Annotated in this window: 51 protein-coding genes (2 of these 51 cut by a window edge); 33 read left to right on the forward strand and 18 right to left on the reverse strand. The window is 36.0% G+C overall.

The genetic code is table 11. The features are described from left to right. The 13 genes from IE155_RS02405 to IE155_RS02465 all read left to right on the forward strand — a co-directional run. Nucleotides 1–228: the 3' end of an LPS-assembly lipoprotein LptE gene (locus IE155_RS02405; protein WP_189376511.1), read on the forward strand. The gene continues 300 nt to the left of window position 1, outside the view; 228 of the gene's 528 nt are visible here — the last part of the coding sequence; the start codon falls outside the window, past its left edge; it ends in the stop codon at nt 226–228. A 29-nt stretch (nt 229–257) separates the two neighbouring features. Continuing rightward, the gene (gene holA / locus IE155_RS02410; RefSeq protein WP_189376512.1) at nt 258–1,301 is read left to right on the forward strand and encodes a DNA polymerase III subunit delta; all 1,044 of its coding nucleotides are present in this window, start codon (nt 258–260) and stop codon (nt 1,299–1,301) included. Nucleotides 1,302–1,324: 23 nt separating this feature from the next. Continuing rightward, nucleotides 1,325–1,975, forward strand: a complete 651-nt coding sequence (gene nadD / locus IE155_RS02415) for a nicotinate-nucleotide adenylyltransferase (RefSeq protein WP_189376513.1) — start codon at nt 1,325–1,327, stop codon at nt 1,973–1,975. A gap of 169 nt (nt 1,976–2,144) precedes the next feature. Beyond that, on the forward strand, nt 2,145–2,462 hold the full coding sequence (rsfS, locus tag IE155_RS02420) for a ribosome silencing factor (RefSeq protein ID WP_189376514.1): 318 nt from the start codon (nt 2,145–2,147) through the stop codon (nt 2,460–2,462). Nucleotides 2,463–2,473: 11 nt separating this feature from the next. Beyond that, nucleotides 2,474–2,944 carry a 23S rRNA (pseudouridine(1915)-N(3))-methyltransferase RlmH gene (rlmH, locus tag IE155_RS02425; RefSeq protein ID WP_189376515.1) on the forward strand — a complete coding sequence of 157 codons (471 nt, stop codon included), beginning with the start codon at nt 2,474–2,476 and terminating at the stop codon, nt 2,942–2,944. Nucleotides 2,945–2,946: 2 nt separating this feature from the next. Beyond that, a complete protein-coding gene (gene mrdA / locus IE155_RS02430) occupies nt 2,947–4,917 on the forward strand; it encodes a penicillin-binding protein 2 (RefSeq protein ID WP_189376516.1) in 1,971 nt (656 codons plus the stop codon). After that, on the forward strand, nt 4,917–6,032 hold the full coding sequence (rodA, locus tag IE155_RS02435) for a rod shape-determining protein RodA (RefSeq protein ID WP_189376517.1): 1,116 nt from the start codon (nt 4,917–4,919) through the stop codon (nt 6,030–6,032). Before mrdA ends, rodA begins: the two co-directional genes overlap by 1 nt. Before the next feature lie 29 nt (nt 6,033–6,061). After that, nucleotides 6,062–6,841, forward strand: a complete 780-nt coding sequence (locus tag IE155_RS02440; RefSeq protein WP_189376518.1) for a septal ring lytic transglycosylase RlpA family protein — start codon at nt 6,062–6,064, stop codon at nt 6,839–6,841. A 136-nt stretch (nt 6,842–6,977) separates the two neighbouring features. After that, entirely contained in the window at nt 6,978–8,174 is a 1,197-nt protein-coding gene (locus IE155_RS02445) for a serine hydrolase (protein WP_189376519.1), read from the forward strand. Nucleotides 8,175–8,435: 261 nt separating this feature from the next. After that, the gene (gene ybeD, locus IE155_RS02450) at nt 8,436–8,699 is read left to right on the forward strand and encodes a DUF493 family protein YbeD (protein ID WP_189376520.1); all 264 of its coding nucleotides are present in this window, start codon (nt 8,436–8,438) and stop codon (nt 8,697–8,699) included. Between the two features lie 82 nt (nt 8,700–8,781). Next, nucleotides 8,782–9,438, forward strand: a complete 657-nt coding sequence (gene lipB, locus IE155_RS02455; RefSeq protein ID WP_189376521.1) for a lipoyl(octanoyl) transferase LipB — start codon at nt 8,782–8,784, stop codon at nt 9,436–9,438. Continuing rightward, on the forward strand, nt 9,428–10,417 hold the full coding sequence (gene lipA / locus IE155_RS02460; protein WP_189376522.1) for a lipoyl synthase: 990 nt from the start codon (nt 9,428–9,430) through the stop codon (nt 10,415–10,417). Before lipB ends, lipA begins: the two co-directional genes overlap by 11 nt. 472 nt (nt 10,418–10,889) lie before the next feature. Next, nucleotides 10,890–12,209 carry a hypothetical protein gene (locus IE155_RS02465; protein ID WP_189376523.1) on the forward strand — a complete coding sequence of 440 codons (1,320 nt, stop codon included), beginning with the start codon at nt 10,890–10,892 and terminating at the stop codon, nt 12,207–12,209. Between the two features lie 37 nt (nt 12,210–12,246). Here the strand turns inward: IE155_RS02465 and IE155_RS02470 are convergent, their stop codons facing one another. Genes IE155_RS02470 through IE155_RS02485 form a run of 4 tightly spaced genes read right to left on the reverse strand, consistent with a single transcriptional unit; the run spans nt 12,247 to nt 15,320 of the window. Beyond that, the gene (locus tag IE155_RS02470; protein WP_189376524.1) at nt 12,247–13,965 is read right to left on the reverse strand and encodes a DUF2326 domain-containing protein; all 1,719 of its coding nucleotides are present in this window, start codon (nt 13,963–13,965) and stop codon (nt 12,247–12,249) included. Beyond that, nucleotides 13,956–14,183, reverse strand: coding sequence for an ABC-three component system middle component 6 (locus IE155_RS02475; protein WP_189376525.1), 228 nt, complete (start codon nt 14,181–14,183; stop codon nt 13,956–13,958). Before IE155_RS02475 ends, IE155_RS02470 begins: the two co-directional genes overlap by 10 nt. After that, nucleotides 14,173–15,000, reverse strand: a complete 828-nt coding sequence (locus IE155_RS02480; protein ID WP_189376526.1) for an ABC-three component system protein — start codon at nt 14,998–15,000, stop codon at nt 14,173–14,175. Before IE155_RS02480 ends, IE155_RS02475 begins: the two co-directional genes overlap by 11 nt. Nucleotides 15,001–15,038: 38 nt before the next feature. Beyond that, nucleotides 15,039–15,320: an XRE family transcriptional regulator gene (locus IE155_RS02485; RefSeq protein WP_189376527.1), complete on the reverse strand. Its 282-nt coding sequence runs from the start codon at nt 15,318–15,320 to the stop codon at nt 15,039–15,041. Between the two features lie 234 nt (nt 15,321–15,554). On the opposite strand from IE155_RS02485, the gene IE155_RS02490 reads away from it, so the two are divergent. From IE155_RS02490 to IE155_RS02530, 9 genes are all read left to right on the forward strand, one after another. After that, the gene (locus IE155_RS02490) at nt 15,555–19,274 is read left to right on the forward strand and encodes an ATP-binding protein (RefSeq protein WP_189376528.1); all 3,720 of its coding nucleotides are present in this window, start codon (nt 15,555–15,557) and stop codon (nt 19,272–19,274) included. Next, nucleotides 19,271–19,900, forward strand: coding sequence for a condensin complex protein MksE (locus IE155_RS02495; protein ID WP_189376529.1), 630 nt, complete (start codon nt 19,271–19,273; stop codon nt 19,898–19,900). The genes IE155_RS02490 and IE155_RS02495 overlap by 4 nt, the downstream gene beginning before the upstream one ends. A 2-nt stretch (nt 19,901–19,902) precedes the next feature. Next, a complete protein-coding gene (locus IE155_RS02500) occupies nt 19,903–21,165 on the forward strand; it encodes a hypothetical protein (RefSeq protein ID WP_189376530.1) in 1,263 nt (420 codons plus the stop codon). Further along, nucleotides 21,158–22,060, forward strand: a complete 903-nt coding sequence (locus IE155_RS02505; protein WP_189376531.1) for a DUF7281 domain-containing protein — start codon at nt 21,158–21,160, stop codon at nt 22,058–22,060. Before IE155_RS02500 ends, IE155_RS02505 begins: the two co-directional genes overlap by 8 nt. Beyond that, complete coding sequence (locus IE155_RS02510) at nt 22,057–22,887, forward strand: WYL domain-containing protein (protein ID WP_189376532.1); 831 nt, start codon at nt 22,057–22,059, stop codon at nt 22,885–22,887. Before IE155_RS02505 ends, IE155_RS02510 begins: the two co-directional genes overlap by 4 nt. 23 nt (nt 22,888–22,910) lie before the next feature. Next, nucleotides 22,911–23,192, forward strand: a complete 282-nt coding sequence (locus IE155_RS02515; RefSeq protein ID WP_189376533.1) for a hypothetical protein — start codon at nt 22,911–22,913, stop codon at nt 23,190–23,192. 76 nt (nt 23,193–23,268) lie between these two features. Next, nucleotides 23,269–24,450: a metallophosphoesterase family protein gene (locus IE155_RS02520; RefSeq protein WP_189376534.1), complete on the forward strand. Its 1,182-nt coding sequence runs from the start codon at nt 23,269–23,271 to the stop codon at nt 24,448–24,450. Between the two features lie 16 nt (nt 24,451–24,466). Continuing rightward, nucleotides 24,467–25,087 (forward strand): HNH endonuclease, encoded by a 621-nt coding sequence (locus IE155_RS02525; RefSeq protein ID WP_189376535.1) that lies wholly within the window; start codon nt 24,467–24,469, stop codon nt 25,085–25,087. Between the two features lie 104 nt (nt 25,088–25,191). Next, entirely contained in the window at nt 25,192–26,040 is an 849-nt protein-coding gene (locus tag IE155_RS02530) for a pPIWI-associating nuclease domain-containing protein (protein WP_189376536.1), read from the forward strand. Nucleotides 26,041–26,120: 80 nt separating this feature from the next. Here the strand turns inward: IE155_RS02530 and IE155_RS02535 are convergent, their stop codons facing one another. The 10 genes from IE155_RS02535 to prmB all read right to left on the reverse strand — a co-directional run bounded on the left by IE155_RS02535 (nt 26,121) and on the right by prmB (nt 36,636). Further along, the gene (locus IE155_RS02535) at nt 26,121–27,071 is read right to left on the reverse strand and encodes a hypothetical protein (RefSeq protein WP_229816985.1); all 951 of its coding nucleotides are present in this window, start codon (nt 27,069–27,071) and stop codon (nt 26,121–26,123) included. Between the two features lie 528 nt (nt 27,072–27,599). Further along, nucleotides 27,600–28,571, reverse strand: a complete 972-nt coding sequence (locus IE155_RS02540) for a TniQ family protein (RefSeq protein WP_189376537.1) — start codon at nt 28,569–28,571, stop codon at nt 27,600–27,602. 1 nt (nt 28,572) lies between these two features. Continuing rightward, a complete protein-coding gene (locus IE155_RS02545) occupies nt 28,573–29,469 on the reverse strand; it encodes a TniB family NTP-binding protein (protein ID WP_189376538.1) in 897 nt (298 codons plus the stop codon). Further along, nucleotides 29,466–31,331, reverse strand: coding sequence for a TnsB C-terminal domain-containing protein (locus IE155_RS02550; protein ID WP_189376539.1), 1,866 nt, complete (start codon nt 31,329–31,331; stop codon nt 29,466–29,468). The genes IE155_RS02545 and IE155_RS02550 overlap by 4 nt, the downstream gene beginning before the upstream one ends. A gap of 2 nt (nt 31,332–31,333) precedes the next feature. Further along, on the reverse strand, nt 31,334–31,981 hold the full coding sequence (locus IE155_RS02555) for a TnsA endonuclease N-terminal domain-containing protein (RefSeq protein ID WP_189376540.1): 648 nt from the start codon (nt 31,979–31,981) through the stop codon (nt 31,334–31,336). 7 nt (nt 31,982–31,988) lie between these two features. Further along, nucleotides 31,989–32,273 (reverse strand): hypothetical protein, encoded by a 285-nt coding sequence (locus IE155_RS02560; protein WP_189376541.1) that lies wholly within the window; start codon nt 32,271–32,273, stop codon nt 31,989–31,991. Nucleotides 32,274–32,538: 265 nt separating this feature from the next. Further along, complete coding sequence (locus IE155_RS02565; RefSeq protein WP_189376542.1) at nt 32,539–33,273, reverse strand: sulfotransferase family protein; 735 nt, start codon at nt 33,271–33,273, stop codon at nt 32,539–32,541. A gap of 48 nt (nt 33,274–33,321) precedes the next feature. Then, nucleotides 33,322–34,479, reverse strand: coding sequence for an MFS transporter (locus tag IE155_RS02570; protein ID WP_189376543.1), 1,158 nt, complete (start codon nt 34,477–34,479; stop codon nt 33,322–33,324). Between the two features lie 127 nt (nt 34,480–34,606). Next, a complete protein-coding gene (gene aroC, locus IE155_RS02575; RefSeq protein ID WP_189376544.1) occupies nt 34,607–35,692 on the reverse strand; it encodes a chorismate synthase in 1,086 nt (361 codons plus the stop codon). Between the two features lie 2 nt (nt 35,693–35,694). Continuing rightward, nucleotides 35,695–36,636, reverse strand: a complete 942-nt coding sequence (gene prmB, locus IE155_RS02580) for a 50S ribosomal protein L3 N(5)-glutamine methyltransferase (RefSeq protein WP_189376545.1) — start codon at nt 36,634–36,636, stop codon at nt 35,695–35,697. Between the two features lie 85 nt (nt 36,637–36,721). On the opposite strand from prmB, the gene smrB reads away from it, so the two are divergent. Next, nucleotides 36,722–37,264, forward strand: coding sequence for an endonuclease SmrB (gene smrB, locus IE155_RS02585; protein ID WP_189376546.1), 543 nt, complete (start codon nt 36,722–36,724; stop codon nt 37,262–37,264). A 26-nt stretch (nt 37,265–37,290) separates the two neighbouring features. On the opposite strand, the gene sixA is transcribed toward smrB, so the two are convergent. Next, on the reverse strand, nt 37,291–37,764 hold the full coding sequence (gene sixA / locus IE155_RS02590) for a phosphohistidine phosphatase SixA (protein WP_189376547.1): 474 nt from the start codon (nt 37,762–37,764) through the stop codon (nt 37,291–37,293). A 189-nt stretch (nt 37,765–37,953) separates the two neighbouring features. Here sixA and IE155_RS02595 point away from each other — a divergent pair, with 189 nt between their 5' ends. The 3 genes from IE155_RS02595 to IE155_RS02605 all read left to right on the forward strand — a co-directional run bounded on the left by IE155_RS02595 (nt 37,954) and on the right by IE155_RS02605 (nt 45,781). After that, the gene (locus tag IE155_RS02595) at nt 37,954–40,722 is read left to right on the forward strand and encodes an insulinase family protein (RefSeq protein WP_189376548.1); all 2,769 of its coding nucleotides are present in this window, start codon (nt 37,954–37,956) and stop codon (nt 40,720–40,722) included. Nucleotides 40,723–40,848: 126 nt separating this feature from the next. After that, the gene (locus tag IE155_RS02600) at nt 40,849–45,426 is read left to right on the forward strand and encodes an EAL domain-containing protein (protein ID WP_189376549.1); all 4,578 of its coding nucleotides are present in this window, start codon (nt 40,849–40,851) and stop codon (nt 45,424–45,426) included. Between the two features lie 121 nt (nt 45,427–45,547). Continuing rightward, complete coding sequence (locus IE155_RS02605; RefSeq protein ID WP_189376550.1) at nt 45,548–45,781, forward strand: hypothetical protein; 234 nt, start codon at nt 45,548–45,550, stop codon at nt 45,779–45,781. 217 nt (nt 45,782–45,998) lie between these two features. Here IE155_RS02605 and IE155_RS02610 read toward each other — a convergent pair whose 3' ends face one another. The 3 genes from IE155_RS02610 to fadI form a co-directional block, all read right to left on the reverse strand. Further along, nucleotides 45,999–46,232: a hypothetical protein gene (locus tag IE155_RS02610; protein WP_189376551.1), complete on the reverse strand. Its 234-nt coding sequence runs from the start codon at nt 46,230–46,232 to the stop codon at nt 45,999–46,001. Nucleotides 46,233–46,390: 158 nt separating this feature from the next. Continuing rightward, nucleotides 46,391–48,526, reverse strand: coding sequence for a fatty acid oxidation complex subunit alpha FadJ (gene fadJ / locus IE155_RS02615; protein ID WP_189376552.1), 2,136 nt, complete (start codon nt 48,524–48,526; stop codon nt 46,391–46,393). Then, nucleotides 48,526–49,830: an acetyl-CoA C-acyltransferase FadI gene (fadI, locus tag IE155_RS02620; protein WP_189376553.1), complete on the reverse strand. Its 1,305-nt coding sequence runs from the start codon at nt 49,828–49,830 to the stop codon at nt 48,526–48,528. The genes fadJ and fadI overlap by 1 nt, the downstream gene beginning before the upstream one ends. Nucleotides 49,831–50,146: 316 nt before the next feature. On the opposite strand from fadI, the gene IE155_RS02625 reads away from it, so the two are divergent. From IE155_RS02625 to IE155_RS02655, 7 genes are all read left to right on the forward strand, one after another. Continuing rightward, nucleotides 50,147–51,103, forward strand: a complete 957-nt coding sequence (locus tag IE155_RS02625; RefSeq protein WP_189376554.1) for an AAA family ATPase — start codon at nt 50,147–50,149, stop codon at nt 51,101–51,103. A 62-nt stretch (nt 51,104–51,165) separates the two neighbouring features. After that, nucleotides 51,166–52,176: a DUF58 domain-containing protein gene (locus tag IE155_RS02630; protein WP_229816986.1), complete on the forward strand. Its 1,011-nt coding sequence runs from the start codon at nt 51,166–51,168 to the stop codon at nt 52,174–52,176. Next, nucleotides 52,164–52,643, forward strand: coding sequence for a DUF4381 domain-containing protein (locus IE155_RS02635; RefSeq protein WP_189376555.1), 480 nt, complete (start codon nt 52,164–52,166; stop codon nt 52,641–52,643). The genes IE155_RS02630 and IE155_RS02635 overlap by 13 nt, the downstream gene beginning before the upstream one ends. Next, nucleotides 52,636–53,646, forward strand: coding sequence for a vWA domain-containing protein (locus IE155_RS02640; protein ID WP_189376556.1), 1,011 nt, complete (start codon nt 52,636–52,638; stop codon nt 53,644–53,646). The genes IE155_RS02635 and IE155_RS02640 overlap by 8 nt, the downstream gene beginning before the upstream one ends. Beyond that, nucleotides 53,643–55,514: a vWA domain-containing protein gene (locus IE155_RS02645; RefSeq protein WP_229816987.1), complete on the forward strand. Its 1,872-nt coding sequence runs from the start codon at nt 53,643–53,645 to the stop codon at nt 55,512–55,514. The genes IE155_RS02640 and IE155_RS02645 overlap by 4 nt, the downstream gene beginning before the upstream one ends. Further along, nucleotides 55,508–57,193, forward strand: a complete 1,686-nt coding sequence (locus IE155_RS02650) for a BatD family protein (RefSeq protein WP_189376558.1) — start codon at nt 55,508–55,510, stop codon at nt 57,191–57,193. The genes IE155_RS02645 and IE155_RS02650 overlap by 7 nt, the downstream gene beginning before the upstream one ends. A 147-nt stretch (nt 57,194–57,340) precedes the next feature. Beyond that, a protein-coding gene (locus IE155_RS02655; protein ID WP_189376559.1) for a sigma-70 family RNA polymerase sigma factor crosses the window boundary here: on the forward strand, nt 57,341–57,671 show its 5' portion. Its footprint extends 185 nt past the window's final position; 331 of the gene's 516 nt are visible here — the first part of the coding sequence; it begins with the start codon at nt 57,341–57,343; its stop codon lies off the right edge, out of view.

Here is a 57,671-nt window from a genome sequence, read left to right on the forward strand (position 1 = left end):
TTTCCAAATGGGCAAGTAGCTGAATATGAGCTAATTTATACAGTGAGATACCAATTACGCTTTGCTAATGAAGATTTTGAGAGCTTTAAAATTGAGCTAAATCGTGATTATCAAGATGATCCTGATTTAGCCCTAGCAAAAAGCCGAGAATTAGCCTTAATGTTAAGCGAAATGCGTCAAGAAGCTGCAAATAAAATTATACGTAACTTAGCCAGTATTCAACGTTAACCCCATTAATTTATACGAGCTATAAAGCTATGCGCATATATCACAACCAAGTTGCCAACACTTTAAATAAAAATATGGCACCCATTTGGTTAATATTTGGCGATGAACCTTGGCAAAAAAATGATGCACTTAGTCAAATAAAACATCAGGCACAACAACAAGGCTTCAGCGAACTCATTCGCTTTTATGTTGACGATAAATTTGATTGGAGCTTATTAGAGCAAGAATATAACTCGCTTAGCCTATTTTCCAATCAACGCATGATAGAGCTTGAACTCAGTTCAAATAAAATAGGAGATGTGGGGAGTAAAAAGCTCATTCAATTATGTGACAACCTTTCACCTGATATTTTACTTATATTACATGGCGCTAAACTAGACGCTGCCAATCAAAAACGTAAATGGTTTAAAGCCGTTGAAAGTAAAGGAGTATTCCTACCAATTTACGATATAGAAGGAAAACAGTTAAGCCAGTGGATTTACCAGCAAGCTCAACAGCTTAACCTTAATTTACATCAAGACTTAACTTTAATGTTAGCTAAATTATTTGAAGGTAATCTCCTAGCCTTGTCTCAGGAATTAGCAAAACTTTCTTTATTATTTCAACAGCAACAAGTCAGTGTAGAAGATGCTGAAAATATCATTATTAAACAAGCAAAATTCAGTGCTTTTCAGCTAACTGATTCAATGTTAAAAGGTGACATCAATAAATGCATCACAATGCTAGAGCAACTTCAACAAGAAGGTATTGCTGTTGCACAGTTAATATGGCCTATTCACAAGGAAATATCGCAATTATTAGCCATGCAAGAGCAGCTTTCTCAAGGTAAATCTCTCTCTGAATTATATAGCCAATACCGAATATGGGATAAGCGTAAACCCTTATATAAAAATGCATTAACTCAAATTAGCGCATCAAATTTAGCCCATGCTCAAATCAGGCTCGCACAAACAGATTTAATCACTAAAACTAGTGTTGAATTTAATGGTTATATACTACTTGCTGATGTGATCAGCGCTTTATACCATGGCGAGAGTTTACATAAACTGTCACTTAATTATGAATTTTCATAATTAAGTGTTTCATTGGTAAGATAATGAAAAAACGTGAAATAGGTATTTTTGGTGGCACCTTTGATCCGATTCATAATGGTCATATTCATTCGGTTATCGCAACAGCAAACCACCTTGCTATTGAAGAGGTTTTATTATTACCTGCTCACATTCCACCACATAAAAATAACGTAATTGCTGATAGTAAGCATCGATTAGCTATGGCTAAATTGGTTTGTCAGCATCATCCTTTATTTACTTGTGATGACCGTGAGTTACAACGCAATAGACCTTCATATACAATTGATACGTTAAATGAAATTAAAGCAACATACCCATTGCACACACTTTATTTATTTATCGGCATGGATTCTTTACTCAGTTTCACTCGCTGGCACCGTTGGCAAGACATTCTCACCCACTGCCATATCGTCGTTAGTAGACGTCCTAATTATTGTATTAATCAAATCAATGATGAAACTCAAGAATTGCTTGTCAAGCATCAAGTTAAAACGGTAGCAACATTAAAAAGTCATCGCGCAGGAAAAATTTATTTATATGATCAAACCAACTTTGCTATATCTTCCACTAATATACGAGATCAGTTAAATGAAAAAGCCAATCGCTTGAGTGACTTACCTTCATACATAACACATTATATTAAAGAACATCAGCTATACTATTCCAATAAATAGGCGTTAATTCACATTGTATAACAAATTGATATATCTGGAGTTTCGATAGCTAAATAGGCGCTGATTATTTCGTGTGAAAATTAAACACCAAAGATCAACATGTCTTAGTTAACCTATACGTTTTTTAATGATATTATGTCAATAATACTAGCCAAAAAGAGAATATACATTGCAATCTGAAGCTTTAGCCGCTTTTGTTGTTGAAAAAATCGAAGATATGAAAGGTCGAGATATCACAACAATTAATATTTCTGAAAAATCCAACTTTGCCGACTTCATGATAGTTGCCTCTGGCAATTCTAATCGTCATGTAAAATCAATTGCTCAGTCTGTAACACTTGAATGCCGTACTGAAGGTACAGAACCTCTTGGTGTTGAAGGAAATGATGTAGGTGAATGGTCACTTGTTGATTTAGGTGATGTTGTTGTCCACATAATGACTGATGAAATGCGAGATCGATACCAGTTAGAACAACTTTGGGAATAGTTTAAGTCACTATGCGTTTAACCTTATATGCCGTTGGCAATAAAATGCCTGCTTGGGTATCTGAAGGATTTAACGAATACTGCCGTCGTTTTCCTCGTGATATGTCATTTGATTTAATCGAGATCCCACCGGGAAAACGTGGTAAAAATGCAGATATAGCACGTATATTAGAAAAAGAAGGTGAATTAACACTAGCGGCTATCCCTAAAGGAAATCGCATAGTAACACTTGAAGTAGAAGGTAAACCTTGGACGACGCCAGTACTTGCTCAACAGTTAGAACGCTGGCAATTAGATGGACGCGATGTAGCATTACTTGTAGGTGGCCCTGAGGGATTAGCACCTGCTTGTATTAAAGCATCAGAACAAAAATGGTCATTATCTCCCTTAACCTTACCTCACCCAATGGTAAGAATAGTCGTAGCTGAAAGCTTATATAGAGCTTGGAGTATTAATAACAACCATCCTTATCACAGAGAGTAACGATGGCAACCAAGCGCGTTACAATTCGTAATCACACTGCAGAAGCAAATTTATTTGCACGTAGAACATTTATTGCCATGCTCGGGCTAATAGTGTTGCTATTAATTCTTTTTTACAATATTTATCAATTAGAAATAGTGTCTTATGAAAAATATAAAACCCGCTCTAATTCTAACCGCATCAAATTATTACCTGTGGCCCCTAATAGAGGACTTATTTACGATCGCAATGGCGTCCTGCTTGCCGATAATAAACCGGTTTACAGCTTAGAAGTTATTCCTGAACAAGTGCCAAATTTTGCTGAAACTATCACACAAGTCAGTCAATTATTAGATATTAGTGATGAACGACAAAAAAAAGTATTACAATCACTAAAAAGCAAACGACGTTTTAAACCAATTGAAATTCAATCTAGGTTAAGTGAACAACAAGTTGCCCTATTTTCAGTTAATCAGCATAAATTTCCTGGCGTTTTTATTGATGCCCGTTTAAAGCGCTACTATCCCTTTGGTGACTTAACAACACATTCACTAGGTTACGTGGCACGCATTAATAGAAGAGATGAAATAAAGCTCGAAGAACAAGGCAAAGCAGAGAATTATGCGGCCACCCGTAATATTGGCAAATTAGGATTAGAAAAATATTATCAAGATATATTACACGGCACCATTGGTAACCAAGAGGTTGAAATTAATAGTCAAGGTAGAGTAATCCGTACGTTAAATTTTACTCCTCCCGTACCTGGTAAAGACCTGACCCTGAGCTTAGATATCGAATTACAAATGATCGCTAAACGGGCGTTATCAGGCAAGCGAGGAGCAGTTGTTGCTATAGACCCTCGAGACGGTGGAATCTTGGCCATGTATTCAAACCCTAGTTACAACGGTAATTTATTTGTACACGGCATAAGCTACAAAGACTACAACAAACTTACAGGTTCTAAAAACCTCCCTCTAATCAATAGAACAGTGCAAGGGTACCCTCCGGCTTCCACTATAAAACCATTACTTGCATTAACAGGCTTAGAAGAAGGTATTATCACAGAGCACACAACAATTAATGATCGAGGTGTTTATCAATTACCTGGCATTGAAACCAAGCGTCGTGACTGGAAAAAATGGGGCCATGGTAAAGTTAATTTAACCAAGTCATTAGAGCAATCATGTAACATTTATTATTTTGATCTTTCTTATAAATTAGGCATTACCAAAATTGCTAGAATGATGGAAAAATTTGGCTTCGGTGAATATACAGGTGTTGACCTACATGAAGAAAACCACGCTATTATGCCAAGTGTAGAATGGAAACGTGCACGATATGGCAAGGCGTGGTATACCGGTGAAACCTTATCAGTTGGAATTGGTCAAAGTTACTGGACTGTTACACCATTGCAATTAGCGCAATCAATATCAATTTTAGCTAATAAAGGCCAAATTAAAGTACCTCATTTATTAAAGGCAACAAGCGAAGTGAGCTTTAGTAATGATGGTAATGGACTGCACAGAGAAGTTAAAACCACTGAGCAGCCTATTGATTTAAAACCACCTATAGAACTCAACAACCCACGCCATTGGGATATTGTACTTGACGGTATGCATAATACAGTGCAAAAGAAAGGGGCTACAGCTTATATCCCTTTCAAAGGCGCTCGTTACGATGCAGCCGGAAAAACAGGCTCTGCACAGGTAGCCAATATTGCTCAAGGCGAGGAATATAATGCTGAAACAACAATAGAAAGTAAGCGTGATAATGCCATGTTTGTTGCATTTGCACCTTTCGAAAGTCCAGAAATAGTGGTTGCCGTAGCAATTGAAAACGTAGCCAAGGGGGGTGGTTCAACAAACGCAGCGCCTGTTGCTAGACAAATTATGGACCAGTACTTTGGGGATCGCGAAATTATTAGTAAGACTAAACACCCTCTACACGAAGAAATTTATCAGCATGTAGACAAGAAAAAAACTAGGAATAGATAGTGCATTCTACCGGACAAGATCAACAAAAAACCTTTAGTATATGGCGACGCTTACATATAGATGTGCCTTTATTAGCGGGTATTTTATCATTAATGATTTTAGGCTTATTTATCGTCTATAGTGCAGGTGGCCAGAGTATAGATATGGCAATCAAACAAGCTAGGAATATGGGAATTGCACTTATTGTTATGATTTTTGTAGCACAAATTCCCCCGTTAATTTATCGAAAATGGGCGGTTCCTATGTTTATTATGGGGATACTTCTATTAGTTGCCGTGCTCTTATTCGGTCATATCGGAAAAGGAGCTAGGCGCTGGATTAACCTTGGCGTATTTATGTTTCAACCCTCAGAAGTAATGAAATTAATAGTCCCTGTTATGATCGCTTGGTATGTTAGCCAAAAAAATTTACCCGTTCGTATCCTTAATGTTTTTATAGCCTTTATTTTATTATTAATTCCGACTCTACTTATTGCACGCCAACCTGATTTAGGCACTTCATTACTCATTGCAAGTTCAGGTATATTCGTTATATTTTTAGCCGGTTCAAGCTGGAAGTTAATTGGGAGCTGTGCTGTATTAGCTTCAGCCTTTGCTCCTATTTTGTGGATGTTTCTGATGAAACCTTATCAAAAACAGCGGGTGCTCACCTTCTTAAATCCAGAACAAGATCCATTAGGTTCTGGGTATCATATAATTCAATCCAAAATAGCCATTGGCTCTGGTGGATTACATGGTAAGGGCTGGCTACAAGGCACACAATCACAACTGGAATTTCTCCCAGAACGTCATACAGACTTTATTTTTGCAGTATTTAGTGAAGAATTTGGATTAATTGGAGTGAGTGTATTATTACTCGTTTACTTAACGATTGTAATGCGTGGCTTATGGATTGCGGTACATGCGCAGCAAGCTTTCACTAAGTTATTAGCAGGCAGTTTGACATTAACGTTTTTTGTCTATGTTTTTGTTAATATTGGTATGGTTTCAGGTTTGCTCCCAGTTGTTGGAGTACCTTTACCATTAGTAAGTTATGGTGGTACATCTATGGTGACTTTAATGGCAGGTTTTGGCATATTAATGGCTATCAGTACACATCGTCGCTTTCATGCTTAACCCAAAATAAAGTGAAAGAATTACACTAAATGATACTAAAAATTACACTATTGTTACTCATTATTACTTTTATTTCGAGTTGTAGTCAGCAATATGGTCGCTATCAACAAAAACATGATAGCCACCCCACACGTATACCTACTGAGAATGAATTAAAAGATCCAATACCAAGAGTAGAGCCTAAAAGTAGAGGTGGGAATAAAAATTACACAGTTAGAGGTAAGCGTTATAGTGTTTTAGGTAGCGCGACCAATTTTGTAGAAAAAGGCATAGCTTCTTGGTATGGCAATAAATTTCACGGACATTTAACGTCAAACGGTGAGATTTATAATATGTACGCGATGAGCGCAGCCCATAAAAATTTACCGCTACCTAGTTATGTACAAGTAACGAACCTTAGTAATAATAAATCAGTCATCGTACGGGTAAATGATCGAGGGCCTTTTCACGAAAATCGTGTCATCGATTTGTCATATAGTGCAGCTTATAAACTCGATATGCTCAATACTGGAACTGCCAATGTGCTAATTGAAGCTTTGCCTAAAGCCCAATCAAAAGAACCAAGCCTTGCGGGAAAAAACATTACCATAAAAGATCATATTCAAGTATTTGCCACTGAAGACAAAAACGTTGCTTTAAAAACAGCTTCAACCTTATCCTTACTGTACCAGTACCCCGCTTTTTATAATGAGAACAATGGTATTTATCGTGTAAGAATCGGTCCTATCAACAATACTGACGATTTAAATTCATTATTAAATAGTTTACGCGCTAATGGTTACCAAGGCGCTTTTAAAGTAACACTATAATTTATCCTTTATCGCTCTTGCCATGTCCTGTAACAATTTGCTAATTTAAGCTCGTGGTATTCAAAAATAAAGCTGGTATACTTTTGCGAATATCAATTTATTTTCTTATAACCTATAGCATTTTCACAGGATTCATATGCCTTCAACAACGGCCAAAAAACGCCCTACTCATCATAAAAAAATAACATCCGTACTCGGTGCTCTTGCATTAACTTTTTATTCAGTTTCTTATGCTGCTACTATTATTCCTCCTCCGCCAGAAATTAATGCCAAAGGCCACATCCTAATTGATTACTCTACAGGAAAGGTAATTGCAGAAGGTAATGCCGATATGCTATTAGCGCCCGCTAGCTTAACAAAAATGATGACAAGCTATATTATCGGGAAAGAGATTCAAAATGGTAATATTAGTAATTCTGATAAAGTAAAGATTAGTGAAAATGCGTGGGCCACTGGTAATCCTATATTTAAAGGTTCATCGTTGATGTTTTTAGAAGTAGGCACAGAAGTAGAAGTAAGCTTACTTAACAAAGGGATTATCATTTCTTCAGGTAACGATGCTTGTGTAGCAATGGCCGAGCACATAGCAGGGAGTGAGAGTGCATTTACTGACTTAATGAATGCTCACTCTGAACAACTTGGTATGCACAGCAGTTATTTTGAAAATAGTCATGGCCTTGATAGTAGTGAACACAAAACGACTCCTCGAGACATGGCTACTTTAGCAACTGCAATTATACGTGACGTACCTGAAGAGTTTGCAATATATAAAGAAAAGTCTTTCGAGTATAATGATATTCCGCAATATAATCGAAATCGTTTATTGTGGGATAAAAGCATGAATGTTGATGGTTTAAAAACAGGTCATACTGCACAGGCTGGATACAGCTTGGTTACCTCAGCAACTAAAGGTGATATGCGTTTAATCAGCGTTGTTATGGGAACTGAAAGTCAACGTGCGAGAAACGTTGAAAGTAAAAAGTTATTAAATTATGGCTTTCGATTTTTTGAAACCTATACTCCTTATCAAGCAGGCGAAAAATTTGTCACTAATCGCGTATGGATGGGCGATGTAAAAGAAGTCGACCTAGGTATTTTAGAGAGCACACCTATAACTATTCCAAGAGGAAATCGAAAAAATTTAGAAGCTAATTTTGAGCTAACTCGCCAACTTACAGCACCTTTAAGCAAAGGCGAAGTTGTTGGCACAGTATTTTTACAACTTGATGGTGAAGATATCGCTAACTACCCTTTAGTAACCCTTCAAGAAGTAAAAGAAGGTGGTATGTTTAGCCGTTTTGTCGATTACATAAAACTTCAATTTAATAATTAATTACTTTAAGACTGTTGATAACGATCAAGCTCACAGTCTATTAATATTCGCTATAATTTAAAAACTCAGCAAATGCTGAGTTTTTATTTTTATAAGCTATTATTGCCTAAAATTAACGAAAACCATGTAAAGCTTGCTTAACATCTTGTACTAGACGTTAAACTATATACAAAGAGTAATTGATATAACACTATCGTTTTCCATTACTAATAAAAGTGATAAAATACTCCAATAAGCTATTGTTTAGAGGCATTGCTGTACATGAAGACAAAATTTGACGAGTTATTAGACTTCCCTACTGTACTTAATTTCAAAGTAATGGGGATAGCGTGTGATGAATTACCTGACTTGATTATTTCAGAGTTGCAAAAGCATACTCCTGGTGATTATTCACCTAAAATTAAACCAAGTTCAAAAGGCAATTATCATTCAGTTTCTATTGCAGTAACCGTTACAAGTAAAGATCATATTGAAACCATTTATAAAACCTTGACTAAAATTGAAGAAGTGCGCTACGTACTATAATTTAGGTTAAAATATTCTTATCCTGTAAAGCTAAGTTATATTCGGATATAATTTATAATACAGAATAACTAGAGCATTAAAGTTGAAAAACTCGTTAATTATTCGTCAGCTAGGTGTATTAGATTACACTACTGTTTGGCGAGCTATGCAGAAATTTACTGATTCAAGAACTGATGAAGTTGATGAATTATGGTCCGTAGAGCATCCTGCTGTATTTACCCAAGGACAAGCGGGTAAAGAAGAGCACTTGCTTATGCCTGGAGACATTCCCGTCGTTAAAGTCGATCGAGGCGGTCAAGTCACTTATCATGGACCAGGACAACAAGTTATCTATTTTATGATTAATTTGCGCCGCAGAAAAATAGGCGTAAGAGAATTAGTGACTTTAATTGAAAATGGTATTATAGCCGCATTAGCTGACTTTAATATCACTGCCTATGCCAAAGCAAGCGCACCAGGTGTCTATGTTGACGAAAAAAAAATTGCTTCTTTAGGCCTTAGGGTAAGAAAAGGTTGCTCATTTCATGGCTTAGCATTAAATGTGAATATGGATTTAACCCCATTTTTGCGTATCAATCCTTGTGGTTATGCTGGGCTTGAAATGGTACAAACATGTGATTTAGGTGGCCCTACTACAGTAAAAAGTGCCAATGAATCTTTAATTAAGCATTTAATTACACTATTAAATGCAGAAAATATTACTTATCAAACAGGGTTGAATCAAAGTTATGACAACTAAATCTTCTCGTATTACTCCCGGCACAAAACTACGTGATGCTGAAAAAATGGCTCATATCCCAATCAAAGTAGTGCCCTCAGAACGAGAAACAATGCTGCGTAAACCAGAATGGCTTAGAATTAAATTACCACGCTCTACGGATCGTATTGATCAAATAAAAGCATCACTACGTAAGCATGATTTACATTCCGTTTGTGAAGAAGCTTCGTGCCCTAACTTATCAGAGTGCTTTAACCACGGCACAGCGACCTTTATGATATTAGGAGACATTTGCACTCGCCGTTGCCCATTTTGTGATGTAGGTCATGGTCGTCCTTTAGCAGCTGATTTAGAAGAGCCAAGAAAGCTCGCGCTTACACTTAAAGATATGGCACTTAAATATGTTGTGATTACCTCTGTTGACCGTGACGATCTTCGTGATGGCGGTGCTCAGCAGTTTGCTGAATGTATCAAAGAAATAGACATTCATGCCCCAAACACCAAAGTAGAAATACTCGTACCTGATTTTCGTGGACGCATGGATCGTGCATTAGAAATTCTAAATCAGCACCCACCTCACGTATTTAATCATAACCTAGAAACAGCACCACGGTTATATACCAAAGCTCGCCCAGGAGCCAATTACCAATGGTCGTTAGATTTATTGAAAAAATTTGGCGAAGCAAACCCTACTGTTCCCACCAAATCAGGTTTAATGGTAGGTTTAGGCGAAACTAACGACGAAATATTAGACGTAATGCGTGATTTACGAGCCCATGGCGTAACTATGCTAACTATTGGGCAATATCTACAGCCAAGTAAACACCATTTACCGGTAGAGCGCTATGTGCATCCTGACGACTTTGATATGTTTCAAAAAGAAGCAATGAAAATGGGTTTTGAACATGCGGCCTGTGGTCCTTTAGTTCGCTCAAGTTATCATGCTGACAAACAAGCCGCTGGTGAAGAAGTTGTGAATTTCAATCCTTCTAGCGACTAAACAACGATATTTTGTACTACATCGTTATTTTGTATTGGAACACAGTTAAATGACGGCGGAGAACATTCCAAGAATTAAGGAATTTCCCGCCGATAACCGCTATTGGAGAATAGACTGGTTTGGCGCAATCGAGCGCAATCCTAATGTACCTTCAGAGCCTTTCCTACAAGTGATAATCAGCCCGTTTATTCAAAACGAAGGCATACACTCTACCGCTAAGCAACTTGCCTCTACTCACGTTACAGACTATGACAAACAATATGTTATAAAAATAGGCGTTGGCCAATTTCCTTTTATTAGTATAGGTTCCATCTGGTTAAACGGATACTGCCAACAAATCAAAGCTGGTAAGCAGGAACGCTTTTACAACCTGAGGGTTAACGACGAAACTATTCGACTGATTCCTGGTAATCACAAAGAACAAGAAAAGAACCTAATTCCTTACGACGGCTATCGAACAGGAAAAGGTTTTATGGCCAATCTAGTTGCTATTGAACGTGATAAGGATCCTTTCGGGCTCCTCATCCCCGCCATAGAATTAATTCGTTTTTATTACGCTGTATCAACAGACATGGCACACGTTATTTTTTCAGGCGACCTAAAACACCAACCAAATAATATTATCAATCCTGCAAAGTGTGGTTTTTTACAAGAAGAAAACCGATGCATCTTGCACTTACGCCAACACCTTTCAAATGAGGATGCTTGGGTAATTGGCAGAATACTCTCCAGCGATGAAGCTTGGCAAGGGGCAACACTTCCTCACGACACTATGATGCGAGACTCACTGAACAGCAAATTTTCGCATCCTGAAAGTGGCTTTCCTTTCTCCGGTTTAACCAATCTAAAAGTTAGAGGGAAATACATAAAAGCCCAAGACAATCACTCTAAAAGTGGTTGGCGCTATTTGGTACTGGGTATTGAGAACTGCTCAGCCCCATTTCCATTTGAAAATCTCACAGCAGGAAGGGACAACGACGCTGGCCAATCTGAAGGTGAAGACAAGCTTAGTGATGAAGATAAGGCAACAGCCTTTCCAGTATCGAAGCACAAAACCTCTGACAGTAAAAAACCGTTTCAAAGTAAAGATGAACCTGACCTAGGGAAAACCAACGAACATATTCTATTACCAACCGACAGATTTGGAGCTATTGCTGGGAAAAAAGTTGATAGGCCAAAAAAAGAAGAGTGTCGTTATATTAGCAGACTTAAGAATGCTCCACAGGAAGATGAACCTGAAAACTTGGGGACGGGAAAAGGAAACTCAAATGGCTCAGATGCTGCTCGAGGCTTCGGGGATCAAACACAAACACGTCGTAAAGCCCTTCCTGCAAGTTTCGAGACCTTTAAAGAAGCTGTAGTACTCCTAAACCAATTTGAACGCGTTAAAGCAAATATACGCCCCGAAGACGAAGCTATCGAATATATTCCTCTGACGAAACCTGTCAATAAAAGACAATGGTCTTATCTCGATTCAAATAAGCGACACAGACGGCAAGTCATAATTGCTGATATCTGCTTTCAAAATAAATGGTATTCGCTAATTGAATTTGAATTACGAGAAAATGACAAGTGTAGAGTAGCTCTGATACATAAGAATAACGGTGATTATTGTTCTAATTATCAAATTGCTCACCTTTTGACTCAACTCGCAAAAATGAAAGGAATTTGGGTTAATTGCCGCGTATTCAAAGAACAAGCTATTAGTTTAGTTACAATGAAACATACATGGTCAACAGAAGGCGAATTTTCAACTTCTGTATATTCGAGGCTTAAAAGCCTCGAAAAATAAAGGTGGGCCATATACGATTTCGATGCTCTAGATCAGACTAGATCATAAACAACTTGTTATTTTGAGATAGTGATAGAACCTGATATTCAGGTTTATGCAATTTTGAAGGTAGCTTATCTCGAAGAATTGGCACCACTAATTGGCAATTTGTATTTATGACTTCTCTAACCAATCCATTTATCTGATTGTCATCAACCACTTCCATTTGATCGTGTAAAATAAAATGTAAACTTTTAATCTGCTGCTCATCAGCGAATCGAATGTAAGCAAGGTCAAAAGCAGCTATCTCACCTTTCTTTTTTCCTGTCCCTGTTTGTCCATTTAGTGAGTCGATATATAACTTATAAAAATACTGAGAAGAGTTACTTTTCTGTTCGAATGTTGCACTCATTACAAACTGCTCACCATAGAGCTTGTTTGATATATCAGAGAAATAAGTATTGAAAGAGGCCACTCGTTTTTGGATTAATCCATCTAGACCGCCTATAGATTCATCAATTAATTTGAGATCACTGTCAATATCATCCAATTTCGCTTTAGAGTCTTGTAACTGAGATAATTTTTCTTCTAATGTCCCTTTACGTTCATACTTTGCATTTAGTTCTTTAATTATTTCTTCTAATTCTTTATGTATATCAGCTTTACGTAATTTATCAGCATAAACAACTTCTTCACTCAAATTAAACTGTATTTCAGTATTAATTTTTATAAGTTGTTCTTGTATATTAGGCAACTCCTCAGTCACAAAGCTAATTTTTTCCAAAATCATTTGGTTATGAAAAGCGACTGTCTCCTCATACGTTTTTTGTATATTAGGGAGCAATACATTAGCTTGAGCATACAGTTCTGGCAGTAAAGAAACTTCGTCATTTGCCAGGTTATTTTCCAATTCTTTTCGACTTTCTTCTATAAGCTCTTTTCGTAAATTGAGCTGGCTTTGTTCATTATTGAGAGAATTCAGCTTAGCCCTAATACCATTTAATGTATTTAAATCGGCCTCATAATTTTCATTTATATTACAACTTTTCTTCTTATGCTCTAAAGCCTCAATATCGTGCTCTACAATTGCTATAAACTGTGAAATTTTTGACTCGCTGTTTTCTTTTCTCAAGCGAGTGTACAACTTATTTTCAAAGTTTCTTTCTTCAATAAGGCGTCTTTTTTTCTCTGCATCTGGATAAGGGACACCAAGCCAAAATAAATATAATGCTTCGTATTCTTCCGCTTTACCAAAATTACCGAGTACCCTAACAGTATTCTCTAGTCGCTCAGCTTCATCCCTGATATTTTTAGCTTTTAGTTGCTTAAACGTTGGCTTTTCATCTTCGTAACCAAACACAAGTTTTTTGAGCGTCGTATCAAAATCTTTCAACTTCACTGACTGCCCATCTATTTCAATCAACTTTCTTGATTTAGATAAAAAATTTCGTCTGATTTCTATTTGCCTTGAACAAGGATCGTTAAGCTCATCTATTAGTTTTAAGGTAATTACGACTTGTTTATCAATTAAGAAGTTTTTGACCTCTTCATTTATGTTGTTTTTGAACTCTTTACTCTGATAAATGTTTTTATCACTTCCACCCAAACAAAAATTTATAAGGCGTAACACCGTCGTTTTACCAACATTATTTCCAGTTTGAGTTTCTTCTGTTTCTGAGAGCTTTGTCTCATCTACAATAAAATTAATCCCTTTATGGAATACAATATCTCGGACAATATGTCCTTCACTTTCTATTGTTAACGATTTTAAGAACATATTTCTATTGTACCCTTTTCACTTTTTATTGCGCCTAAAAGATAAAGCCAATCTAATGTTAAAACGAAAAGCATGAGGGATATATTTTCTTGATCTTTTATTTCGCTGTAAGTATCAAAAAAATCAGCTACCCCTCCATTGTTAGATAATACTTCAAGTGTTTTGGCTCCTAAGTAATACAATTGCCTTTGAGGGTGACTATCTGAATTAAGAATCATTAGCAGGCTCCTCTAAGATCTTACAGCGCATAAACCCATCAACTACAATTATTGAAATGCCAAACTCTAGTTCTTCAAAAGTAATACTTAGGTCATTGTTCGCACTGTCATCAATAGCTTCATGTAATTTTTGACAGACAGCATCAATAAGCTTATCTGCATTTTTTCTAATGTTAGTTAATGTATTATCACCGTTTAAATATTCACCTTGAGATTGCAGATAAAAATGATGAATTATTTTTAGTACGGCTTGTTTTTTAGGACTTCCTGCTCGCTCTAACTCTGAATACAATGCATTAATCTTACCTTGATATACCCCATAGCTTCTTAAAAGAGGTTTATTAAGAACAACATTGTTATAACTGATTTTATTTTCTATAGAAAAACTGTTTTTTACAGGTAAACTTTCGAGTTCGTCTATATCAACAGTTGATATTTTATTTATCACTTCAGTTATTAATGAAGGTCTTTTACTAAAAGACTTTTCAATATCAATTCTTTTAGCCATTTCTAACTGATGGTCTTTTTTCATTTTTTGCAAGACATCAACTGTATAAATCGATTCATCATTTGTTACACCATGATGGGGAGGACATAACAGAATCAAATTATTATAATCAGCTCGTTGTTTATCTGTCATATTACTATTCCAACGCTGCCCACCTTCTTCCGCAGCTTCAATATGACATATATTAGAGTGCAAAGCTGAAGTCTCATCACTCATTTCTTTTTCACACCCAGGAAAAGAACATTTATTCCTTGCTAAACCAAATAACCGTTTTATTGTTTTGTCTGTATAATCACGTGATTTTGACATTAACTATTCCATCCATATATTGCTTGTTTTCGTTCCAACTAAAACAATGTTTCCTGTGGACTTCCTCCAAACTTTCCTAATTTAGCATTACCTCTAACCTTCCGAGCTTGAATATCTATAGTTGCCAAAACACTACGATAATCAACCCCTTTCTCTTCCATTTCTCCAATCAAGGCAGCTATCACACCTAGCTCATTCGGCACTTTGCCTTTACTAGCGTTATTAGTAATCGAATTAGGGTTTTTCTTTAGTAATTCAGCAAACTCCTTAGCTGTAGTTCCTGCTTTACCTAGGAGCCTAGTGAATTCTTTATAAGTCATATTACCTCAATGTTTAGCTAACGCTCATATCAAAAACCATATTTTAATGTGTAATATACATTAAAATATGGTTTTTGAAAAGATGATGAAAAAATCAATAATTGATTCAATTAATGGTTAGCTAAATTTAAATACAATATATACGATAAAACATCATATGACAATTTGACATATGATGTTTTATCATATTAAATTGACACTATGTTTATTTAATTAAAAATATTTGAGTGTCCTATGCAAGAAGGGTTTTATGGATTAATACGTATCATGCTTATTGATAGTTTTCTGCCAAAGCGTACGTATGAAATTAATTTAGCAGGTAATACTAATATCACTGGTGATAACGGATTAGGAAAGACGAGCTTGATTAAGCTGCCTGTAATTTTCTACGGTGCCAACCCTGCAGATGTTAATATAAAAGAGAATAAAGAAACAAACTATAAAGGTTTTAGTGGACGATACCTTCCCAGAGACGGTTCTTACGTTATTTTCGAATATGCCACCAAACATGAAAAAAAATGCGTTGTATTTTTGCCAGACGCAAACTCCGAAGAAGGTATTTGTCGTTATTTTATAGATAGCCCTTATAAGCATGACCTCTTTTTTGACAATACTGGAGATTCGCCTAGGAGTCGCGGAGCCTTTTTACAGCAGCTAGAACTTAAAGGTATCGAAAAATATAGACCAAAGTCATTCACTGAATATCGAACGATTCTACTTGATGGCACTCAAACCAAGCAGCTGCAATTTTCTATGGTTCCTCGAGGTGCTAGACTCTCCAAACTACATAGTTTGTTCATAGGTATGCTGAATCGAAGTGCCGATTTTTCAGTGTTAGGGCGTATAATTTCTGATTGGGCACATAGCGACATTCCTATAGATGCTACTGAAGCCCTTGAAAAGTTTAAGTTGGATAAAACACAATTAAGAAGTTGGCTAAACGACTATCGTTCCCAAGTACTATTTAATAAGTTAGTTGAATCTTTAGGCTTCGAAAAATTTCAGGAACACTACGAACAGCTAAAAGAATCTACAGCACAGTTATTAGAAACTCAACATTATGCGATCAAACGTGGCAAGCAGCTATCGGAAGAATTCAAAGTTAAAAATAATGAATTTGAACAACAGCATATTAATTTAAAAAACGAAGAAAAAGCAATCAATAGACTATTTAACGAGGCTTGTACTAATGTTGACACAGAAGAAAAAGAAAATACCCGTATTGCTTCTGAGATCAGCACACTAGAGACTAGACATAAAGCATATTTAAGCAAATTAGGTGATGATTACAAAACTCGGCTCAGCCAATTAGAAAAATATTCAACGGAAAAGCAGCAACTAGAATCACAGTTAAACTCACTAAAATCTGCTTCTACAAATATTCAATCAGACTTTGATAGATTAACTTCAGAAACTAAAATTGCTCACACAAAACTGATTAGTAAATTCGAAAAAGAATTAACTGACGCCAAGCTCGAAAATACCACGAACATAGGGAAGATAAACAGTGAATCGAGCGCCAAGCGTTCATCTCTAGAAACAGAAGTACAGAAAAGCAAAGATGTACTAAATGAAAAAAAGCGCCAATACGAGATAAATTCTGCTCAACTCAATAATACAATTAAGAATCCCTTTATTAACAATGAGTTAGTAGATATTTTAGAAAATACTGAAATTGCATATGAAATAGCATCGACTGCAAGAGAAGAACTGCAAGACAAATCAGATGCAATTGAATCAGCTTACCATGACGCTAAATCTTTATTTAATGATATTAATAATGAGATGGAAGGTGTCGGCAGACAACTAGATGAAGTCGTCATGGAATTGGCCGATGTTCAAGCTGCGCTCAACGCACACGACGATAGCTTGCTGGTATATTTGAAGAACCATGTACCTGATTGGAATCGTACATTTGGTAAAGTATTTAATTATAAGGCTTTATTAAACAGAAAGTTAACCCCAGAGAAAGTCAATAATAATCATGATGTTGCTTTTGGAATATCTCTGGATGTAAATGCTATACCCGATTCAGATGCATTTAATGTTGAAGATTTAGGTGAAAAAGAACAAATTTTGTTGGAAGAACAAACTGAACTGGAATTAAATTTAGAGCGACTAGACAAAGAGCTAAATTCAGCTAACACAAAATTATTGGAAGCAAAGTCAGCTCTTGAAGAGCATAAAAGAGAAAAACGCCAAAATAAACGTAATTTAACAGAAAGCAAAAATAACAGGGAAAGTGCAAGAAAACAGGTAAATAAAGAAAAGAGGCAGTTAATCTCTGATGCCAAAGTTGAATTAGAAAAACTTAATGATGAATTGATACCTCAACTTCAGACTGAATATAGTCGACTTAATGACGATTACAAGGAGAAGCTAGTAAGAATAAATAATGACGAAGAGGCAAAAATAGCATCTATAAATCAGACGTTTAAAAACACTAATAAGCGACTTGAACTAGAAACTAAAAAAGCTAACGAAAACAACAGTAATCGACTAAAAGAACTTAAAGTACATAGAGATAACAGGCTGAATGATGCTGGGGTTGATGCATCATTAGTTTCTAGCCTTGAAAAGCAAATTGATGATATTCAAAAAGAAGTTACAACTCTTACAGAGCTTAAGCAAATATTTGAAGCCTTTGAACAGTTTAGATCGGGAGATTATTCTAATCATGCAAAGTTTATTATTGATAAAAATAATTCCGATGATGCTCTAAAGCTTAAGAGAGAAAAGAAAGCAGATCTTTATAAAGCGCTTTCAGAAAAAAGAAGGGAAATAGATTATCTTCACAAAGAATTACAGCGCATTAAAAATGATACCGAATCAGCGTTGTCCAAATATCAATTTATCGTGGATGATTCATCACAATATGAGCTTTCAAACGCAGACAATATTAGTGTGAAATTTGATGAAAAATTAACAGCTCAAGATATTAAAAGGCGATATGAAAACTATAAAGATACCTATACAACTACCAAAAAGCTACTTGCAAGTAACCTTAAGCATTTCCGTGTCTTCTTTAATCGTGATTTAGTAAAAGGCACACCTATATACGATTATTGGATTTCCCAAGATCACAGTGAAGACAGGATCCTTACAACTGCTTTGGTCGTCATTAGTTACAAAACTGACGGACACCAAGATAATGACATCAAAAGCTTAAAACATGCACTAAATCAACTAGATAAACTAAACAGTTTTATTACTTACATCTCTAATTTTGCCAACAAAATGCGATTTTTTAATCAACAACTAGACAAACATATGGAGCAAGTTACTGAGTTTGATTCACTAAAATCACTCACAGCTAATTTGCAGTTTACGCTAGCAAATGAGAGTACTTATAAGGATATGAAAGCCTTAAGTGACAAATATACGGAATATAAAGAAGGCGAACGCGGCACATTTACTTTGGGTGACTCTGCAAAACCAGAATTACCTCCTGAGTGGTTATTCTCATCAATCGAAGACTTTATTGAAAATTCCAATGACACACTAAATATCAAAGATTTGGCACAGTACATTGACTTTAGAATCACGTTTAATGATAAAGGTGAAACTCGAGATATCAGGACAGCAAAATTCCTTAAAGAGGCATCTTCTAATGCCCTTTCCTATTTGGTTTTAGTTGTATTGTTTGTAGGTTTTGTCAACATGATACGGCAATCAGAAAAGGTTACGCTTACCTGGGCGGTGGACGAACTTTTGGATATTCATGCAAATAATATAGAACGATTATTAGAGCTACTTAGTGCTAATGACATTAATATTATCAGTGCATGTCCTGGGGTAGATGAGCTTGTATTTAACTTGTTCGATAATACCTATGAACTCTTTGAAGAATCTACTGGAAGTATTGTACTTCGTGACTATGATGAAAATTCCTCTGATGATGACATTGTTCACCTGCTAACTAAATTGTCCAATGATAGCGAGGTGACTTTATGAACTATGCAAGTAGGATTACTCAACATTTGTTAGAAGGTAAATTGATATGTGCATACGAAACCAAGGAAGATTTTCAGCGATTAACGCAAAATGAAGATATTAGAGAGCGAGTTGAATCAACTTTATTTAATCTAGATAGGCGACTACAAACGCTTGAAAGTGGCAATGCATTTTATGCAGTGCGTAATTCTCTAGATACCAGTGCACAGCAAGATGCCAGACGATTTTTCAGTGATTTGATTTCAAAAGCACGCGAAGAGTTAGCATGGATGGATTTATTGGCTGAAAGTACGCAGCAAGAAACATTTGTACAAGCAGGGAACCTTATCAGTTATTCCGATGTAATTCATGCAATTGATTATAACCAATCCTTACAACAAAAACTTAGGGAACTACTAAAAGTTAACAATGAGGCATCAATTGTATTACTAGTTTCTAAGCTTTTTGAGCGCTTAAAACAGCGAGGAATAGTCATTGAGGAAAGTGCTCGTAATAATCAGTATCGCTTTACTAGCCGATTAGAGTTAATTCAACAAGCGCTTGTATTTGTCGCAATGCATAATATGTTACATACCGAACCCAACGAAAATCACGATTCAGCAAAAAGTCAGCAGAGGATGCTTTAAAAATGGTTAGTAAACATCCCGTTGTTTCTCTCATTGAAAAGCTATATCAATCGCGAGATATTGTAGCTGAATTATATGATGCTGATGACATATTACAGCTAAATATACCTGATAAAAGAACCCAAAATCTTGTTAATAATTTAGTCAATGCTCAATTTATTGTCCCTTCTGGAACGGACAATTATTCTCTTGATACAGATCTTACACGTATCATCGACAAGGGGCTTAGGCAAGACACCATATCCTATCTTCATTCTGACATTGGTGGAGAAGTCGCAAAAATTAGGCAGTCTTTTATAACCTACGCCAATATAGGCCCAGGCACACATGATGAAGTGCGTCGAAAAAATAAAAGAGAATTGATTAAACTATTTCTTGCTCTGTCACATCGTTTCAATAGTACGGCAGAGGAATTGTTTAGGCGTACACAAGTTAATTTTGGACGAACCGATTATTCAAGAGCGAGAGCACTAGAAAACAAATACTACCTAGAAGAGCTAGAGAAACTTAAAAGTAGTTATCATGAAGTAATTACATTATTAGATGCAGATGAGTTTCATCAGGAAGCGCTTATTGATGACCTAGTCACTACATTTAAAGGGAGGACAATGCAGTTTTTTGACAAAGTAGGACAAACGCTTTCACTGCTAAAAGCTTTCGCTTATAGAGAGCGTAAACAAGAGGAAAAAACTAAGTTAATGCGCAGACTCATTAAGCACTTAGATGATAATCCTACATTATTATTTGATGATACTATTGAGGCTGGTGGAGAGTTAAATGAGTTTGCTCTTCCTAAAGCTATTTGTATGGATAGTACACCTGACCTTGCTAATCCAACTCATCTAGATAGCTACTTATCAATATTAGAAAAACTTAAAAAAACTCTTAAACCCAAAGAGAGTTTTAAACGCTCGAGGAGTTCATGTGATACCTCCAAAATTCCCAAAAAAGAACATTTTCTAACGTTGTCTGATAAATTACTGAAACAGATGATTTTACATGTACTTAAATTGAACAAGCCAACCAAAGCTTCAGACATACTAAAGTACTTCGATCCAAATAATGAGCTTCCCCCTCAGCTTTGGAATTATACAATCCTTCACGCTTTCTTCACTAGGCGAAAGGTTCACGGGCACGCAATAACAAAGCATCTTCAACATAAACCTATCTATGCAGAATTCTCTAAATTATCAGGTAATAGACATGTTAAAGACGCAATTATTGCCCCCAAAAGGCTACCAAAGGAATTTTTAGAAAATGTCTAGTCTTTCTCACAACCACCTATCAATCATTCTTGATATTCTCATCAAGGGTAAACGAGAAAAACTAGCAGGAAAAGTTACCCATGATCTAAATAAACACTATGGAGTTGGAACTCAATGTGAGCGAGGTAAAAAATATCGTTATACAGTTAAAGATGTTCAAGTATTACATAGACTCTTAGATAATATAGGGATCAATCCACATAATCCACCAAAGTCAAACTCCTCTAGAACGGACAATGGTTTTAAAACTCCTGATGAAAAGTTTGGCGCAAAAGCAGTTTTCCCCAATCCTATATGCGTTAAAGTAGTTGAATTAGGATGCAGTTTAAATAACTTCAATTTAGTGCCTTCAGGCGTAGCTCATTATCAAATTAATTTAGACGACATAATTAATATAAGTGCACAATCTATAGTCCTAGTAGAAAATTTAGATACATTCAAAGAGATAAATCAATCTCGATTAGAAATGAATCTTAGCGGTGTGATTTTCATTTGGCGAGGCGGGATTAGCGGAATCTCTCACCATAATGAGAGCAAATTAATTAAAACTATATCATTGCCTAATACTGAAAAAACTGCACATGATTTGGCAAAAAAATATGAGATGACTCTTGGGTATTATGGTGACTTTGATATAGCAGGACTCAATATCGCAAGTAGACTAAACCTAGATTTTATTATTTTGCCTGAACTAAAAGAAACTGAAAGTATTAGAGGCAACAAAGAGTTATTTAAAAAACAACAGATACTTTTAAATAATCAATCATGGCCAGATGGTTTTAGTCAGGCAACAGCAAACTATTTCGCATTTTTAACAACAAAAAAGCAAGCCTATACTCAAGAACGAACAAGTGCACTTAAAATAAAACATCTTAAGGTCGATATTCTCTCGTGAAAAAACCAAATAAAAAACAACAACAACGTTTTGAAATAATTGAAACAATCGCGCTATGGGAAGGAGTAATTAATGCCAGTGTACTTTGCCACTTCATTGGAGTTGTGCCGCGCAATGCTATAACCGAAATCCAAGCTTACAATGAGTTTGTACCTGTACCTTTAGAATATAACTATTCAAAAAAATTATTTATTACTCCGAAAGATTTTAAGCCCATATTTATTTCCAACGAGTGGGATGTTTATCACGATCATTTAGTGCGATATTCCCATTTATATCGGGGATATTTATGGCCTGATAGTGGAATTGAATTAATATCCAACAGTTTTAATAAAGTTGAACCAGATGTTATTAGAACAATTAATGAATGCATTAAAAATAAGTTAGCATTCCAAGCCAAATATCACTCGATGAATCACCCTAAAGGGTTGACCAGAACGTTTCATCCCCATGCTATTGCATTTAATGGGATTAGATGGCACATGAGAGCGTATGCAGAAGAGTATGGTGAATATAGAGACTTTAATTTATCTAGGATAGGTAGAATCACTGATCATTCACCTAGCAATATCGATCATTTAAATGATCACAACTGGCATTCAATACTCTCACTTAATTTAGATGCTCACCCTTCATTAAGTTCTTTACAAAGAAAGCTCGTTCTAAATGATTATGGGAAATCTTCTCCATTTTCATATGATATACGTGCCGCAATGATTAAATACTTTGTTAAATACTACCCTATTGCTGTCAATTCAAATGCCGATCCATTAGATAAACCACTATTTCTTACAAACTACAAAGAACTCTCAATGTTCTTACTTTAACCAATTCAACCAAAGGGAAAGTTATGTTCCGTACACGTAAAGATAATGATATGTCACCTAAAACTATAACTATCAATAACATCGAATATTCTTTTGAACCATTTGATGATGTTTTTTGTATACGAGCACCCAACCTGTTTTTAAGCTATATCGATGGATACAAGGCCATTGAAAATGATGCTATTGAGTTCTACACAGCGGGGTCAAGAAGACCAAGTATTGAACTAAACTTTGAAGGAAGTGAACTTATCAGAGACAGCATACTTTCCTGGTTGAGTGAGTTTATACACGTTGAAAGTGTTTGATAAATTGGTATGTCGTTTTTGTAACCCAATAGGCTATATAACTTTCAGAAATTAACAGTAGGGAGATTAGTTAATAGTGATAATTTTTGCCTTTGATCCACATGGTGTTGTTCAACCATTAATAGATGCATGTCAAAAATTAAAGCCAACCGCACTTATTCTTATGGGGGATAACTGTCTAAATTCCCCCATCCCTATAACTTTTGAAAAGCTATTAAAGGAAGGAGTAAAAGTTTATGCAATCAGTGGTAATCATGATCATGGTTCTATATCAAATTTAGATATGCCACACATGTTAGATGGCAAAGTGGTTGATATAGACGGGCTAAGAATTGGCGGATATGACTGGTCATTACATGATGTAATGTGTAATCAACACCTCGATATTGTGGTTTCTCACTACCCACCAACTGGCTTCAAAGACATGTCTCATTATGATTGGCATCACAGTGCGATAAAGACTGCAGAACTCACTCTTAAGAGTAATGCAGTAGCGGTATTTCACGGGCACCTACATGGAAATAGGTTATTTGATCCTGTTGGCATCTACGACATTTCATGTGCTCTAGCCATCTCTACTTGTGAGCATTTATTTGATGAATGTGGAAATATACTTGGCCAATCAAGCTACAAAGGCTTTACTCAACCTCAAGAGGATTATCAATATTGCATAGCTGAAATGATGAAAAGGGGCTACCACTTTAAAACTAAGCAATCTCGAAAGAGCAAAATAGATGAAAATCGCTATATTGAGTCTGCTTATTATTCAGATGGATGCGGTGTTTGTGTTCCGTGCAACGATAATCATCACTGTCATAGACAAACAAGAGTAGATCATAATTTTAATATTGATATTTCCAATGAAAAACTTAATGGCTCAGCCTCTTTTCATTTTGAAGCAGCCAAGCAAAGAGCCTACAAACGTATGCTAAGTGAATTATTGGACATTAGAAGAAAAGTTCCCCATACGCCAGATTTCAAAGGCTTTGGCGGACTAATAAGATACAAGGGCGATAAGGCCTGGACGGTTTTAGATGAAACGCACCAAATAACCCCAAAAAAAATTATTATTGAAAAGTTTGGTATCAAAACAGCTGAAAAGTTTTTCGATAAGATAATAGGGTTTGATAAAGCCAGCTACTGCGCTCAACTTTTATTTAGTAAAAGACAAAGAAATACTATAGACAATGGCACAGGCAAGAAAGAGAGTTTTATCAAATTTCTAACTAAGAAAAATATAACACTACAACTAGACTGACCCTAAAGGATAAAATATGGAAACTTTATTACTATTTCTAGCCAATGCATTAGCCAGTGGCGGTATAGGACACTACGTTGGCAAAGGATTATCAAGGATAGACAAAAGCCTTCCTAATTTGTTAAATAACAATAGTGACATAGAAGGCGCCTGTAGAATAATAAGTGAGAGAAACTTAGAAATGGAAGTTTTAAAACTTTCAGATGAAATAAAAAACAAGTTAAACAGTACTGATACCGAAAATATATTATCTTTCAACGGAACTAATAATCAAGGCATTATCGCCAATGTTGTAAATCTTAAGAATCTAAATAATAAAGTAAATATATCTCCTCCACTGGGCAGCATTTCATCTAGTTTAAGCCATAAAAATTATATTAAATATTTAATTGATCGATATCACGAGTTCAAAAAAGCCGAAGTAGGTAAAAATAATTTAAAATATCCCGTGTTTTACGGCTCAATCAAGAAAGAGTTTGGTGCTAAATGGGATATGATTTCATTAACAAACTTTTCAGAACTGAGCGAATTTATTCAAAAGAGAATTAATAAAACTATTCTTGGGAAAAATAGAAAGGCACAAAATAAGTCCAACTACTCTTCTTATACTGACTATATAGCGAAACATGGCAGCTAAAGAATTATTTCTTAATTCAAACTCGCTCAAGCTTATTATTTATCAAAGTTTTTAGAAAGGAAATAAGTGCCTAAAAACTATAACACGACACAGATAATCAAAGGATGGACATGAAACATATTAAAGACAAATACCAAAACTCAATTTCTAGTATTTTGCTTGATGGTTTCGAAGTCGAATTATTAGACTCAGCATTTATAAACCTATTAACACCAAATCCATTGAGATTGAATAATTTTGCTTATGCACTGCGGGAACTAACTCGCCATATGCTGCACCGGCTAGCTCCAAATGATGAGTTGGAAAAATGTTGTTGGTTTAAGCCCGATAGCACATCTTCGAATGGAATAACTCGTAAACAAAGAATCAAGTTCTGCATTCAAGGCGGATTATCAGATTTTTATGTAGAAAAAAAACTCCGAATAGATGAGATTGATACAGTTACAACTGACTTGGTGGCAATAATTTCCCAATTAAGTAACTTTACCCATATTGAAAGAGCAACGTTCAATATTGATGAAGCTGAGGTTGAAAAAGTTGCTATTGAATGTCTAGATGCCACATTAGCTTTTGTTAACAAAATAAACGAGCTTAGAGAGTTGGTCGCTGAAAAACTGTTTGGTGATATTTCAGATAACTTAATGAAACGAATTAATAGTGAATCTGTTGCTGAGTTGATGGAAATTTCAACTCATCAATTCGTTGAAGATATTACCGCTGAAACTGTTTCGAATATCTCCATCAATTCAAGTTCACTAGAGATGACGGTTGTAGGAACGATTTACGCCCAACTCATGTACGGTTCAGCTTCAGATAGGCGAAAAGAGGATGGTGCTGAAATACCTGTTAGCTTTCCTGTAACAAGCAGTATAGAAGTAATTTTTAAACAGCCCTTGGGATGTGAAATGAATCTCGATAGCTTTAATGTCGACATTTCTAGCTGGTATGAATAGACAATAGCTAATTTTTAGCAAAAGCTCTGCATTGGAAACAGCAAAAAGCCCCGAACATTCGAGGCTTTGATTAAGCTTTACTATAGTGTATCGAATGGACTCGGCGGCTCATCAAACGCATTGACGCTAACCCTAATCGCGTTATATTCGTCTAATCCAGATATTTTGGCTAAAAGTTCAGGATCATTGTGTTGAGAAAATTGAATAACATAGTCATAAATTAATCCATCATTACTAGCATTTTCGTAGACCTCATAATCTAATTCTTCAAGCTCTTCATTTGTAATACCAAGCTCTATTGCCAAAGGGCTTCCGGTATCAACTGACTGCTGCGCGCTATATTTAAGTGCAGGGTCTACCCAGTCATCATTAACAGAACCTACAGCTTCCAAATCAAAATCGTAAAACCCTCGTCTCCCTGCTATTCGTGGAAACGAAATATGTACTTGGAAATCAATGGTATCGCCGCTGAAGGGCTTATCGTCAAGAGGTTCACCTTCATGTTTAGCAGAAGCTGTAATGACCAATTCGTCTACTTTATTTTCAATGCTTTCAATTTCATACCAAGGTTGGTTCCAGAAACCGGCGTTAGTTTCTGCCATAACACCAGAAAGTTGGTCATCAATTAAATCTTGGCAATTTACCAATAGTGTTTCTAGACAGTATGTTTCAAAAGACTCATGTAACCATATATCGGCACTTGTATGCTGTTCATTGGCCAGAAAAGAAGCTAGCTCTTTCGCAATATCTATTGACGTCGGAAGATTTACTGGCAGCAAACTAAGATTTTTTCGCCTTACCTCTATTAGCTCAACATTTGGAATGAAGATGTATGCTTCTTCCAGCAAATCTATTGGGTATTTATGATCTGCTAGTAAGGCCGCATGACTTTTATAACCAAAAAACGCAGCAACTAACTGTACAGCATGACTTGCTTTAAGCTTCTCCCCTGTAAGGGCATTAAAAGATACGCGCAGGTGATCTGCACAAAGTTTTGATAATTGAGTACTCATGGGAGCGCTCTCCTTCATAAACTATGCTGGGCTTTAAAATATGTAGTGGGGAGTGTTTAATCACTACACTTGCCAGCAGGTTTATAAAAAGTGCTCTGCATAAGTGGCAGGGTAGTTAAATCGCTGTCTTTTTGGTCACTCGCAGCCATGGCGTTCAGCTCCAGTGACAACATTAAGACATTTTCACTACGAGCGCAATAGTTCATTTAAGTGAGGATTAAGAGAATAAAAAAGCTAGTAAACGAATTGATATTCACTCATATCATGTCTACCTTCTCAACATATAATTTGCGAAAATGGCTCCCCTTCAAATCAATGTAATTAGGCGATAATGCAAAACATGCGGCATTGCTTGCTAACTTTCTTACGCTTATTTTATCAACACTAGTTTTACCTATATTTGATGCATTATATGAATTCCTGATCCAATCACTGCAAATCAATTGCTCAAATTTATTTTTGATCTAATTCAGAATAAATATAATGCTCTAAATTATCAAAAAGGACGTAATATAAACTTACATAAAAAGAAGTCCGTATAAAAATTTACTTAACGACCGACCTTAAAAATAAATCAGATGAATCTCTGTACAAATAGTTATGTTGCAAAAATTTTCTTCTAATAGATTCTTTTAGCTTTTTATTAGTATTACCAACGAGCCACCAAGCCAGCTTTAAAACATAGTGGCGCTCATCAACATCATATTGCTCAAAGTACCTGTGTATACCAATATCCCATGTAGGTAAACCTGATGTATCACAAATATACCTTTTGATCTTCCGATTAAAACGTGGTGAAACGATAATTTTGCATATTTGATGAAGCAGTATTAACCGTTCATAATTAATCGGTCCAGAGTTAACAAAACCACGAGTAATCACTCTTAATACTCTATTCCAAATTGTATAAACAGACATAGGTAGAAGCTGAATTACTCTAGGTTCCACACTACTGAGAAGACGACTACATTGATAGCACTCATCGAGTGTTGATGGTTCAAACTGATTAGCTTTTCCTAGCTCAATACGGTGAAAATTAACACTCGCTCCGCAAGGACAGTGATCTTCCATCATCACTTGATGAATAGGGCAAAATGTATAAAGTGATAAGCGCCAAGCTATTCGAAAATAAGGTTCACTATCTTCTAACAAACATAAGGGACAAAACTGCATGCCAAACCCTGTATGTTTTCGATGATGAAGCACAAGAGGATTTGTCCAGCGCAATATTCCTGAAGGTTTAAGTGTAGGAAACAATCGGTTTGTATATAACTTTAACGTACTTTTATTAGCTTCTTTCAGTGATATAGAAGCTCGGTTACTCATGATTTGCAAAACAAAGCCAGGAGCTAGTCGGTCTAAATCTCTATTCCAAATTTGATTGCTTTTACCGAAAACGATATCTGAAAAAGTTTGTAGTTTTAATCCATTATGATGAGCTGTTCGCACTATCCAGGAAGACAAACACTCTCCAGGATATGGATGAGGGTGAGCAGGCCATAACTCACCTGATAGCATATTAAATTGCTCTATCTAACTGGCGCTTCCGTTGCGATGGGGATATCCAATCAATTTGATCTAATACCGCAAGAGTTATCGCTTCTATTTTATTCTTAACAGCATATACAGCGGCATCGTTAAGCAATCTCGATAATTCGCCTATATACCCTTCACTCATTGAATAAAGGCGCATAGCTAAACTTTTGACATGTAAATTTGATGCTTGCTTTAACGGTAACATTCGTTCAAAGCTAACCAGTAACCTTAAAAAATCTTGGTTAAACTCCCAGCGAGGTAACAACACTGGTTCAAATCGATTCGACAATTGAGGATCTGACTGTAAGGCTCTAAAAGCATCCTTAGTACCAACACCTACAATCGATATTTGAAGTTCATTGCCCAGATATTTAAGGACATTCAAAAATGCACGTTGCCTATTTAAATTGCCCGCTAAAATATGATGAATTTCATCAATAATGAGAATTTTAGTAGCAATGTATTTTAACAATTTAATGACTTGAAACTGTTTTTTATCGACCCGTTCACTCGGTCTGTACGGTGCAAATAACAATTCTAAAATCGCATTGTAAAAACGACCTTCATCTGGCACAGGTGGAGCTTGAACAAGTAATACAGGAGCAATAATGCCATCCCCTTCAGGATTATCTTCAGCTGGATATTGCTTCAAGAAGCGTTTAGTCAACATTGTCTTACCATTATTCGTATCACCCACAATTAACATATTGGGCATTCGCTCTGTACGAGGGTATGATAATAAATCATCAAGCTTGGTTAGGACGGTTTTAGCTTTAGGATAGCCAATCCAGCGATCTGAGCGGATTTTCTCGATCCTTTCGTCATCATCAAGATCTAACTGTTTAACTGCTAGTTCATTTAAGTGCTTAGTACTACTCATGACCAATCATCCATTTCTTCAAATGGCTCAATATCCAATTCAGGAATATCCTCAATTGGAGTTTCTGAAACTTCAGGTTTAGCAGCTATAGGCTTCTCTGCTTGTGCGTGTATTTTTCTTCGTTGTTTTGAACGTCTGGCAGCTTTAGTCTTTTGCACGGACTCCTGTTCAATCTCCCTCATTTTTTCATAAGCTTCAAAAATAGCATGCTCATTCAAGCTTTCTTTACCCATAGCTTCTGCCCTAGCAACTGCTTCTCGTAATTCCCAAATACTAATTGCAGGGTGTGAAGTATCTCGATACGGTATTGCGAAGTGAGAGTGCAATTCAGGATCATAGAACCAGATTTGGCTAATATCCCGGGGATCTCTTCTAAAGATAAACTTTCGTTTTCTTTTTGAGTCATTTGGCTCTGGAGCATTAATCCATGGGCGTAGCACATCGTGATAATAGTGAACTTTATCAATCACCACTCCATAATCTTGGATAGAACGTAATTCATACGGCATAAAGTCAAATCTTAAACGTTCTTCATCTCTAATTTTAGCGGGTAAACCACAGCCTGGATTATGCTCGTCACCTAATATTCCCTGCTTATATTTCGCAAGCGGTGTCATGTTTATCATCGAATGGATTTTTTGGTGATATACATTTACGACATAATTCGCTAGCCAATGCTCAAATTCAGTTAACGTTAAAGATGCCTTTGACTCTGAATTGTAATCGCCTTTTTCAAAAATATTAGAAAATGTAGAGCCTGGCAAAGCATGGATTTCTTTAGCAAATGTACCTAACACTCGCTCTACATGGGCACCAAAATTTGGCCTAGCAACAGGACGCCACTCAATGTCTATATTGTACTGCTCACATGCCTTTTGAAGCATATTGCCACGAAATTCTTTGGCGTTATCGACATGAATTTTTGCAGGTAGCCCCCACAAAGGCCACTCACCATTGATATCATATTTAGCTAACCACTTCTCTTTAGGCAAGATGGAATGAATTAAACATAAACCAGTAGTCATTGCACTAGGCGGGTCAAAAGAAACATAAAAGCCGGTAACCATACGGCTGTAAACATCAAACGCAAGAGTAATCCAAGGTCTACCAATAGGCTTGCGATAGTGGTCATCCACCAAAATAATATCTAATTTAGTGTGGTCAATTTGTACCGCAGATAATGGCCAATCAGCCCCAGGAAACTGTCCTTTTATTGGCCTATACGTATTATCAGAAACCTTACGACCTAATCTACGCGATGCCACTAACTCTGGTGATAAAGCCTTTATCCTATTTCGAATAGTATTATCATGAGGCGGTGTTAAATCTTGTTTTCGACAAAGCTTTTTAACTTCATCAATCACCATTCTCTGTGATTTTTTCTGCTTGGTTAAATATTCAGTTGCAATAGCTTGCTTAATGATCTCTTCAATATTTTCATCAAATTTTGTAGAGCCACGGTCACGCCTTACTTTTGGTAACAATGATGACAATAAGCCAGATGATTCATAGAGTTTTAACCATCCATATAGCGTGTTTGTATGTAAATTATTTTCTTTTGCTACCTTTTCAACATCAGCTCGGCTACGTTTGGGTAAATTAAGCAATGGTCTAATAGCTTTAAGTCTTGATTTCGCTATATTCCAAGACTCTTCAGATATGTTTAATAGTTCTTCAATAGTCTCAGTTTCTTCAGGTCGTTCAACATCAAGATCTGAAATAAAAACGCTCTGCGAAATACCACTTATCTCATTGACGATCAGCACATGACTTAGATCTAATAGTTCAGCAATTCGGTAATTATCACCTTTATATGAAACCTTTTTACCAGGTAAGACTTGCACTAATGCGGATGATTCCATAGTTATTGCCTCTTCCAAATATTGCTCGACATAGTGATCTTGGAATTGAGATCTATTTGAATTTGTCGGCTTCCAATCAGGTACCATAACGTCGGAAGTAACCGTGCTTGGTTCCACTCATCAGAGTATATAGAGCTCACCAACTCTTTTGGTGTTGTTGTACCTAGTTGAATAATTTTGTCATCTAAAATCATCATATCATCTTCACTCGATGCCCCTTGCCGCACGAAGGGGAGTAAAAACTTTACAGATTCTAAATATGCGTTTTTTATTTCAATTTCAGTTATCAGCTTGAACTTCCAGTTACTTTCCTTACAAAAGCTAATAGCTGCTTTAAACTTAGGCTTCAGCTTGTTCCAGTTTTTATTGATATCCTCTCGGTACTTAACTTCGTATAGAGTTGGTTTGTGTTTACTTTGCTTGTAATAAACTAAAACATCGGGAGTATATGAACGTGTTTTGCCTAAATTATTTTTCCACTCCAATTTAATAGGCTGGACCTCAAAACGTTCTACATTGTTATCAAACTCAAGTAACATCAGAAAGTCACGTTCCAATGTTGATTCAAACATTGCTTGCCCTTCAGCTTTAGAGTGAGCGGCAATGCCAGTTACATTGCTATAATTTTTGGGAATCTTTCTGATAGGCATAATAAACTTACTTATATGGACTATCTGGTGAACCAAACTCTAATCCTACAGGACCACCTAGTTCACCTTGTAGTTTCCTTTTTCGACACCAAGCGATCGCTATTTTGTCGAAGGTTTCAGCGGGAATAGCGACGGTAAGCTGTTCACTAAACTCATTTTTTGTAATACTAAATTCTTCGGGGTTATTCGATTGGATAACTGCGGGGTTATTGTTATCGTCTTCAAACGTTATTTCTTGATAACAGCCAATATCAGGATTATCTTGTTCGTAAACCCAATCTTTCGTGCTCATAACTTCTCCCTACAAATAAAATTAACATTCAAACCAGTACAATTTATTAATGTAAATCGTTATGTAATTTAATCATCGATACAGAACAGTAGCCTAAAGCGATGTAAATTTGAATGTAAATATTAATTATAGTACAACAGAACGTTGTAATTCACAGAAGTAGGTAAATTTAATCCGGTGAGCAACTAAAAGCTTTAATTATATACCGTTATCCTTAATGAATTTATAATCTCATCCTTTATATTTTCATTAAGGTTTTTTTACACTAACTAGCAGTTGCTATATTCACTTGAGCATTTAATTTATTATATGCAGGCTTATCAAATTCATAACCAAAAAGCTCAATATCTTTAGCATATATTTCAGCTACTATCTCTTGCAATTCATCATCATAATATTCACTATAATGACTATTCACACGCTTATCTGTGCGAAAAAGGTGTCTAAATTTTCGAGTGATTAAACGTCGAAAGCCATAAGAAGAATTTTTATGTGGTAATGACGTATCTGCTATATTTAGTTGCTTGCAAACATACGAAAAATCATTGTGTAAATTTTCAAACCTTCCAATAAAGTCTACTAACTGTTGTCCATATTCATCATATAAATAATCTGCTTGGGGGATAATGTGCCTATATTTATCACAAAAAATATTCTGACTTGGCCAACCATGTAAAACAAACTCTTTAAGCGACATTTTCTTATCAATTTTTTTGTGTAAATATTCCGAAACTAGACGCTCCCATGGATTTCTCACAAAAGAAAAACTAAAGTAGTGTTGATAATCCTTTTGTTCAATATGTCCACACTGATAGTACTCTTTTGCAGTCATATGGGCTAAACGCTCTGGTCCTTTCTGAGGGTCAGTATTTTTCTTTAGCAATAATTGATCTTTTTCTTTCCATGTTAAATTGTGAAGGTTTAAGAAAAAATGTTCAATACTCTGTCCCGCAGTTTTAGGGATATGTACAAAAACACAATTAAATTGATGTGAAATCATAAGCTACATATAGTTAGATTAACTTACCAACATATTAACAAAGCTATATTAACGTTTTTTTACAGTGCTCTTTGAAGGGATAAAACAAGCAAAAACAATTGCTATTATTGCAGAATAAGTAGCCAACTCATAGGCCGTTTGGGCTCCTACACCCTCTTGCCAATAAATGCCCGCGACAAAAGCGCCTATTGCCCCACCTATTCCGTAAACACCAGCAATATAAATCGCTTGCCCACGGTTCTGTTGGTTATGATTAAAATGTTGTTGTAAATATTGTATAGACACACTGTGATACATACCAAAACTAAAAGCATGTAAACATTGCGCTAGCCCTAAAATCCAAGCACTTTCAGCGAAATTTCCTGTTATAAACCACCGAATTGCAGAAAAGCCTAAATTTACAATTAATAGACTCTTTAAAGAGAAGTATTTAAATAACGTGCCTAAAATTAAAAAGATACCTATTTCAGCAAAAACACTAACTCCTAAAAAAAGTCCTACAGCATAACTCGGATAGTCTAAATCTCGTAGGTATAAAGCGAAAAATGTGTAGAATGGGCCAAAGCTTATTTGTAATAGTAGTCCCGATATAAAAAACCAGAAGAAGGTTTTAGAGAATATTTTATTAAAAATTGAGCTATTATTAACCAACGATTGAATAGATGCTCTAGGTTGTTTTAATAATAGAGTGGCCCCCCAAAGACTAAGCAAAATAATAAAACCTAACCAAGTGAATGCTTCTGGCGAAAATACATCAATAATTTCTCCTGCAACAACTGACGCAACAAAGAAGCCCAAACTTCCCCACAATCGTATGCGAGCATAAATTTTAGGACTACGTTTAACGGCCCTATTAGTCATGACTTCTAACTGAGGTAAAATTGCAGTCCAAAATAAGCTAAACATCGCTAACGCAAAAGCAATAGGCCAATAGCCTTGAACCCAAAATAATAAACTAAAACATGCAAAAGCAAGAAAAGCCCCTAAACGAATAACAAATAATTGCTTTCCAGTTTTATCCGCAAAGATTGCCCAAACCGTAGGTCCGATAATCCGAGATGCAGTATAGATCGCCAATAATTCACCAATAACTAGTGAACTAAAACCACGATAGTTTAAGAATAATGCAAGAAAAGGGATGACTAAGCCATGTACTGCAAAGTACCAAAAATACGTATTTGACGACTTTACGAACAGTGATGACATAAAATGGTTAACCTAGTTATAGGGAATATTGAATTGAAAAGTTGCTTATCGCTTCAGCAAAAAAAAGTGTTAAGGTAATAAAGTACTTTTATTACGATTAACACTCTTGAGCGGAGTCAGACTTTAATTATATTTTTGGTGTATCGCAAACCACATCCGCATTTTGTGCACGGTGACGTAAGTAGTGATCCACTAAAGTTAAAGCAACCATAGCTTCAGCAATAGGTACTGCACGAATTCCTACACACGGATCATGTCTACCTTTAGTAATAATATCTGTTGCTTTACCTGTTACATCAACAGTTTTACCACTAACACCAATGCTTGATGTTGGTTTTAATGCAGCATAAGCAATAATATTTTGTCCTGAAGAAATACCACCTAGTACACCACCTGAATGATTCGTTGCAAAACCTGTTGGTGTTAATTCATCTCTATGTTGTGATCCTTTTTGATCTACCACAGCAAAGCCGTCACCAATTTCAACACCTTTAACCGCATTTATTCCCATCAAAGCATGAGCAATATCAGCATCCAAACGATCAAAAATAGGCTCACCTAGACCAACCGGTACATTTTCAGCAACCACCATAATTTTAGCGCCAATAGAGTCTTTCTCTTTAATAATCCCTCTTAGCAATTCATCTAAGGCATTAAGTTTATTAACATCGGGGAAGAAAAAAGCATTTTGTTCGACTTGTTGCCAATCAATCGTTTCAGCAACTACATTGCCTATTTGAGTAACACAGCCTTTAATTTCAACATTAAATTTTTGCTTTAAATATTTTTTAGCTACTGCACCGGCGGCTACTCGCATTGCAGTTTCTCGAGCAGATGAGCGACCACCACCGCGATAATCACGAATGCCATATTTTTGCCAATAAGTATAATCAGCATGCCCTGGACGAAAAGATTGTGCAATGTTGCCATAATCTTTTGAGCGTTGATCAGTATTTTCAATCATTAAACCAATAGGTGTGCCTGTAGTTTTACCCTCGAAAACACCTGACATAATAGTCACTTGATCGGGTTCTCGACGTGCTGTGGTATAACGAGAAGTACCTGGACGTCTGCGATCTAAATCAACTTGAAGATCAACCTCAGAAAGCTCAATGCCTGGTGGACAACCATCAATAATTGCACCTAATCCTACCCCATGACTTTCGCCAAAAGTGGTTACTGTAAATAACTTACCGAATGTATTGCCTGACATGATTACTTTTTCACCCGTTCATTAAAAATTGTTTTATATTGTTCTAACTGTGCTTTTGATATTGCAAACACACCATGACCACCTCGTTCAAAAGTTAACCAATGAAAGTTAACTTCAGGATATACTGTTTGCACATGGACTTGAGAATTTCCAACTTCACATACTAACCAGCCATTATCGGTTAAATGTTCGGCACTTTGTGCCAATATGATTCTTACAATATCTAAACCATCATCTCCACAGCCTAATCCCATCTCTGGCTCATGTTGAAACTCTGCAGGCAAAGATTCAACATCATCGATATCAACATAAGGAGGATTAGTCACAATTAAATCATATTTTTCCCCTTCAAGCCCAGAAAATACGTCAGACTTAATAGGAATAACTTGTTCTGTTAAACCATGATTCTCAATATTTATTTGAGCAACATTTAAAGCATCTACTGACAAGTCAACGGCGTCAACATCCGCTTCGGGAAAATAGGTGGCACATGCAACAGCAATACAGCCACTACCTGTGCATAAATCTAATATGCGCTCAATTGGCTGTGCATCGTCAATAATCCCACTAAATCTCTGCTCAATAAGTTCAGCAATAGGAGAACGCGGTACTAAAACACGTTCATCAACATAAAATGGAAGGCCAGCAAAGTAAGCTTGATTAATTAAATACGCTGCGGGAATTTCTTCATTTACACGACGTTCGATCAGCGCCAGCACTTCTTCTTTTTCTTCTTGTAGTAGCAGACATTGTAAGGTGTGCTCAGTTAATTCACTTGGTAAATCTAATGTAAACATCACTAATGTTATTGCTTCATCCCACGCATTATCATGCCCATGGCCAAAATATAAATCGGCTCGATTAAACGTACTAGTTGCAAATCGAATATAATCGCCAATGGTGTGAAGTTGTTGCGAAATTTCATTAACATTGAAATGAGACACTAAATTCCCCAATTAATTAAAATGTAATTAAGATTAAAATGCCATTTTACTTGTTATTCACAGTAGATATTTTTAGACTTCAATAATGAAATTTAAAGATGCGTTATCAACACAAGAAAAACAGCTGTTCAAAGAGGCTATAGGTAAGGTCAAGCCTTTGGTGCAGGACACAATACACCCGTCGAAAAGAACCATCAAGAAGAAATCAACATTAATCCAACAAAAACAAGCTCAACAGGTAGCTAGCTTTCATTTTTCTGATGAATTTGAGCCTAATTTATCGAGTAACGGTCCGGTCAAGTATGTTAGAGATAATGCCCATAGCTACGAAGCTAAAAACTTAAGGCGCGGCGCTTATACCCCTGATTTAATTTTAGATTTACATGGCCTTGATCAACAGCAAGCTAAAAAAGAGATCGCCGCCCTTTTATATGCATGTCAAAAAGAGCACGCGCAATGTGTTTGTATTGTACATGGATTAGGCACCCGAATACTTAAGAACAAAGTCCCTCACTGGCTGGTACAACACCCTGATGTAATCGCCTTTCATCAGGCCCCATTAGAGTGGGGCGGAAACGGTGCATTATTGGTATTAATAGAATTACACGATAAATTCACACGCGATTAAATAAAAAATTGATTTACTTAATCATCTTAAAGTTCGTTTGGACTCATAATTTGTATTAAACGCCCTTTCATTGTACTAGGATCATACTCAATATGTGCAATGGCGGCTGTTTGAAATATCGGAGCATTTTGCTCCTTAATGAGTTCTGCAACTAAATAGCTAACTAAAGGCATATGTGAAACAATTAAAACTCTCTCTACCTCCTCGCTCGCAAATACCCCATCAATATAATCATGTACTTGTGCGGCATTTCCTTCCGGCGTAATAAAATCTATCGTATTTAAAGGCACTTTAATACCTGAAGACTTTATCAGTTGTTTGGCCGTTTGCTGTGCTCGCATATATGGACTCACTAAAACTTTATCAATTTTATGATTAGCAATGGCTAACCACTGCCCTATTTTATCGACTTCATCAAAGCCACACTTAGTTAAAGCACGTTCGGCATCGGCCTTTCCAAAAGGGTTTGCTTGGCCATGTCGCATGACAAAAAGTTGCATAAAAAACTCGTATTAATGAGTGAAGTAGTATATTTGCGGCTATAGTAAAGGATAATGCACAATTGTAATAGCCCAAGTTCAGAATATATTAGACTCTTATTATTCCTTCAGGTAATTTAAAGGGATAATAATTATAATAATGATTTTTATCTAGAAAAATGATGGTAAATCGTTTTTAGTTGGTGTTTTTTGAAAAAAAGTCCTAATGACCATAAACAGTATAAAGCTCTCACTTTAGCTAACGGGCTAAGAGTTTTTCTCGTCCATAATAATGAATCTTCAAAATCTGCCGCCGCATTAGCTGTCAACGTTGGGCACTTTAATGATCCTATTGAACGACAAGGGCTTGCTCATTTTCTAGAACATATGCTGTTTTTAGGTACAGAAAAATACCCAGATGGCAGTGAATACCAGCAATTTATCAGTCAATACGGCGGTTCAAATAATGCATGGACAGCAACAGAGCATACTTGTTTCTTTTTTGATATTCATCATAGCCACTTTGATGAAGCTATAGATAGATTTAGCCAGTTCTTTATTTCACCACTATTATCACAAGAGTTTGTTAATAAAGAGCGTAAGAATATTGATGCCGAATTTAAACTCAAACTAAAAGACGACATTCGTCGCTTATACGACGTTCACAAAGAAACCGTTAATCCTCAGCACCCATTCGCTAAATTTTCTGTTGGTAATAGTGAAACATTAGCAGATCATGAAAACAGTCAATTACATGCTGAAGTAAGAACCTTCTTTGAAGATTATTACTTAGCCAAAGCAATGACGTTAGTACTTGAAGGCCCTCAAAAAATTGAAGAGCTATCTCAAATAGCTAAAGAAAAATTTAGTGCCGTTAATGCTGCCCAACGAAAAGCCAATACTATTGAGCAACCTCTTTATTTGCCAGAGCATTTACAAAAGCTCATAAAAGTACAACCGGTAAAAGATGATAAACAACTAATTATTAGTTTTGCATTACCAAATATAAATGAATTTTATCGTAACAAACCAGAAGCCACACTCGTTTACCTTTTAGGGCATGAAGGTAAAGGCAGTATTTTATCCTTATTAAAACAGCAGAATTTAGCCTTAGCGTTAACAGCTGGTTCTGGAATTCATGGTGCTAATTTTAAAGACTTTAATATTAGCATAAAACTCACCGATACAGGTGAAGCTAACATAAACCAAATAATAACCATTGTTTTTCAATATATTGCACTGATAGAACCAGCTCAATTAGCTGAGTTTTATTATCAAGAAAAAAAATCACTCGCCGAGATCTCATTTCAATACCATGAAAAGTCAAAACCTATTGATTCAGCATGCCAACTTGCGATAAGCATGCAACATTACACCAACGACGATGTGCTTTATGGTGATTATGCGATGGATGGGCTTGATCGAAATCTTTTGTCATATTTACTGAGTTTTTTAAAACCACAAAATATGCGCTTAATAGCTATTGGAAAAAACAAAGATTTTGATCATGTTAGTCAGTGGTATCGGGTGCCTTATTCCATTTCGCCAATTACTAACAGCTTAATTCAAAAATGGTCGTCATGTAAGAATAATGATGCCTTATTTTTACCGCCTAAAAACAACTATATTGTAGTACAACCAGAAATCCTGACTAACGAAGAACCAAAAAGATTACTACCTGAAATTATTAGTCAAGAAAGCGGCTTAACTATTTGGTTTCAACAAGACACCCTGTTTAAAGTACCAAAAGGTTATATTTATATTAATATAGACAACCCTAGCGTTATTGAAAGTGTCGAAAATATCGCAATGACTCGGCTTTTTGTTGATTTATTTAGCGATGATATTGTAGAAGAGTTTTACGATGCGGAGTTAGCAGGTATTAATTACCATTTATACTCCAATCAAGGAGGATTAACTCTACAACTGTCAGGCTTAAGCGAAAAACAGCCTGAATTACTTAAACACCTATTAAAACGTCTACAAGAATTTCAATGTATTGAAGATAAATTTGACCTATTTAAGCAACAATTATTAACTCACTGGGAAAATGCGAATAATAACAAATCAATTTCTCAGCTATTTGCCATCCTTAGTAGTTTAATGCAACCTTCAAATCCAAGCAGTCAATTACTCGCAGATGCATTAGCTCCAATAAGCATTCAGACATTTAAAGCGTTTTATCAAAATCTATTTAGTCAAATATCAATAGATGTGTTTATGCATGGTAATTGGCATAAACAGCATGCATTAAATTTGAAAAGTATAATAGAGCAAACATTTCAACAGAAATACAGCGATAAAAACAAAGTGGCTGTGCCTGTTCTCAATATTGAAAAGCAAGGCCAGTTACAATTACCACTGACATTACCTGAGCATGATCATGCCTGTGTAATTTACTTTCCAATGTTAAGTAAAACATTAGCTATGACCGCTAAAACTATGTTAGCTAGCCAAGTACTTTCTCCTGATTTTTTTCAAGAAATGAGAACCGAAAAGCAATTTGGTTATCTTGTTGGTGTAAGTTTTGTACCCATTAATAAATACCCTGGTCTGGCTTTTTATATCCAATCACCTAATATTCCCGCAAGTGAATTAGAATCGGCAATGAAAACCTTTATAAATACTAGTGTGAAAATTATTGAAAAAACTAGTGAGGAAGACTGGCAACATTTACTCAAAGGTTTAGCCAGCCAATTACAAGAAAAAGATTCAAGTTTACGAATAAAAAGCCAACGTTTCTGGGCTTCTATTTGTAATAATGATCACAATTTTTCCCAAAAATCTGTTTTAATTAAAGAACTTTTAAAAATAAGTCGCAACGACCTTAAAAATTATATTTTAGAAAACATTTCCTCAATAAACCAAACACCCGATTTTATTTCACTACTATCATGTAAAACTGAAAAAAATTCAGTTTCTGATGATTTAACCACCAAATTAATAGAAATTAATAACATTTGCTCAACTAAATATTAAATTGGCCGATAACAATTTGACTTCAAACTAGGCATGATTTGTAATGGGTAAAATAATAAAAATTATTAGAACCTTATAGCCGACGTTTTTTTGGCTTAATTTTCGTTTTTCGAGCAGGTTATATTTGTGCATAAATTTTCAATTCGACACTATATTAGTCGTCTACAAAAAATTTCTTTTTCATTGAGTTTATTAGTAATACTACTTAGCTTTTGCATCCCTAGTATTCACGCCAAAGAAATTACGATTCCTTATATTAATACAGAAATTCGCTTTCAAAAGTTAGATACATATGACGGGCTTTCCCAAAGCTTTGCTTATGATATTGTTCAAGATAAACAAGGCTTTATTTGGGTGGCAACAGATGATGGTCTCAATCGTTATGACGGCACAGAATTTGTCCACTATCGTAGTGATGTATTTGACCCACATTCAATCGCACATAATTTTATTCGTAACCTTTTTATTGATAAATCAGGTACTCTTTGGATTGGAACTTATGATGGTTTAAGTCGTTATAACCCCAAATTAGATAATTTTGATAACTTTACTCACGAAGATCGTAATCCAGAAAGCTTATCAGACAATATTATTTGGGACGTTTATCAAGATAATAAAAATGTTATTTGGGTATCTACTGAATCTGGATTACATAAGTATGATCCAATATCTGAGACATTTTCTACAATTAAAGTTCGTGGAATTACTGAACAACTAAAAGAAATTAAGACGATATTCCAAGATGCAAAAGGCAATTATTGGTTAGGGACATACGAAAATGGGATATATATTATTAGTGAAGATTTTTCATTTGCTGTATCTCTCGATGATAAAAATAAATGGAACCTACAACTTCCAACGGACTCATTACACCAAATTGAGACCATCGATGATAATTACTGGCTTGCCACTAACAATGGTGTTTTTGTTATAAACCAGGCATATCAAATTATTGAGAAATTTCAATTTAATGATAGTAAATCTCCATCTTTAATTACTTCAATAAAAAGCATTAAAAATGTAAACAACACACATGTATGGCTAGCAACTAATAATGGAATAAAAGTTATTAACTTATTGAGTGGGGAAATTAGCGAGTATTACACTGATAAGAATATTCATACATCAATTTCACATGATGATATCTTTAGTTTAGAAAAAGATGCTTATAATAAAATTTGGATTGGTTCTAGAAATGGCGTGAATATTTACGACCCTAATGCCAACCTTCTCAAGAGTAGTAATCAAATTAGTCCTTTATTAAATAGCTCTGTTGAATCTTTTATTGAGCTTGATAATAGTGTGTGGTTTTCTAGCAACGGAGAGCTGTATAAATTAGATGACAAGAATAAAACCTTACAACATGTCAAAACAGATCTAAAGACTCCTATTTATCAATTAGTCTCAAACGGTAGTTCAATATTACTCTTAACTGAGAATGATGAGTTATACTCATTAGCTACCAATGGTGAGATCACACAACATCCATTATGGAAAAATATTTTACAATTAGAAGCATGGCGGAAAGTCATCTTTTTAGAATCTGATGTCTGGTTTATTAATATAGATGGGATGTTAACAAGCTATAACATTGAAACAAAAAAAATAAGTAATAAGCCAAGCATACAACACCACAAAATTTTAGCGTTTGATATAGATAAAAAGTTAGATAAAAACATATTTTGGTTGGTTACAGATGATGGTTCAATTTATCAATACAATATTACCCAAGATAAATTAATTAATATTCCCTATATCGCACAAGATAATTTCGTCACTAGCAAAACCATTTCAATTAAAAGCAATAATAACTGGCTTTTACTTGGTTCAGAAAGCCAAGGGGTTTTATTAATAAACAAACTCACTCAAAAAACATACGTTTTTAATGAAAAAAGTGGTTTAAGTAATAATTTTATCGCTGATATACAAATTGATGAAAACAACAATTACTGGTTCAGTACCAATAAAGGTATTTCAGCCTTATCAACAAAAACTCAAAAGGTAAGAACGTTTGAAAGTCCGTTTGATTTAAAAAACAATGAGTATTTAAATGGTAGTTCTTTAATTACTAACTCTGGCATCGCTTATTTTGGTGGTTTAAAAGGTTTTAGATATTTTAATATCGCTGATTTACAGCCAACAACTCATCACTTTAACAAACCAATATTAACTCGGCTTCTAATAGCAAATAAAGAAATTAAAGTAGGTATGAAACCACAAGCTCAAAATGAACAAAGTAAACCATCAGAGCTATACATTCCTCAACAATTAAATAACCTAGATTTATTAACTCTAAAATATATCCATTCTCCTATTACCATTGAATTTAGCTCTCCCAATGCAGAAATGCCACAAGATATTACCTATAGATATCGTTTAAAAGGTCTAGAAGACAACTGGATTGAAACAAGTTCAGACAAAGGTTATGCCACTTATACAAATTTAAGCGCAGGTAACTATACCTTCGAATTACAAGTATATGATGTACTAGATCCTACAGTGTTTAAAAGTAAAAATTTACCACTTCATATCCAACCTCCTTGGTGGTTGTCAAATAGTGCGATACTTATTTATAGCTTGATGACATTGTTAGTTATTGCTTACTTATTCCAACAAATGCGCCATAAGCGCCTTTACCATTTACAAATAAAACAAAGTGAAGAGCGCTTGAAACTTTCTCTGTGGGGGAGTGGCGATGAGATGTGGGATTGGAATATTAAAAGTGGCAAAATTTACCGCTCTAATATTTGGGGGATCCTTGAATTTCCACAAGATGGTAAACGTAACGTGGGCGGTGATAAAACAAATGTTCACGAGAATGATATGCCGCGAATTCGTGACGCTTTAGATGAACACTTTAATGAAAAAACAGATCATTTTGAAGCCACTTATCGAGTCAGAAATAAAGATAATCAGTGGGTTTGGGTACTAGATCGAGGAAAAGTCGTTGAGCGCGATGAAAAAAACCAACCTACAAGAATGACAGGAACACTAAAGGATATTAGTCAAATAAAAAAGGCTGATGAACGCTTAAAATTATTTGCCAAATGCATAGAAAATATTTCTGATGCCGTTATTATTTATGACCGCTTATTCAATATTGTTGACGTGAATAAGTCTTACCAACGAATCACGAATAAAACTAAGCGACAAATGATTGGTACAAGTATGAAATTTAGTCAATATCCTGACAGTTTTACTCAAAACGTTAAAAAACATTTACTACAGAAAAATGGCTGGCATGGTGAGATAGAAAGTGTACGAGATAATGGCGAAGTATACCTGACCGATTTAAATATCGATATTATACGAGATGAGAGCGGTAACATTTCTCATTTTGTTGGTGTTTTTTCCGATATAACTAAACGTAAAGAAACAGAGGCAGAACTTAGAAAACTTGCCAATACCGATACATTAACTACATTACCAAACCGGTCATATTTTCAAGCTAATCAGTTACGCTTGGTTAAATCAACAATACCTCATGCTTTATTGGTCTTTGATCTTGATAACTTTAAAAAGGTTAACGACTCCATGGGCCACGAAGTTGGCGATATTTTATTATGTAAAGTAGCTGAGCGTTTACGAAGTGTAGGTAGATCTCATGATACTGTCTACCGTTTAGGTGGTGATGAGTTTAGTATTATCGTTGAAGATACCAATGATATTCATACAATTACGTCTATCGCAAAGCAAATCCTTAAAACAATTGCAGAGCCATTAAAATTAAGAAACCAAGAAGTTGTGCTTTTTTCAAGTATCGGTATTGTTCTGTATCCTGAAGATGGCGCAAACCCTCATGAGTTGCTGAAAAATGCAGATACGGCTATGTACCATGCAAAAAATGCAGGCGGTAATCGTTACCAGTTTTTCAGCGACTCAATGAATAAAAAAGCAGTGAAACGTTTACAAATAGAAAATTTAATTCGTCACGGCTTAAAAGAAGATTACTTCTCTGTTTTCTATCAGCCTAAAATTGAAATCTCAACAGGTAAAATAGCAGGTATGGAAGCATTAGTCCGCTTCGAAACTCCTTCAAAAGGGATTATTAGTCCTGTGGTATTTATTCCTGTATCAGAAGAAACGGGGCAGATAATAGATATTGGCGAAATTGTCTTACGAAAAGCTTGTTTTGCCACTAAACAATGGGTTGATAGTGGTTTATTTGACGGGCGAATTGCTGTTAACTTATCTGCTGTGCAATTTACCCAGCCTAACCTTGTCGGCATGATTTCAGATATCCTAAAAGAAAGTCAACTCCCAGCTAAGTATTTAGAACTAGAAATCACTGAAGGAACAGTAATGGATTCTCCACAAGCGGCCATTGACACTATGTTACAAATACGAGCGATGGGAATACATTTGTCATTAGATGATTTTGGTACTGGATATTCCTCTCTAGCGTATCTAAAAAAATTCCCTCTCAATACCCTAAAAATAGATAAAGCTTTTGTTGATGATATTGAAACATCAGAGCAAGGACGTAATATGGTCGCCACCATAGTAACAATTGCGCATAATTTAGGATTACAAGTTGTAGCTGAAGGCGTTGAAACCAATCAACAATTGAGTTTTCTAGCAGGCTTAAGGTGCGAACAACTACAAGGGTATTTATACAGTAAACCATTACCAGAGAAGGATTTTCGAAGTTATTTGCTTTCTCATCAAATCACCGACAAATCTACGTCGTTTAATAAATATTAGTGAATACATTTTTTTGACGCAAATCCTAAACTAGCCCTACAACCTGAAAATAAAGGGCTGTTAACAATGGCATACTTTTCGCTTATTAGAGTTTGACTTTAATAATGAGGAAAATAAGAATATGTTAACATCAATTATATTAGCGTTATCAGTATCAGCAACTCCGGCTCAACCAGCAGATACTTTAGATTTATTACAACAAAACAATAACAATACAGCTACACCTGAAGTAGTAGCACGCAAATCTGTACGTATTGCTCGAAAGTCCGTACGCATTGCTCGTAAATCCGTTCGTATTGCACGCAAGTCGGTACGTATCGAAGATAATGGCTCAGCAATTACTACATCTTTATAAGAGGTGGCTATGATAAAACTTATTAAAAACTTTTTTATTGTAGAACCAAAGGAAAATGCTATTGCTTCAAGAATAGTCATTAAAGAAATGCCTGCGAATACTTGGTGGGGCTAATCAAACCCGCTAATCAAATCTGATAATCGCTACAAGGACGTTAGCGACTATATTAAAACCTAGATAAGGAATACGTCTTTTATTCCCCCCCCCCTACTACAGTTTAAGCTCGAAGTAATGAATAATTAAGTCCGAATAAACGGTTAAGTTTCATTCTTTTTTTCATACAAAACATCGGCCATATTAATGGGCCAAAACATAAGCCTGCCACCGCCCAACGTTTACGACCTAAGCCATTTGACAATGCCTGACAATAAAAAAAGGCAGAAAATATCAACGCAATACTAACGATACTAAGTAACAACATAATAGCTTTAATCCGAGTATAAACAGACAAATAAATCCACGATAATATACGTTAATTAGAGTAATTATTCAATAATAAATCTAGGCTGTACCTGTACGATATAGGGATAAAAAAAGAGGCATTATATCGCCTCTTTTCGGTTAATTATTGCCTTTGAGTGGCAATAATATGACATTAATACAATTTAATTAATCGTAAAATTTACGATTCTCTTCTGCCATTTTTATCAATAATCCGCAAGGCGTAAAACGCTCACCTAGCTCTTTCGACCATTGGTTCATTTTAGCAACAACCTGAGATGCTCCCACCGTATCAATATATCTGAATGGCCCCCCTAAGAATGGTGCGAAGCCAATACCAAATATAGCGCCAATATCACCATCTCTTGCATTACGGATTATCCCTTCATCAAGACAACGAACTGCTTCATTTAGCATCATATAAACACAACGCAAGGAAATATCGTCAGACACTGCCACTTGCTTTTTATTGACACCTAATAATGCATAGACGCTTTCATCAACGGTTTTCTTTTTAACATTGTTATATAAATAAAAGCCTTTTTTAACTTTTTTCCCTAAACGCCCATCAGCAATAAGTTTTTCAAATGCCGGTGGCGGGGAAAATCTATCCCCTAATTCAGCTTGAAGAATAGGGCCTATTTTAGAGCCAATATCAATACCTACTTCATCAAGTAATTGCATAGGGCCAACAGGAAAGCCAAATTTAACTAAGGCTTTATCTAATACTTCAATTGGCGTTCCATCAAGTAATAATAACGCAGCTTCATTCATGTAGGGTGCAAGAATACGATTAACATAAAAACCGGCTTTATCTTTAACAACTATCGGAGTTTTTCCTTGTTTTTTCGCTAAAGCGACCGTGGTTGAAATCGTAGTATCTGAGGTTTTCTCATGAGCAATAATTTCCGCTAACGGCATTTTATCAACAGGGGAAAAATAATGAAGTCCAATTACATTTTCAGGGCGTTCAGCTTTCGCGGCAATCTTCCCAATTGGTAAACTAGATGTGTTACTTGCAAAAATAGTTGTCTCTTTACAGTTTTTTTCGATATCAGCAACCATTGACTGCTTCAATGATAAATCTTCGAATACAGCCTCTATTACTACATCAACAGATTTGAAACCACTGTAGTCAAGCGTGCCAGTGATCATAGCCATTTGCTTTTGCATTTCGCTTTTACGGATAAAACGACGTTTGACTTTTTTATTTAATAAGTCAAACGAGTATTTTAAAGCGTGATGAATTCCCTTATGAGAAATATCCTTAATTCTTACCGGTAAATTAGCTTTTGTCGCTGTAACGAAGGCGATACCACCTCCCATTAACCCCCCACCTAAAACACCAACATTTGCAAAAGGTAAAGCATCAACACCTTCAATGCCTTGTTCTTTCTTCATATCAGTTGTCGCGAAAAATATTTGACGAAGTTGAGCTGATTCAGGACTCATCACTAATTGACCAAAATGATCAGCCTCAGTTTGATACCCTTTAGCTAACGTTTGTTCAATCCCTACTTTCACACAGTCAATGATTTTCACTGGAGATGGATAATTACCTTTAGTTTTAGCTAATACACTTTTTAGTGCTTGATTAAAAAGTAATTTGCGGCCTAAGGCTGTTCGTTCAAGTATTTTACCAACAAATGAAAGCTTTATTTCACGCTTATGTTGTTGCCCTGTTTTTACTTTGCCAGATAATGCTAACTTTTCAGCAACACTGATCAACACACTATTGGGTGCTACATCATCAACTAAACCGGCTTTTAACGCTTGTTTAGCGCGTAATTGTTTACCGGTTAGCATCATATCTAACGCTTTTTGAATACCAACTAATAAAGGTAAACGTTGTGTACCACCACTGCCCGGTAATAAACCTAGTTGTACTTCAGGAAGGCCTAATGCTGTTTTTTCTGAATCACTACACACACGCGCATGGCACGCCATTGCTAATTCGAGTCCACCGCCTAAACATGCACCATTTATAGCCGCAACTACCGGAATTTTTAAATTAGCAATTTGATCAAAAATCATTTGGCCTTGTCTAGAAAGTGCAGTTGCTTGCGCAGCACTTTGACAGCTTGCCAACATATTGATGTCAGCACCCGCAACAAAAGAATCAGGTTTTCCGCTTAATAAGATAACCCCTTTTAAGCTAGTATCAGCTTTAATTTCTTGTAGCACTTGCGCGATTTCATCAGCAAACTCAGCTTTTAACGTGTTCATAGACTCCCCATGAACATCCATGATCAAATGTGCTAAACCATTTTCTTGCTTTTTCAGAGTAAAGGTATTATTGCTCATTAATCTGTCTCCACTATCATTGCTGCGCCTAAACCACCAGCAGCACATGCTGTTGTTAGCCCAATACCACCACCTCGACGATTAAGTTCATTTAATGTTTGAACGATTAAACGTGTCCCTGTTGCTGCAAATGGATGTCCATAAGCCAATGAGCCCCCCATTACATTAAACTTATCCATATCAATTTCACCAATAGCTTTATCTCTATTTAAGTGAGTTTGTGCAAATTTATCACTAGCAAACATTTTCATATTCGCTAAGGCCTGAGCAGCAAAAGCTTCATGCATTTCAATTAAGTCTAAATCTTTTAATTCTAGTCCAGCTCGTTTTAACGCAATAGGAGTCGCATAGCTTGGGCCCATTAACATATCGTGCCAAACATCAATAGCAGCAAAACCATAACTACGAACATAACCTAAAGGCTTATAGCCTAGCTCTTTGGCACGCCCTTCTCTCATCATAAGTACGGCAGAAGCACCATCAGTTAATGCTGTGCTATTAGCTGCTGTAACTGTACCGTGTTTTCTATCGAATACTGGACGTAATTTTGCGTAACTTGCCAGTTCAGAATTGTCTCTAAAGCAGTTATCTTTATCGATGAAACTTTTGTAAGGCTCAACATGGGTTGCCATAACTTCACCGTCAAGTTTGCCTTCGTTCCAGCTTTTTGTCGCTAAGGTATGTGATCTATGCGCTAATTCATCTTGAGCTTCACGAGTTATACCATGCGTTTTAGCCATTTGTTCGGCAGTTTGCCCCATAGAAAGGCCCGTTGAATATTCTGCTACTGCCGGTGGTACAGGTAAAATATCTTTCAAGCCAAGCTGACGTATTAAAGCAAACTTTTGTCCAAAAGTTTTTGCTTTACTTAAATCAAGTAAAGTACGCGCAAACTTTTTAGAAACACCAATAGGCGCAACAGATGAAGAATCAGCGCCACCAGCGACACCTACGTCAATCAAGCCTGCCATAATTGATTCTGTAATATTAACAGTAGACTGAAAACTAGTCGCACAAGCGCGTGATACACTGTAGGCATCCGTATGAACATTCATACCCGTACCTAAAACAATTTCACGAGCAATGTTTGGGGCTTCCGGCATTTGTACTACTTGACCGAAAACTAACTGTTCGATAATTTGTGGATCAATATCACTACGTTTGATTAGTTCATTAACGACTATTTTGCCTAAATCAACCGCAGGTACACCATGAAATGCTGTTGCTTGTTTCGCAAATGGTGTACGTAACCCTGCTACAATTGCAATACGTTCTCCACTTGCTGTCTGAAGTTTAACTGTCATTCTATTTCCTTAACAAGAGGTCTGACCTCTGGGTTTATGCTTCAATTCTAACCATTAAATTACTTTTTTCAACTAAAGCGTGCTTTTTATTTTAAATAGCTTCTAGGAAAAACATAAAGTCTAATTATCAGACCTACAAAAAAACTATAATACTCTATCTTACAAGCGTCTATCTGACTAAAGCCTAACTCATTTTTAGATAAAATTTTTTACAATTTATCAGTAGCAGTTGTTTTTTATTTGTTGAACCATATATCTACAAACAAGTCGAATGAATTTGTATAACAACCTTTAAACAACAAGTAACTAATTAATTATGGCTATTGAGCATTTTTCATCATTAAAAGAACACTTATCTGAGCAAGTTATTGGTCAACATGCATTAGTAGAAAATTTACTTATTGCACTTTTAGCAAATGGTCACTTAATTGTAGAAGGTCCTCCTGGATTAGCAAAAACTCGAGCCGTTAATGCCTTAGCCGACGGTGTAGAAGCTGACTTTCATCGAATTCAATTTACACCAGATTTATTACCTGCCGATTTAACAGGAACGGATATTTATCGCCCAGAAGATGGCACTTTTGTTTTTCAATCAGGGCCATTATTTAGAAATTTAGTACTCGCAGATGAAATAAACCGAGCACCAGCGAAAGTGCAATCAGCACTTTTAGAAGCCATGGCTGAAGGTCAAGTTACCGTTGGCAGAAATACCTACCAACTGCCTGAATTATTCCTAGTAATGGCAACACAAAATCCAATAGAGCAAGAAGGTACATACCCACTGCCGGAAGCTCAACTTGATCGCTTTTTGATGCATATAGAAATAGATTATCCTGATGCAGCAAGTGAATTAGAAATTCTTCGCTTAAATCGTGGTGAAGCTATCAATAAAAATAAAAAGCAGTTAAGCCAAATATCTCAACAAGATATTTTTTCAGCTCGGGAACAAGTGCTAAGTATTCACATGGCTCCTGCTATTGAGCAATATATTGTCGATTTGATTATGGCAACACGTCAGCCAGAAAAATATGACGACAAACTTAAAAACTGGCTCGCCTATGGTGCAAGTCCAAGAGCGACTATCGCACTTGATCGCTGTTCTCGTGCAAGAGCATGGTTACATGGTCGGGATTTTGTTGGTCCTGAAGACGTACAAGCAGTATTTCATAATGTATTACGCCACCGAATATTATTAACTTATCAAGCGGAAGCGGAAGGTATAAATAGTAATCAGTTGCTAGATCATATTCTTAGTTTAGTTGCTGTAGCTTAATTGTTCTACCCTAGTTCCGATAAGCTAATTGTGTTTTATATAAATAAACTAATCGACCTAAAATGATGTGGTTTCGAAAACCTGAAAAGATTGAGCAACAAAATACAGAGCAGCAATTAAATGAGCTTGCTACTGATGGGGTAAATTTGTCTCTAGATGAATTAATGCGTTATCAAAGTAAAAGTTCGCTCATAAATATTAATGCCGTACGTAATTTACATGGCAAAATGTCGGGAAACTACTTAGCACGATCTAAGGGTCGCGGTATGGAGTTTGACGAAGTACGTCACTATCAAACTGGTGATGACATACGTGCTATTGATTGGCGAGTTACGGCTCGTACAGGCACGACTCACACTAAACTTTTTCGCGAAGAAATAGAACGTCCCGTACAAATCATTACTGACTTGAGCCATAACATGTTATTTGGTTCAAAATTATTATTTAAATCTGTACAGGCTGCACATTTAGCAGCACTTGTCGCTTGGCATGCTAAAAGCCGTGGTGATCGCATTGGTGGGATTGTGTTTAACCAACAACAACATACTGAGTTAAAGCCTCGTAGCCGTCAGCAAGGGGTACTGCATTACCTAAATACTCTAATTGCCACACATAAAAGTAGTATTGAGCTTCAACATAAAACGTCTGTACATGATGCAAAAGCAGATCTATTTTTTGAAGAAAACTGTTTAAGAGCGAGACAAATATCTCGTCCAGGTAGTTTGGTGTATTTTATCACAGACGGCCATAGCATTAGCCAAGAGGCAATCCGTCATTTATCAAGCATTTCTCAGCACTGTGAATTAGTCATGTGTTTATTATCAGATCCTCTAGAGCATGAATTACCAGAAAGTAAAACGAAAGTTAATGTCAGTATTAGTGATGGTATCAATCAACAACAATTAACTTTAGGTGATACACGTACTGCTGATTTTTATCGCTATAAAGCCGAAGTATTTAATCAAACTATAGAACAATCACTAACCAAAGCTGGCGCTCGTTTATTGCATTTTAGCGCTGGGCAATCAATTGAACATCAATTAAAAGATGGAGTTGCGTCTTGGATCCGTTAGCTCAACTTAAAGATATTCACATACCTGAAGCGATAAATAATTACCCTTTGGCCTACGGTTGGTGGATTTTATTAATGATCACCATCGTATTAATAGCACTGGCTATTCATGCCGTTATTCGCCACAGAAAAGTAACAAAATTTCAACGTGAAGCCATCAAGCGTTTATCACTACCCATTGAAAACAATGATGAAATTATTATTACTCTTAAATGGGCCGCTATTCAATACTTTCCAAGACAAACGATTGCACAATTTCACGGTGAACAACTCATTGAGTTTTTCTTAAAACATTTACCAGAAAAACACCATGAAAAATTTAAAAAATTATCACAAAATGGATTCGACCATCGTTATCACCCCTCTGAAAGTTCGCTTGATAACGATTTACTTCAAGCCGCCCTACTTTGGTTAAAGCATGCGCTACCAACTAAAAACAATGCTAAAGCTGAGGTAAGTCATGATTAGTTTTAATCTTGTTTGGGTACTAGTATTAATTCCTTTGCCCCTACTAATTTATTGGTTACCAGCAAAATCATATAAAGAACCGGCATCCTTAAAAATGCCAACTTTAGTACCTGGCATTAAAGCTCAATCAGTGAGTAACAGCCGTAAAAAAACACCCATTTGGTTATTGGCGATCCTATGGATATTACTAGTCGTTTCCGCAAGCCAACCTCAGTGGTTAGGTGAAGCCATTAATATTCCTACTGAAGGTAGAGAAATGATGTTAGCGGTTGATTTATCCGGCAGTATGCAAGTGGAAGACATGAGCTTAAATGGCCAAACCGTTAACCGTCTAGATATGTTAAAAACATTATTAAGTGAATTTATTGATCGTCGGGTAGGAGATCGTCTAGGTCTAATTTTATTTGGTGATGACGCATATATGCAAACACCAATGACTTACGATAGAAATACAGTTCAACAAATGTTAAATGAAACAGTCTTAGGTTTAGTTGGAAAACAAACCGCAATCGGTGACGCTATAGCTTTAGCGGTAAAACGCTTCGATGAAAAGAAAGAATCCAACAGGGTTTTATTATTATTAACTGATGGTCAAAATACCGCTGGGAAAATAACCCCTGATCAAGCTTTAGAGCTTGCTATAGCCAAAAACATCACCATTTATTCAATTGGTATCGGTGCTGACGTTATGATACAAAAATCACTTTTTGGTGCACGACGAGTTAACCCTTCCAGTGAGCTTGATGAAGAATCACTTAAGCGTATGGCTGACCAAACTAATGGCCAATATTTTCGTGCGCGCAGTAGTGAAGATATGGAGAAAATTTATCAATTACTTGATGAATTAGAACCAGTAGAACAAGAACAACAGCAGATGCGTCCTCTCACATCATTATTTTATTATCCGTTATCACTTGCACTGTTTATCAGTTTTATTTATCTATTTTGGCTAACAATTAGTCAATCAATCCGTACAAAAAAGCACAGTGAGGACTTCTTATGATGAGTGATTTCCATTTTATTCGTCCATGGTGGTTAATCGCTATTATTGTATTAGTCTTTGCGATACGCTTATTAAAAAAATATCGCATAAGTCAATCAGGTTGGCAGCAGTTACTCCCTAAGCATTTAGCGAATAAACTTATTGATAGTAAAGAAAATAACAAGGAGCTTTCACTTACACTTCCATTTATTATTGGTTTATTGATAATAACAGCTTTAGCGGGGCCTACATGGAAAAAATTACCCCAACCCGTCTATCAAGTTGCTCGCGGTTCTATATTGATCATGGATATGTCATATTCTTTATATGCTACAGATATCGCGCCTAATCGTTTAACTCGTGCTCGTTATAAAGCTATCGATTTACTTGAAAACTTAAATGAAGGTGAAATAGGATTAATAGCATACGCTGGTGATGCATTTGTTATTAGCCCTTTAACCGAAGATAGTAATAATATTAAATTATTACTGCCTTCATTAAGTCCTGACCTAATGCCCGAACTCGGCAGTAATCCATATGCGGCACTTTCGCTAGCCGACCAAATGTTAAAAAACGCTGGGCATCTTAGTGGCGATATCTACTGGTTTACTGATGGTGTAGACAACTCAGATATTCAGGACATTACAGAATGGACTAGAAATCACCCTCATCGGCTGAATATTCTCGGAGTGGGAACACAAGCTGGAGCACCAATAAAATTAACAAATGGCGAGTTAATGAAAGATGATAATGGCGCGATTATTATACCCAAACTTCCAGTATCTACGTTAAGAGGAATTGCAGAGCGTGCACAAGGTAATTTCTCAACTTTAGTCACGAATGATACCGATATTAAAAAATTACTTGAGAAACCACTAGAACTAGAACAAGAAAAAAAGTCTGAAAATGTTAATAATACCGGTGATCAATGGCAGGAATTCGGCCCTTATTTGCTCTTATTAGTCCTCCCTTTAGTGCTTGGTTATTTCAGACGTGGCAGTTTATTAGTTATTTTACCTTTTTCAATAATGTTAACTCCTACTCAACAAGCCCATGCTGATATTTGGCAAGATTTATGGAAAACAAAAGATCAGCAAGGACAAGCACACTTTCAAGCCCAAGAATACGAAAAAGCTGCTCAACAATTTACAGATCCTTTATGGCAAGGTAGTGCACTTTTTAAAGCTGAAAAATATGAAGAAGCCTTGGCCGCTTTTCAACAAGTAAACACCCCTGAATCTCTTTATAACCAAGGGAATACTTTGGCCAAATTACATAGATTTGACGAAGCTATCACAGCTTATGAAAAAGCTATTGCACAACAACCTGACAATGAAGATGCTAAAGCCAATAAGGCATTAGTGGAACAGTTAAAGCAACAACAAGACAACCAACAAAACAGTGATCAAAACCAACAACAAGAAAGTGATCAACAAGAACAACAAGACTCTGAGCAAAATTCAAATCAAAATCCCCAACAAAATTCGGATCAAAGTAAGCAACAAGACTCAAAGCAACAACAAGACCAAGGTAATCAACCTCAGTCAAACGACGAAAATCAACCGGATACACCAGAGCAATCTAAGCAATCTAAGCAATCTGAGCAATCTGAGCAATCTGAGCAGCAAAAAGCTGAAGCCGATAAGGAAAAACAACAACAAGAAAATGAAGCACAACAGTCTGAGGAAAATTCAGCACCTCAACCCACTGAAAAACAAGCTGCAGAAATGGCGCAAGCCCAGATAGATAAAGAAACTGAACAAAAACATCAACAACTTTTAAATAAAGTAACGGATGATCCATATTTATTACTTCGTAATAAAATGCAAATTGAATATCAAAAACGACGTCACAACTCGAGTCAAACAGGAGTTAAGAAAAAGTGGTAAAAAAAATACTTTGCCTACTAGGTTTATTTTTCTTGCTAGAAGCACATGTTTTAGCAGAGGTTATTGCTTCAGTTGATAAAAACCCAGTCATTGCTAATGAATCATTCGTATTAACCATAACTGCAGATGATGACATTGACGCTAACGCTCTTGACACTAGCCCATTATTAGATGACTTTATTGTTGGACGTACCTCAGTAAGCTCACAAACGAGTATGGTCAACTTCAAAACAACTCGTTTAACTAAATGGACTACCGTACTCATTGCTAAGCAAGAAGGTACATATTCTATTCCCTCTTTTAGTATTGAAGGTCAAAAAACTCAACCCATAACACTCAAGGTTGTATCGCCATCAGACACTTCCGCTGCCAATATTCAACAAGATATATTTATTACTAACGACATCTCGGCCAAGGAAGTATATGTACAACAGCAAATTACTTTAACGGTAAAATTACATTTTTCTTCAGAATTAAAACGAGGTAGCTTAACAGAGCCCACCTTACCTGGTGCAAATATCACCCAAATAGGTAAAGATATTGAAAACGAAACCATTATTAATGGAAGACGCTATCGCGTCATTGAACGAACTTATGCAATAAGCCCACAACAAAGTGGAGAAATGGTTATTCAGTCTCCATTGTTTTCTGGTGAAATTATGCAACCATCGGCTCGACGGAGCAATTTCCTAAGTTTTGCCGAAACTAAGCCGGTTAGTGTTGTTGGTGAAGAAATAGCAATTACGGTTAAACCTATACCCCAAGACTATCAAGGCGTGTGGTTACCAAGTGAATTAATCGCCTTACATCAAGAATGGCAACCAGAAGCGGAAAAATTTAAGGTGGGTGAACCCATTACTCGTGTTATTACGCTAACGGCCGCTGGTTTATCAAAAGAACAATTGCCCTTAATTAACGTTGAAGTGCCTGGTGGCTTAAAAATTTATCCAGATCAAGCGGAATTACATACCGGCATAAATAATAATCGACTTGTGAGTCAGAAAGTCCGGAACTTTGCAATTGTTGCCAGTAAACCAGGCAATTACCTTTTACCAGAAATACGTATTCCTTGGTGGAATACAAAAACAAACCGTATGGAGCATGCGACAATACCTGCCGAGCATATTACCATAGCACCGAATGCTGACCTGCCTCAGCAAAATACACCGCTCAATAATGCTGAACCAGAGACAGTGCCTTCAAATTCAGCTATTACTCCACCTTCGCAAGTAATTATTGAAAAGGCGTCTTGGTTACAATGGTTATTTTTGGGACTATGGCTATTGACTTGCTTTGCTTGGTGGCTTTCTGCTAAACGACATGCTGTAAAAGGTCCTCATAAGAAAGACGCAAATAAACATAACCAAGAGAAAAAAGGTAATATGTACCTTGCTTTACTCGCTGCAGGTAAAAAGGGGGATACAAAATTAATGATGTCTTTAATTTTACCTTGGTTTAACCAATTAACTTCACAGCAATTAACTTCGCTATCAGACGTTTATCAGCAAGTATCTGACCCCGCTTTTAAGCAAGCAGTGACTGAACTTCAACAAGCTTGCTATGGCCCCTCACCACAACTATTTAACAGCGATCAATTGTTAAGTTTAATACAAACCATCAACAAAACTTTTTCTTCTTCAATTAAATCAACAAAGACTAGGTTTTCTTTAAACCCATAGAATAAACGCCAAAGTCAATTACTTTTAATAAGCATAGCTATTAACTGCTATGCTTATTAGTGATTCTATTATAAAGAATTTCTCATTATTGAAATTAATACCTGTAACTACAGGTCTAATACTATATGGCGATACAAATAATTATTTATGGCAACTAAACAAACTAGATACGAAGCATTAGTTAACGCACTTCATAGTGATCTTTTTCGTTATGCGTACTGGCTTACCAACGATAAACATGTAGCTGAAGATGTTGTGCAAGAAACCTTTCTTCGCGCATGGAAATCTCTTGACTCACTAAAAGACGAGAAGGCAGCTAAATCTTGGCTTATTACTATTTTAAGGCGAGAAAACGCTAGAAGATTCGAGCGTAAACGCTTTGAAATGAGTGAATACGAAGAAGCAAGCATTCTTGATGTTAATGCACATAGCAGTGAACAAGAAATTGAAAATCACTGGCTTAGAGACAAAATAGCTC

Origin of the sequence: Thalassotalea profundi (genome assembly GCF_014653195.1) — a bacterium.
GTDB classification, from domain to species: Bacteria; Pseudomonadota; Gammaproteobacteria; order Enterobacterales; family Alteromonadaceae; genus Thalassotalea_B; species Thalassotalea_B profundi.

Bases quoted from the DNA above. Each gene is read 5' to 3' on its own strand.
- holA (WP_189376512.1), top strand. From the start codon at position 258: ATGCGCATATATCACAACCAAGTTGCCAACACTTTAAATAAAAATATG.
- nadD (WP_189376513.1), top strand. From the start codon at position 1,325: ATGAAAAAACGTGAAATAGGTATTTTTGGTGGCACCTTTGATCCGATT.
- rlmH (WP_189376515.1), top strand. From the start codon at position 2,474: ATGCGTTTAACCTTATATGCCGTTGGCAATAAAATGCCTGCTTGGGTA.
- mrdA (WP_189376516.1), top strand. From the start codon at position 2,947: ATGGCAACCAAGCGCGTTACAATTCGTAATCACACTGCAGAAGCAAAT.
- IE155_RS02440 (WP_189376518.1), top strand. From the start codon at position 6,062: ATGATACTAAAAATTACACTATTGTTACTCATTATTACTTTTATTTCG.
- IE155_RS02445 (WP_189376519.1), top strand. From the start codon at position 6,978: ATGCCTTCAACAACGGCCAAAAAACGCCCTACTCATCATAAAAAAATA.
- ybeD (WP_189376520.1), top strand. From the start codon at position 8,436: ATGAAGACAAAATTTGACGAGTTATTAGACTTCCCTACTGTACTTAAT.
- lipA (WP_189376522.1), top strand. From the start codon at position 9,428: ATGACAACTAAATCTTCTCGTATTACTCCCGGCACAAAACTACGTGAT.
- IE155_RS02465 (WP_189376523.1), top strand. From the start codon at position 10,890: ATGGCCAATCTAGTTGCTATTGAACGTGATAAGGATCCTTTCGGGCTC.
- IE155_RS02470 (WP_189376524.1), bottom strand. From the start codon at position 13,965: ATGTTCTTAAAATCGTTAACAATAGAAAGTGAAGGACATATTGTCCGA.
- IE155_RS02475 (WP_189376525.1), bottom strand. From the start codon at position 14,183: ATGATTCTTAATTCAGATAGTCACCCTCAAAGGCAATTGTATTACTTA.
- IE155_RS02480 (WP_189376526.1), bottom strand. From the start codon at position 15,000: ATGTCAAAATCACGTGATTATACAGACAAAACAATAAAACGGTTATTT.
- IE155_RS02485 (WP_189376527.1), bottom strand. From the start codon at position 15,320: ATGACTTATAAAGAATTCACTAGGCTCCTAGGTAAAGCAGGAACTACA.
- IE155_RS02490 (WP_189376528.1), top strand. From the start codon at position 15,555: ATGCAAGAAGGGTTTTATGGATTAATACGTATCATGCTTATTGATAGT.
- IE155_RS02495 (WP_189376529.1), top strand. From the start codon at position 19,271: ATGAACTATGCAAGTAGGATTACTCAACATTTGTTAGAAGGTAAATTG.
- IE155_RS02500 (WP_189376530.1), top strand. From the start codon at position 19,903: ATGGTTAGTAAACATCCCGTTGTTTCTCTCATTGAAAAGCTATATCAA.
- IE155_RS02505 (WP_189376531.1), top strand. From the start codon at position 21,158: ATGTCTAGTCTTTCTCACAACCACCTATCAATCATTCTTGATATTCTC.
- IE155_RS02515 (WP_189376533.1), top strand. From the start codon at position 22,911: ATGTTCCGTACACGTAAAGATAATGATATGTCACCTAAAACTATAACT.
- IE155_RS02525 (WP_189376535.1), top strand. From the start codon at position 24,467: ATGGAAACTTTATTACTATTTCTAGCCAATGCATTAGCCAGTGGCGGT.
- IE155_RS02530 (WP_189376536.1), top strand. From the start codon at position 25,192: ATGGACATGAAACATATTAAAGACAAATACCAAAACTCAATTTCTAGT.
- IE155_RS02535 (WP_229816985.1), bottom strand. From the start codon at position 27,071: ATGAAGGAGAGCGCTCCCATGAGTACTCAATTATCAAAACTTTGTGCA.
- IE155_RS02540 (WP_189376537.1), bottom strand. From the start codon at position 28,571: ATGCTATCAGGTGAGTTATGGCCTGCTCACCCTCATCCATATCCTGGA.
- IE155_RS02545 (WP_189376538.1), bottom strand. From the start codon at position 29,469: ATGAGTAGTACTAAGCACTTAAATGAACTAGCAGTTAAACAGTTAGAT.
- IE155_RS02550 (WP_189376539.1), bottom strand. From the start codon at position 31,331: ATGGAATCATCCGCATTAGTGCAAGTCTTACCTGGTAAAAAGGTTTCA.
- IE155_RS02555 (WP_189376540.1), bottom strand. From the start codon at position 31,981: ATGCCTATCAGAAAGATTCCCAAAAATTATAGCAATGTAACTGGCATT.
- IE155_RS02560 (WP_189376541.1), bottom strand. From the start codon at position 32,273: ATGAGCACGAAAGATTGGGTTTACGAACAAGATAATCCTGATATTGGC.
- IE155_RS02565 (WP_189376542.1), bottom strand. From the start codon at position 33,273: ATGATTTCACATCAATTTAATTGTGTTTTTGTACATATCCCTAAAACT.
- IE155_RS02570 (WP_189376543.1), bottom strand. From the start codon at position 34,479: ATGTCATCACTGTTCGTAAAGTCGTCAAATACGTATTTTTGGTACTTT.
- aroC (WP_189376544.1), bottom strand. From the start codon at position 35,692: ATGTCAGGCAATACATTCGGTAAGTTATTTACAGTAACCACTTTTGGC.
- smrB (WP_189376546.1), top strand. From the start codon at position 36,722: ATGAAATTTAAAGATGCGTTATCAACACAAGAAAAACAGCTGTTCAAA.
- sixA (WP_189376547.1), bottom strand. From the start codon at position 37,764: ATGCAACTTTTTGTCATGCGACATGGCCAAGCAAACCCTTTTGGAAAG.
- IE155_RS02605 (WP_189376550.1), top strand. From the start codon at position 45,548: ATGTTAACATCAATTATATTAGCGTTATCAGTATCAGCAACTCCGGCT.
- fadJ (WP_189376552.1), bottom strand. From the start codon at position 48,526: ATGAGCAATAATACCTTTACTCTGAAAAAGCAAGAAAATGGTTTAGCA.
- fadI (WP_189376553.1), bottom strand. From the start codon at position 49,830: ATGACAGTTAAACTTCAGACAGCAAGTGGAGAACGTATTGCAATTGTA.
- IE155_RS02625 (WP_189376554.1), top strand. From the start codon at position 50,147: ATGGCTATTGAGCATTTTTCATCATTAAAAGAACACTTATCTGAGCAA.
- IE155_RS02630 (WP_229816986.1), top strand. From the start codon at position 51,166: ATGATGTGGTTTCGAAAACCTGAAAAGATTGAGCAACAAAATACAGAG.
- IE155_RS02640 (WP_189376556.1), top strand. From the start codon at position 52,636: ATGATTAGTTTTAATCTTGTTTGGGTACTAGTATTAATTCCTTTGCCC.
- IE155_RS02645 (WP_229816987.1), top strand. From the start codon at position 53,643: ATGATGAGTGATTTCCATTTTATTCGTCCATGGTGGTTAATCGCTATT.